The sequence below is a fragment of the Pseudoalteromonas sp. PAR1 genome, assembly GCF_947311895.1.
GTDB lineage: Bacteria > Pseudomonadota > Gammaproteobacteria > Enterobacterales > Alteromonadaceae > Pseudoalteromonas > Pseudoalteromonas lipolytica_C.
On the sequence record NZ_CAMZMY010000010.1, the window covers coordinates 115,343 to 173,013 of the forward strand.

At 40.1% G+C, this 57,671-nt stretch carries 57 protein-coding genes (2 of these 57 running past the window's edge); 25 read left to right on the forward strand and 32 right to left on the reverse strand.

Annotated elements, in window-relative coordinates; all coding sequences use genetic code 11:
- Together QL229_RS10445 and QL229_RS10450 are read right to left on the reverse strand one after the other, a co-directional pair.
- Positions 1-1,143 carry the 5' portion of an oligosaccharide flippase family protein gene (locus tag QL229_RS10445; RefSeq protein ID WP_138557525.1) on the reverse strand. 276 nt of this gene lie to the left of the window's left edge, so the window shows 1,143 of its 1,419 coding nt (coding positions 1-1,143); its start codon is at positions 1,141-1,143; the stop codon falls past the left edge of the window.
- A gap of 9 nt (positions 1,144-1,152) precedes the next feature.
- Positions 1,153-2,304 carry a glycosyltransferase gene (locus QL229_RS10450; protein ID WP_138557524.1) on the reverse strand — a complete coding sequence of 384 codons (1,152 nt, stop codon included), beginning with the start codon at positions 2,302-2,304 and terminating at the stop codon, positions 1,153-1,155.
- Between the two features lie 222 nt (positions 2,305-2,526).
- Here QL229_RS10450 and QL229_RS10455 point away from each other — a divergent pair, with 222 nt between their 5' ends.
- On the forward strand, positions 2,527-3,444 hold the full coding sequence (locus QL229_RS10455) for a glycosyltransferase family A protein (protein WP_138557523.1): 918 nt from the start codon (positions 2,527-2,529) through the stop codon (positions 3,442-3,444).
- Entirely contained in the window at positions 3,441-3,842 is a 402-nt protein-coding gene (locus QL229_RS10460; RefSeq protein ID WP_281546853.1) for a response regulator, read from the forward strand. The genes QL229_RS10455 and QL229_RS10460 overlap by 4 nt, the downstream gene beginning before the upstream one ends.
- On the opposite strand, the gene QL229_RS10465 is transcribed toward QL229_RS10460, so the two are convergent.
- The 4 genes from QL229_RS10465 to QL229_RS10480 all read right to left on the reverse strand — a co-directional run bounded on the left by QL229_RS10465 (position 3,818) and on the right by QL229_RS10480 (position 6,984).
- Positions 3,818-4,768: an endonuclease/exonuclease/phosphatase family protein gene (locus QL229_RS10465; protein WP_138557521.1), complete on the reverse strand. Its 951-nt coding sequence runs from the start codon at positions 4,766-4,768 to the stop codon at positions 3,818-3,820. The genes QL229_RS10460 and QL229_RS10465 overlap by 25 nt on opposite strands.
- Positions 4,769-4,875: 107 nt before the next feature.
- Positions 4,876-5,310, reverse strand: a complete 435-nt coding sequence (locus QL229_RS10470; protein ID WP_135924597.1) for an acyl-CoA thioesterase — start codon at positions 5,308-5,310, stop codon at positions 4,876-4,878.
- Positions 5,311-5,315: 5 nt separating this feature from the next.
- Positions 5,316-6,134, reverse strand: a complete 819-nt coding sequence (locus QL229_RS10475; protein WP_138557520.1) for a M23 family metallopeptidase — start codon at positions 6,132-6,134, stop codon at positions 5,316-5,318.
- The gene (locus QL229_RS10480; RefSeq protein ID WP_135924602.1) at positions 6,127-6,984 is read right to left on the reverse strand and encodes a 6-carboxytetrahydropterin synthase; all 858 of its coding nucleotides are present in this window, start codon (positions 6,982-6,984) and stop codon (positions 6,127-6,129) included. The genes QL229_RS10475 and QL229_RS10480 overlap by 8 nt, the downstream gene beginning before the upstream one ends.
- 207 nt (positions 6,985-7,191) lie before the next feature.
- Between QL229_RS10480 and fabA the strand changes: the two genes are divergently transcribed.
- Entirely contained in the window at positions 7,192-7,707 is a 516-nt protein-coding gene (fabA, locus tag QL229_RS10485; RefSeq protein WP_054553819.1) for a bifunctional 3-hydroxydecanoyl-ACP dehydratase/trans-2-decenoyl-ACP isomerase, read from the forward strand.
- A gap of 78 nt (positions 7,708-7,785) precedes the next feature.
- On the opposite strand, the gene rmf is transcribed toward fabA, so the two are convergent.
- Positions 7,786-7,956 carry a ribosome modulation factor gene (rmf, locus tag QL229_RS10490; RefSeq protein WP_138557519.1) on the reverse strand — a complete coding sequence of 57 codons (171 nt, stop codon included), beginning with the start codon at positions 7,954-7,956 and terminating at the stop codon, positions 7,786-7,788.
- Positions 7,957-8,330: 374 nt separating this feature from the next.
- Here rmf and QL229_RS10495 point away from each other — a divergent pair, with 374 nt between their 5' ends.
- The 4 genes from QL229_RS10495 (at position 8,331) to gloA (ending at position 11,244) form a co-directional block, all read left to right on the forward strand.
- On the forward strand, positions 8,331-8,963 hold the full coding sequence (locus QL229_RS10495) for a TetR/AcrR family transcriptional regulator (RefSeq protein WP_138557518.1): 633 nt from the start codon (positions 8,331-8,333) through the stop codon (positions 8,961-8,963).
- Between the two features lie 61 nt (positions 8,964-9,024).
- Positions 9,025-10,017: an MDR family oxidoreductase gene (locus QL229_RS10500; protein WP_138557517.1), complete on the forward strand. Its 993-nt coding sequence runs from the start codon at positions 9,025-9,027 to the stop codon at positions 10,015-10,017.
- Positions 10,018-10,107: 90 nt separating this feature from the next.
- Complete coding sequence (locus QL229_RS10505; RefSeq protein WP_105180503.1) at positions 10,108-10,524, forward strand: VF530 family DNA-binding protein; 417 nt, start codon at positions 10,108-10,110, stop codon at positions 10,522-10,524.
- 189 nt (positions 10,525-10,713) lie between these two features.
- Positions 10,714-11,244 (forward strand): lactoylglutathione lyase, encoded by a 531-nt coding sequence (gene gloA / locus QL229_RS10510; RefSeq protein ID WP_138557516.1) that lies wholly within the window; start codon positions 10,714-10,716, stop codon positions 11,242-11,244.
- A gap of 72 nt (positions 11,245-11,316) precedes the next feature.
- On the opposite strand, the gene QL229_RS10515 is transcribed toward gloA, so the two are convergent.
- From QL229_RS10515 to QL229_RS10565, 11 genes are all read right to left on the reverse strand, one after another.
- Complete coding sequence (locus QL229_RS10515) at positions 11,317-11,529, reverse strand: CPXCG motif-containing cysteine-rich protein (RefSeq protein WP_138557515.1); 213 nt, start codon at positions 11,527-11,529, stop codon at positions 11,317-11,319.
- A 30-nt stretch (positions 11,530-11,559) separates the two neighbouring features.
- Positions 11,560-12,015: a DUF6678 family protein gene (locus QL229_RS10520; RefSeq protein WP_249930208.1), complete on the reverse strand. Its 456-nt coding sequence runs from the start codon at positions 12,013-12,015 to the stop codon at positions 11,560-11,562.
- Positions 12,016-12,026: 11 nt separating this feature from the next.
- Positions 12,027-13,850 (reverse strand): protein kinase, encoded by a 1,824-nt coding sequence (locus tag QL229_RS10525; RefSeq protein ID WP_138557513.1) that lies wholly within the window; start codon positions 13,848-13,850, stop codon positions 12,027-12,029.
- 55 nt (positions 13,851-13,905) lie between these two features.
- Positions 13,906-14,394, reverse strand: coding sequence for a hypothetical protein (locus QL229_RS10530; protein ID WP_171040409.1), 489 nt, complete (start codon positions 14,392-14,394; stop codon positions 13,906-13,908).
- 108 nt (positions 14,395-14,502) lie between these two features.
- Complete coding sequence (locus QL229_RS10535) at positions 14,503-15,264, reverse strand: SDR family oxidoreductase (RefSeq protein ID WP_138557511.1); 762 nt, start codon at positions 15,262-15,264, stop codon at positions 14,503-14,505.
- Between the two features lie 9 nt (positions 15,265-15,273).
- Complete coding sequence (mmsB, locus tag QL229_RS10540; protein ID WP_138557510.1) at positions 15,274-16,164, reverse strand: 3-hydroxyisobutyrate dehydrogenase; 891 nt, start codon at positions 16,162-16,164, stop codon at positions 15,274-15,276.
- Between the two features lie 17 nt (positions 16,165-16,181).
- The gene (locus tag QL229_RS10545; RefSeq protein ID WP_138557509.1) at positions 16,182-17,324 is read right to left on the reverse strand and encodes an enoyl-CoA hydratase/isomerase family protein; all 1,143 of its coding nucleotides are present in this window, start codon (positions 17,322-17,324) and stop codon (positions 16,182-16,184) included.
- A complete protein-coding gene (locus QL229_RS10550; RefSeq protein WP_105180497.1) occupies positions 17,324-18,103 on the reverse strand; it encodes an enoyl-CoA hydratase in 780 nt (259 codons plus the stop codon). Before QL229_RS10550 ends, QL229_RS10545 begins: the two co-directional genes overlap by 1 nt.
- Before the next feature lie 10 nt (positions 18,104-18,113).
- Positions 18,114-19,271: an acyl-CoA dehydrogenase family protein gene (locus QL229_RS10555; RefSeq protein ID WP_138557508.1), complete on the reverse strand. Its 1,158-nt coding sequence runs from the start codon at positions 19,269-19,271 to the stop codon at positions 18,114-18,116.
- 109 nt (positions 19,272-19,380) lie between these two features.
- Positions 19,381-20,871 carry a CoA-acylating methylmalonate-semialdehyde dehydrogenase gene (locus QL229_RS10560; RefSeq protein ID WP_135924628.1) on the reverse strand — a complete coding sequence of 497 codons (1,491 nt, stop codon included), beginning with the start codon at positions 20,869-20,871 and terminating at the stop codon, positions 19,381-19,383.
- Between the two features lie 91 nt (positions 20,872-20,962).
- On the reverse strand, positions 20,963-22,144 hold the full coding sequence (locus QL229_RS10565; protein ID WP_135924630.1) for an acetyl-CoA C-acyltransferase: 1,182 nt from the start codon (positions 22,142-22,144) through the stop codon (positions 20,963-20,965).
- Positions 22,145-22,485: 341 nt separating this feature from the next.
- On the opposite strand from QL229_RS10565, the gene QL229_RS10570 reads away from it, so the two are divergent.
- From QL229_RS10570 to QL229_RS10610, 9 genes are all read left to right on the forward strand, one after another.
- The gene (locus QL229_RS10570; RefSeq protein WP_036968456.1) at positions 22,486-22,920 is read left to right on the forward strand and encodes a MerR family DNA-binding transcriptional regulator; all 435 of its coding nucleotides are present in this window, start codon (positions 22,486-22,488) and stop codon (positions 22,918-22,920) included.
- 44 nt (positions 22,921-22,964) lie between these two features.
- On the forward strand, positions 22,965-24,140 hold the full coding sequence (locus QL229_RS10575; RefSeq protein WP_063705375.1) for an isovaleryl-CoA dehydrogenase: 1,176 nt from the start codon (positions 22,965-22,967) through the stop codon (positions 24,138-24,140).
- 9 nt (positions 24,141-24,149) lie between these two features.
- On the forward strand, positions 24,150-25,757 hold the full coding sequence (locus tag QL229_RS10580) for a carboxyl transferase domain-containing protein (RefSeq protein ID WP_138557507.1): 1,608 nt from the start codon (positions 24,150-24,152) through the stop codon (positions 25,755-25,757).
- A gap of 10 nt (positions 25,758-25,767) precedes the next feature.
- Positions 25,768-26,538 (forward strand): enoyl-CoA hydratase/isomerase family protein, encoded by a 771-nt coding sequence (locus QL229_RS10585; protein WP_054553800.1) that lies wholly within the window; start codon positions 25,768-25,770, stop codon positions 26,536-26,538.
- Positions 26,539-26,546: 8 nt separating this feature from the next.
- Positions 26,547-28,511 (forward strand): acetyl/propionyl/methylcrotonyl-CoA carboxylase subunit alpha, encoded by a 1,965-nt coding sequence (locus QL229_RS10590; RefSeq protein ID WP_138557506.1) that lies wholly within the window; start codon positions 26,547-26,549, stop codon positions 28,509-28,511.
- Positions 28,511-29,416, forward strand: coding sequence for a hydroxymethylglutaryl-CoA lyase (locus tag QL229_RS10595; RefSeq protein WP_138557505.1), 906 nt, complete (start codon positions 28,511-28,513; stop codon positions 29,414-29,416). The genes QL229_RS10590 and QL229_RS10595 overlap by 1 nt, the downstream gene beginning before the upstream one ends.
- An 11-nt stretch (positions 29,417-29,427) precedes the next feature.
- Positions 29,428-30,126 (forward strand): CoA transferase subunit A, encoded by a 699-nt coding sequence (locus QL229_RS10600; protein WP_138557504.1) that lies wholly within the window; start codon positions 29,428-29,430, stop codon positions 30,124-30,126.
- 11 nt (positions 30,127-30,137) lie between these two features.
- A complete protein-coding gene (locus tag QL229_RS10605; RefSeq protein WP_054553796.1) occupies positions 30,138-30,794 on the forward strand; it encodes a 3-oxoacid CoA-transferase subunit B in 657 nt (218 codons plus the stop codon).
- A gap of 379 nt (positions 30,795-31,173) precedes the next feature.
- Positions 31,174-32,052: a LysR family transcriptional regulator gene (locus QL229_RS10610; RefSeq protein ID WP_135924646.1), complete on the forward strand. Its 879-nt coding sequence runs from the start codon at positions 31,174-31,176 to the stop codon at positions 32,050-32,052.
- A 47-nt stretch (positions 32,053-32,099) separates the two neighbouring features.
- On the opposite strand, the gene QL229_RS10615 is transcribed toward QL229_RS10610, so the two are convergent.
- The 3 genes from QL229_RS10615 to QL229_RS10625 all read right to left on the reverse strand — a co-directional run bounded on the left by QL229_RS10615 (position 32,100) and on the right by QL229_RS10625 (position 33,336).
- The gene (locus QL229_RS10615) at positions 32,100-32,447 is read right to left on the reverse strand and encodes a hypothetical protein (protein ID WP_138557503.1); all 348 of its coding nucleotides are present in this window, start codon (positions 32,445-32,447) and stop codon (positions 32,100-32,102) included.
- Positions 32,448-32,546: 99 nt separating this feature from the next.
- Positions 32,547-32,999: a hypothetical protein gene (locus QL229_RS10620; RefSeq protein WP_138557502.1), complete on the reverse strand. Its 453-nt coding sequence runs from the start codon at positions 32,997-32,999 to the stop codon at positions 32,547-32,549.
- A 103-nt stretch (positions 33,000-33,102) separates the two neighbouring features.
- Positions 33,103-33,336 (reverse strand): hypothetical protein, encoded by a 234-nt coding sequence (locus QL229_RS10625; RefSeq protein ID WP_138557501.1) that lies wholly within the window; start codon positions 33,334-33,336, stop codon positions 33,103-33,105.
- 300 nt (positions 33,337-33,636) lie between these two features.
- Here QL229_RS10625 and QL229_RS10630 point away from each other — a divergent pair, with 300 nt between their 5' ends.
- Entirely contained in the window at positions 33,637-34,059 is a 423-nt protein-coding gene (locus QL229_RS10630; protein ID WP_138557500.1) for a hypothetical protein, read from the forward strand.
- A gap of 113 nt (positions 34,060-34,172) precedes the next feature.
- On the opposite strand, the gene QL229_RS10635 is transcribed toward QL229_RS10630, so the two are convergent.
- The 5 genes from QL229_RS10635 to QL229_RS10655 all read right to left on the reverse strand — a co-directional run bounded on the left by QL229_RS10635 (position 34,173) and on the right by QL229_RS10655 (position 37,866).
- Complete coding sequence (locus QL229_RS10635; protein WP_171040408.1) at positions 34,173-34,595, reverse strand: hypothetical protein; 423 nt, start codon at positions 34,593-34,595, stop codon at positions 34,173-34,175.
- Between the two features lie 83 nt (positions 34,596-34,678).
- Positions 34,679-35,083, reverse strand: coding sequence for a DUF1801 domain-containing protein (locus QL229_RS10640; protein ID WP_138557499.1), 405 nt, complete (start codon positions 35,081-35,083; stop codon positions 34,679-34,681).
- Positions 35,084-35,185: 102 nt separating this feature from the next.
- The gene (locus QL229_RS10645; RefSeq protein ID WP_138557498.1) at positions 35,186-35,722 is read right to left on the reverse strand and encodes a hypothetical protein; all 537 of its coding nucleotides are present in this window, start codon (positions 35,720-35,722) and stop codon (positions 35,186-35,188) included.
- A gap of 96 nt (positions 35,723-35,818) precedes the next feature.
- A complete protein-coding gene (locus tag QL229_RS10650) occupies positions 35,819-36,262 on the reverse strand; it encodes a GNAT family N-acetyltransferase (protein ID WP_138557497.1) in 444 nt (147 codons plus the stop codon).
- A 227-nt stretch (positions 36,263-36,489) separates the two neighbouring features.
- Positions 36,490-37,866 (reverse strand): serine hydrolase domain-containing protein, encoded by a 1,377-nt coding sequence (locus QL229_RS10655; RefSeq protein ID WP_281546854.1) that lies wholly within the window; start codon positions 37,864-37,866, stop codon positions 36,490-36,492.
- 220 nt (positions 37,867-38,086) lie between these two features.
- Here QL229_RS10655 and QL229_RS10660 point away from each other — a divergent pair, with 220 nt between their 5' ends.
- The 3 genes from QL229_RS10660 to QL229_RS10670 all read left to right on the forward strand — a co-directional run bounded on the left by QL229_RS10660 (position 38,087) and on the right by QL229_RS10670 (position 41,513).
- Entirely contained in the window at positions 38,087-40,129 is a 2,043-nt protein-coding gene (locus QL229_RS10660) for a winged helix-turn-helix domain-containing protein (RefSeq protein ID WP_138557495.1), read from the forward strand.
- A 282-nt stretch (positions 40,130-40,411) separates the two neighbouring features.
- The gene (locus tag QL229_RS10665) at positions 40,412-40,831 is read left to right on the forward strand and encodes a hypothetical protein (RefSeq protein WP_135924667.1); all 420 of its coding nucleotides are present in this window, start codon (positions 40,412-40,414) and stop codon (positions 40,829-40,831) included.
- Positions 40,832-41,039: 208 nt separating this feature from the next.
- A complete protein-coding gene (locus QL229_RS10670) occupies positions 41,040-41,513 on the forward strand; it encodes a hypothetical protein (protein WP_138557494.1) in 474 nt (157 codons plus the stop codon).
- A 56-nt stretch (positions 41,514-41,569) separates the two neighbouring features.
- On the opposite strand, the gene msrA is transcribed toward QL229_RS10670, so the two are convergent.
- Positions 41,570-42,793 (reverse strand): peptide-methionine (S)-S-oxide reductase MsrA, encoded by a 1,224-nt coding sequence (gene msrA, locus QL229_RS10675; RefSeq protein ID WP_249930213.1) that lies wholly within the window; start codon positions 42,791-42,793, stop codon positions 41,570-41,572.
- A 211-nt stretch (positions 42,794-43,004) separates the two neighbouring features.
- On the opposite strand from msrA, the gene QL229_RS10680 reads away from it, so the two are divergent.
- From QL229_RS10680 to QL229_RS10700, 5 genes are all read left to right on the forward strand, one after another.
- On the forward strand, positions 43,005-44,528 hold the full coding sequence (locus tag QL229_RS10680; RefSeq protein ID WP_281546855.1) for a leucyl aminopeptidase: 1,524 nt from the start codon (positions 43,005-43,007) through the stop codon (positions 44,526-44,528).
- Positions 44,529-44,681: 153 nt separating this feature from the next.
- A complete protein-coding gene (gene pxpB / locus QL229_RS10685) occupies positions 44,682-45,347 on the forward strand; it encodes a 5-oxoprolinase subunit PxpB (protein WP_135924678.1) in 666 nt (221 codons plus the stop codon).
- Positions 45,344-46,279 (forward strand): biotin-dependent carboxyltransferase family protein, encoded by a 936-nt coding sequence (locus QL229_RS10690; RefSeq protein WP_135924680.1) that lies wholly within the window; start codon positions 45,344-45,346, stop codon positions 46,277-46,279. Before pxpB ends, QL229_RS10690 begins: the two co-directional genes overlap by 4 nt.
- A gap of 365 nt (positions 46,280-46,644) precedes the next feature.
- Positions 46,645-48,312 (forward strand): asparagine synthase B, encoded by a 1,668-nt coding sequence (gene asnB, locus QL229_RS10695; RefSeq protein ID WP_135924683.1) that lies wholly within the window; start codon positions 46,645-46,647, stop codon positions 48,310-48,312.
- 331 nt (positions 48,313-48,643) lie between these two features.
- Complete coding sequence (locus QL229_RS10700; protein ID WP_135924685.1) at positions 48,644-50,218, forward strand: BCCT family transporter; 1,575 nt, start codon at positions 48,644-48,646, stop codon at positions 50,216-50,218.
- Between the two features lie 106 nt (positions 50,219-50,324).
- Here the strand turns inward: QL229_RS10700 and QL229_RS10705 are convergent, their stop codons facing one another.
- The 5 genes from QL229_RS10705 to QL229_RS10725 form a co-directional block, all read right to left on the reverse strand.
- A complete protein-coding gene (locus tag QL229_RS10705; protein ID WP_135924687.1) occupies positions 50,325-51,032 on the reverse strand; it encodes a 3'-5' exonuclease in 708 nt (235 codons plus the stop codon).
- Positions 51,032-52,930, reverse strand: a complete 1,899-nt coding sequence (locus tag QL229_RS10710) for a DUF294 nucleotidyltransferase-like domain-containing protein (RefSeq protein ID WP_138557491.1) — start codon at positions 52,928-52,930, stop codon at positions 51,032-51,034. The genes QL229_RS10705 and QL229_RS10710 overlap by 1 nt, the downstream gene beginning before the upstream one ends.
- Before the next feature lie 83 nt (positions 52,931-53,013).
- Positions 53,014-56,091, reverse strand: coding sequence for an efflux RND transporter permease subunit (locus QL229_RS10715; RefSeq protein WP_138557490.1), 3,078 nt, complete (start codon positions 56,089-56,091; stop codon positions 53,014-53,016).
- A gap of 2 nt (positions 56,092-56,093) precedes the next feature.
- A complete protein-coding gene (locus QL229_RS10720; protein WP_249930212.1) occupies positions 56,094-57,104 on the reverse strand; it encodes an efflux RND transporter periplasmic adaptor subunit in 1,011 nt (336 codons plus the stop codon).
- Positions 57,105-57,382: 278 nt separating this feature from the next.
- On the reverse strand, positions 57,383-57,671 hold the 3' portion of the coding sequence (locus tag QL229_RS10725; RefSeq protein ID WP_138557488.1) for a hypothetical protein. The gene runs 143 nt beyond the window's last position; 289 of the gene's 432 nt are visible here — the last part of the coding sequence; its start codon lies off the right edge, out of view; the stop codon is at positions 57,383-57,385.

Consider the following 57,671-nt stretch of genomic DNA (forward strand, 5'->3'; position numbering starts at 1 on the left):
TATTACGCCTTCAACTGCAAAACGTGGCACCAAGAAATACAGTAAAGTTAACCCTAAACATGCAGTTAGCAAATTAACAACAGATACATACACACCATTTTTATGCATGTAACAACCAATATTTAAAATGTCACTGTGATGTCTGATAGCAACAACTAATATTAGCAACACGAGCCATTCGTCATGCCCATGATAGTGAGCTGGTAATACAAAATTAAGTAATAAAGGCGCAATAATGGCCATTATAACGCACAATACAAGACCCGTATTCAGAGACAAAATAGCATACTGTTGATACTGTAATTTGTTTGTTTTGATAAGGTTAAAGCGTTTAGCAAACCACCATAGTCTAATTGGCTCAAAGGTGAATGAGGTTATAATTGCAAACTGAGCCGCAACATAATAATTAGCTAACAATTTTTCATCGAAGTAAGCAACAATGAACCAATTTTCTGCACCATTACCTGCATAAACAAACAACCCCGATGAAATTATAGAAAGTAAAAACACACCCTGAGATTTTTTGATTCGCCAACTAAACTCTGCGTAGCTAACTTTTATTGCATCAGCAATATCATGAACAGTGAAAGCTAAAATAATTAGGGTGCACACAACTCCTGAAACCATCACGCCGGTGATATTATAGCCAAGCACTAATAAAGTAATTGTTAAACAGGTTTGAATCAGTGCATGAGAAACGCTGTAAAAACAATACTTTTGCGCATGATCAAATAGTCGATAATAGGTATAAGGAATACTTAATATGGCTGCTAGCGCAAGATTTATTATTAATAACTTGAGATCTATCAGCTTGATATTGGCGGGTAATGCTTTGATGATATCTTCTGAAAAAACAAATCCAAAAAGAATGAACATTAGACAGAACAATAGAATTAAGATTAAAGCGTCACGGAACAATGCCATTTTTTCTTTAAAAGAATCGTATTGTTGCTTTAGCAATAACTCAGGTAACCCTAATGAAACGACCAGAGAACATAATGCAGACAGTGTTACTAGGAAGTTTAATTGACCAAACTCCTGTTGTTCTAAAAGGCGAGTTGTAATGGGTAAAAGTATAAAACCCATTCCTTTTACCGCAAAAATTGCACATGCAAAGTAGCCAATTTGCTTTAAGTTACTCATGGTCGTTCCTTATAAAGATTCAACCCATTGTGATAACCGTTCTGCCTGTTTTATTGCGTTATAGTTTAGATTTACATGCTGTTTAGCATTTTGACCTAGCATATAACGCTGATGTGGAGAGAGTTGCTGGAATTTAAATAGCATTTTGCTAATAGCAGAAATGCTCCCCGGCATGCATTTCATTCCAACTTGGGGTGTGACAATTTCGTTTGCCCCCATTAAGGTGGTGGTGAGTACAGGTAAACCAGAGGCCATAGCTTCTTTTAACACTAACGGGCCTGTATCCCTATCACCGTTTTCTGCAATACAAAATGGTGCAATTAGAGCTGAATAGTAAATTAGGTTTTCGCTGACCCAATCATGTGGTTTTTCACCTAAAAACCGGACAGACTTTCTTATTCCTAACTCTTCAGCCATAAAGATTAAATCGTTCAACATAGGGCCATCACCAACAATATCAACAGTGATCCCAAGCTCTTTCGGAATTTGTCTCAAAGCAGGTAATAAGAACTGCAACCCTTTTTTTTCGACTAACCGCCCTATAAAAATTAGCCGGACGGACTCATTAAGTGATGTGGGGCTATGATTAAATTGACTGGTATCGATACCACAATGCAGTAACTTAACGTTACTGTCAGAAAAGCGCTTAAATTGCATAGCCATTTCTTCACAGACAGCTATCGAAAAATCACAAAATGCGAGTTTAGGTCTTAGGTCAGCACTGTTTACATAAACATCATGTCCGTGGCCAATTGATGATACTGTTATATCAGCAAGTTTCGCTGCGACAATGCCATAAGCAAGTGGCCCATGCATAAAATGACAATGTAGATGATCAATCTTTGCCGCTTTTATGTAACGTGCAATTTGATAACCATACGCAAGTAATGATTGAGTTGAAATTGATTTAAATTGAGCTGCAGTGTGAGCTGCTTTTGCTAACTTATAAATATCTAGCATTGAAGGAAATATTGATTTAAACGCTGGTTTAGTGATTTTTTTCACTTCAATAGCGCTGGTTAAGTTAATCAACACACTGGTTTTTTCGAAGGTTAACACCGTCACCTTGTGCCCTGCGTTTAACAGCGCTTTTATTTCTGTTACAACAAAGGTTTCTGATGCAATCGGAAAGCTTGGGACTAATATAGCAATGTGCTTCATAAAAAAACGCTCCTACAAATACGGTTATAAGAGCTATGGCAAGTTCCATACCCGACAAAAAAGCCGCTAAATTCCCGAAATGAGATAAAAACATGCTTAGCATTTGCAAAATGCAACGCACAAAGAGAAAAGACTTAGTAATTTAACAGAAAATACAGATTTAAAGCTGGCGTCTAAATTGCGTATCCTTTACTACGTGAAGAAATGCTTTTGGAGCATATTATGAACAGCCAAGTCAGTATAATCATTCCAAACTACAACTGCTTACAGTATTTAGATACTTGTATTAACAGCATTTATCAGCAAAAAAATGTTCAGTTCGAGATCATTATTGTCGATGATGGCTCCACTGATGGCAGTATCAACTACCTACAACGACTCGCCGCTGAAAAAAATGAAGTACGGATTTTTAGTCAACAACGAAAAGGCGTTGTTGCTGCTCGTAACCTTGCAATAACACAAGCAAAGTCAGAGTACTTAGCTTTTTTAGATGCTGATGATTATTGGTCTGCTGATAAGCTTGCTAGTCAACTTGCATTCCATCTAAAACATCCTGATTGTGTGTTAAGTTTTACTGACTATATGCATTTTAATGAACAGAACGAGGACATTATTGGTTGTTTCGACTATTGGCCTGAATTTAAATGCAATAAAGAAAGTAAAGATTTCCAATTACTTGAAAACCCAATCAGCCAAATGATCACCACCAATATTGTTGGTACATCATCAGTAATGGTTAAACGTTCAGCCATTGTTGATGTGGGTGGTTTTGACAATAAGTTAAGTAGCGCTACCGATTTAGATTGCTGGTTAAAATTAGCTAAACGCGGTGATGTAGCCTACTCAACACAGTGTGCAATGCACTATTTAATGCGCGCCAATTCTATTACAGCAAACAGAGAAAACCGTTTAGCGGCCATGGTCGAAATAATTAATCGTAACCAATCTGTTGTATCAAACAATGAACTTAAAAAAATCAAAGCGCGATTAAGTGAATGCTATGGTGAATTTTATAGGGAGCTTGGTTACTACTCAAAGGCATTAGCCTACTCTTACAAAGCGTTTTGGTTATTTCCACATAAACGAAATTTTAAACATGTTTTGTATGATTTAAGGCATTTACTTGGGGCCCAATCATGAAAACAACCATTTTAATCATTGATGATGATGAAGCTATATTACGTGCCCTATCGCGTTTACTATCACAAGACCATGTTGTTGTATGCTTTAGTGACCCATGTGCAGCGATCAAATATACAAAATTAAATAATGTAAACTTAGTTATATGTGATTTACTAATGCCAACGTTAAACGGTTTAACTGTACTTAAAGAAATTCACCTGATCCAACCACATTGCTCGCGAATGCTACTTACAGGTTATGCTGAGTTAGAAGCAACTAAGCATGCGATATATAAAAACATCGCCAATATCATTACAGCAAAGCCATGGGATAATTTTGAGTTAAAGATGGTAATCAATCTTTTGATAGAAAATAGCTTTCTACGCGCTAATCAATATGTCGAAAAAGAAAGTTGATAGCTTAGTAAATGGTGATCACTACCTTTGATGACTTGCGTGTGTACTCCAGAAAGTCGCGTTCCTTGGCTTACAATACAATTATCAATTGGTAAACCCGCTAACGAAATAGCCAATTTATTTTCTACAGCTGACCAACTTGCATAGTTACGACCTTGCTGAGAACAACTGTTGTTATGATTTAAAAAATAACGTGACCAAGGCACAGTATTAAAATCCCCGGCTATAAACCAATGCCCTTTTAATTGAAGCATTTGTTGATCAACTTTCGATAAAAGATAATTTCTTTGCTCCCATAAAAGCTGATTTCTGGGTGATGGCGGATGCAGTAAAATTGTACTCACGACTGTATCTTTGAACAAAAAGTTAAGTTGTACAAAACCTAGTTTTGGGTTACCTAAATACCTAATTTGTTTCTGGATAATTGGATGTTTTGAGATAACAATAATTCCAAATGGCGCCCCTTCAACTTCAGCATAGCCAAATAAATGATAACGTCCTTTAAGTTCACTAAGTAGGTGACGCTGTTTATCATTAAATTCAAACAAAATGAGTATATCGTTGTCGCTATTAACTAGCTGAGTATTAATTATGTCGGTTAAGTATGGATTACTATAATGGACGTTTGCTTGCGCTATTTTTATATCACCTGGTTGAGAGTCAGCTTGATTAAAATAATTGTAATGATGAAAGATCAGTACCGTACTTAATACCACGCACACAGCGCCCAATTTCTTAGCCTTATGAACACAAGCCATTGCAAACAGCAAGCTAAACGCAAGCATTTGCCCTCTTAATGAGGCGATAAGATCAAACCAATAGTTATCAACTTGGTTAAAAGCCAATATAAGTATGCAACTATATAAAATAAAAAGTATGAAATTCATCGACCCTCCCTTTGTTGAATTTATAGTTGCATAATTCATTCCTTGCTGAGTTTTTATTTACCCAAAATGTTGTATGATGTGTTCTTCATTATATAAATAATAAGTACCCATAGGTACTTATTACATTAAAAATATTTGTCGATTATTTAATCGAAACCGTTGATCATTTTTTCGCAAACAACCGGTGTTGGTCTATGGTTATCATCAACAGCTACAAAGGTAAAGCTGCCAGAAATAGCCAAGTGTTTATCATCTTTATGCATTCTTTCTAAGAAAATCTCAACATCTACTTTAAGGCTGGTATTACCTACATGTACAACTTTTGAAATAAGCTCAGCAAATGTTCCAGCAGGAATAGCTTCTTTAAAATCCACACGGTCAGACGAAATCGTTACAAGTGGCTTTCTACAAAAACGCGTAGCAGCAATAAAAGCCACTTCATCCATCCAAGCTAATGCATCACCACCAAATAAAGTATTATGGTGATTAGTACGGCCAGGAAAAACAGTTTTTGTTACTGAAGTTGTTGAATCAGCAATACGCTTTGCAATAATAGCGTCACGATCGATTTGTTGTGTCATAGTCTCTACTTTTCATTAGCTAATGTGTCTTGCATCATTAGCGCAGGGTCAAGGCGTTCATTCTTCCAATTAAAACGCCAGTCTAAATGAGGGCCAGTTACGCGACCAGTCGCGCCAATTTCAGCAATTTTATCACCACGCTTAATTTCATCCCCTATTTTGACATCTAATTTACTTAAATGAATGTAAGTAGAGGTAACGCCATGGCCATGATCAAGAATTAACGTGCCACCTGAGTAATATAAATCTGCATCAGCAAATACCACAGTGCCACTTACAGGCGCATACACTGGAGTGCCTGTTTTATTTGCAATGTCTAAACCAAAATGCGGTCTGCGTGGCTCACCATTAAAGTATCGCTGGCTACCATAAACACCTGAGATACGCCCAGTTGCAGGTTTATAAACTGGGTCTAAAAAGTATCTTAAGTCAGAATCAACTTGCCTAGCTTTACGCACAGCAACAGCTTCACGGCTAATACGCTCAGACACTTCTTTAGGTGGCGAAACATATTTTTTTGCAACACCAGTTATTTTATCAATTTTATAGTCACGCTTGGTGATTGTAATTGCTTGCTCGTGGCTCACACCATTACTATCAACCCAAGAAAGATTGTGATTTGTCTCAGCATCACGACCAAAACCAAATACAAACTCACCATTTTCTGAAAGCTTAAGTTTCTCGCCATTAAAACTAACGCTTTTAACACCTTCAATTTGACCTGTTACTAAACCACCTTGGGTTAAATGTCCTTTTAATTCAACAGCACTTGCAGTAAGTGAGAACAGCCCTGCAAACGCTGCTACTAGTAATCCTTTACGCATAACTGATTGACCCTTTGCCAACACCTTCATAAGCAGTAATTTTTACCTCTGATTCAGGGTATTGGTTTTTAACTTGAGAACTTAAGTAGTCTGCAATGCATTCAACAGTGGTATCGCAAGGTAAAATGTCGCAGCGAGACTTATCAATTGCCATTTCAAAATAGCCTTGCTGTGATGTATACGCAAAACACACATCGTTGTCTTGTGCAGTTACATGTTTAAGGTCTGCTTTGTTAATTTCATCTTCAGCAGTGGCTAAATAAATGTCTTCCCATTTATCTGCCCATTCTTTTTGTAAGCGTGGCATAGCCATACCATCAAGGCTAATACCAATTTGCGAACGGTGACCATGAATAATACGCTGGCAATTACCATCATGCTTTTTAAGGCCATGGCTGTAATGATAGTAAAAGCTTTGGCTATGCTCTGGGTATAAATTGATTTCGATCTTTTCGATGTTACTAGGTAGCTCAGGCATTATCGTTTTAATCAAAAACTCAGTTACTGATTTTTCGTCAACAACATCCGCATCAATTAAGCAAAATGCTTGGTTAGGAGCACTCATAGCTAAGTGATAATTATCACCAAAATGGCAATCTAGCACGCTATGCTCAGCATGCTGTGTTAGTGAACCGTTTAATTTGGCAGGCACAGCAAGTTTGTGGTCGATACAGTTATCAATAATGCCCTTGATTTGCTTTTTAACTAAGCCAAAATCAAGCACCATCGACTCATCATTTAATTGGCCATGCAGAGTTAAATCCACAATCCAGCTCTCGCCAACTGCGCCGCGTTTATTACACAAGTAAGAAAAATCAATCACTGTCAGTGAGTTTACAAAAAGGATCATAAATTTCCTTTAGACTGGTTAAAGAATCACAGCAATTATAATGATTTTTACTTCACAATGCGCGGTTTTATCTCCCTTTATCGGCTACAGTTTAATTAAATGGTCATAAAACAAGCGAAAAATAGTAAATAATTAACTGCTCCGAGTTGTTTAGCGTACAAGTGTACGCTAAAGTACGTGGCAATTTCTAAGCGATGAATGAGAGTTATGGAACCTAAAAACAGCTATACAAAAGAAGAATTGGTCCTTTGTGGTCAAGGTGAAATGTTCGGTGAAGGCAACTGTCGTTTACCAAGTGACAACATGCTAATGATGGACCGCATTATCTCTATCACTGCTGACGGTGGTGAGCACGGTAAAGGTCAAATTGTTGCAGAACTAGATATCAACCCAGATCTTTGGTTCTTCGACTGTCACTTTAAAGGTGACCCAGTAATGCCAGGTTGTCTTGGCCTTGATGCTATGTGGCAATTAGTTGGTTTCTTCCTTGGTTGGTCTGGTGGTCCAGGTCTTGGTCGTGCACTTGGTGTAGGTGAAGTTAAATTCACAGGTCAAATCTTACCAACTGCTAAAAAAGTAACTTATCGATTAGACATGAAACGTGTAATTAAACGTAAATTATTCATGGGTATGGCAGATGGTACTGTTGAAGTAGATGGTCGTGTTATCTATGAAGCAAAAGATCTTAAAGTAGGTCTTTTCCAAGATACATCTGCGTTTTAATCTTTAATTTAAGATACAAAATAGCAGATACAAAAAAGCCCCTAAATGGGGCTTTTTTGCGTAAATAAGGTGCCTATATTAAGTTTTAAACATGTTTCGGTTTTCAATGGCTTCTCGCCAGCCACCTAACCATTCAGATTTAGGATCGACTTGTTGATAAGGGCATTGTTCTTTAGAACGGCCTGCCAAGCCTGCTTTATAACCTTGAGAATGAGCTCTTTCTAAACGATCTCTTTTCTGTCTCTTCATAGGTAATATCCTCACCTTTTTATATTTATAGATATGTAGCGAAATTGACATCTACATTTAATGAATAGTTAATAAAACTGTTAAATTCAAATAGCAAAAAGCAATTAAATAAATTGACAATAACTAACGTGCTGATGCTCAATGAATTAACATTTAAAATGACTAAGTGGTCGTACCTCTTTAACTAAAACCATCTATTAATACACTTAAATTCAGCTAAAAACGATACAGCTCTTTTTAGCTTCAGTATTTGTGACCAACATCATTTGCGCAAAGTTCCCAATTTAATTGTAATCATGACAAATTTATGATGATTACAATTTAAGCAATATAGTTCTTGCATATTAAAAACCAATCGGTCTAATATGGTTGGCATGGAAACAAATAACTCTGTGCCAAGCCGTCGTGGCAGGCCACCAAAAATAGCACGTTCAAATGCAGATACTCGTGCCCTATTAATTAATACCGGGTTAGCTGTATTAACCGAAAAAGGCTTTAGTGCAACCGGCATTGATTTAATCTTAAAATCAGCTCAGGTACCTAAGGGCTCTTTTTATCATTATTTCAAAAGTAAGAATGATTTTGGCCTAGCTCTAATTGATGCATACGACAGCTATTTTCAGGCCAAGTTAAGGCGCCATTTAACAAATAGTGCAACTACCCCTCTTGAGAGGATTGTGCTGTTTGCCAATGACGCCAAACAAGGCATGGCAAAATTTGAGTTTAAGCGCGGCTGCTTAATTGGCAATTTAAACCAAGAGCTCAGCTATCTTGATGAGCCAATGATTTACCGAATTAAGCAGGCTTACACCAGCTGGCAAGCTTTAATTGAGCAGTGCTTAATCGACGCCAAGCAGCAAAAACAAATACCTCAAGTTTCAGATTGTAAAATGCTTGCTGAGTTTTTCTGGATTGGCTGGGAAGGCGCAGTAATGCGCTCTAAACTTGATAAATCAAGTGAACCACTTACCCTTTATACAGCACAATTTTTACGATTAATTTTATAAAGCCGTTTTAATGCGGTTTTATTTTAACCATTAAAAGACGATCGGTCTAAAAGGAGTCACCATGACAACATCAGTAAAATCGGTAGTTATTAATAAAGATGATCAAGGCTATCGTGCCGAATACACAGACTTTCCTGTAGAGAGCATCCACCAGCATGATGTAAATATTGATGTTGACTACAGCACGTTAAATTACAAAGATGCCTTAGCAATCACAGGTAAAGGGCCAGTGGTAAGAACATTTCCTATGATCCCCGGGATTGACCTTGCAGGCACAGTGACAGAGTCTAAAAGCGATGAATTTAAAGTTGGCGATAAAGTGCTGCTAAATGGCTTTGGTGTTGGGGAAAAATACCTAGGTGGCCTAACTGAAAAGGCGTCTATGAGTGCTGATTGGCTCATCCCCCTACCCGCTAATTTAACACCTAAACAGGCTATGCAAATTGGTACTGCAGGTTATACCGCAATGCTGAGTATCATCGCTTTAGAAAAACAAGGTATCACACCCAAAAGTGGTGAAATACTTGTTACCGGTGCCAATGGCGGCGTGGGTAGTTTTGCTATCTACTTATTAAATAAACTTGGCTTCGATGTAGTTGCGACAACAGGTCGAATGAATGAAGCGCAGCACCTTGAAAACTTAGGCGCAAAACGCGTTTTATCTCGCGAAGAATTCTCAGCACCTGGTAAACCACTCGCTAAAGAGCAATTCGCTGGCGCAATTGATTCTGTGGGTAGCCACACCCTTGCAAATGTGTGTGCATCGATTAAATACGGTGGTGTTGTAACAGCGTGTGGGTTAGCACAAGGCATGGACTTTCCAGCAACGGTAGCGCCGTTTATCCTTCGTGGCATTAGTCTAATGGGTATAGATAGTGTAATGCGCCCTAAAGCTGATCGAATTGAAGCATGGCAACGTCTTAGTGAGTTAGTTGAAACTCAGTACCTCGACACCATTTCGCAAGAAATACCGCTATCTAAAGCCATAGAAAATGCAGAAGCGTTATTAAAAGGTCAAATTCGCGGCCGCGTTGTAGTTAATTGCAAAGAATAAGCTCGAATATAAACATTCTTAGCAAGTTAGCTATAAAACTAGGGTAAAGGCAATTATACTTACCCTAGTTTTGTAATACCGGACAGTCTAATGAGTAATAAAGAAATTTTCAGCAATAACCCACTGCAAGGTGTAGGTATCGAGCAAGTAGTGACAGAGCTTGTCGAGCAATATGGCTGGGAATTGCTCCACGCCTATATGCGTTTAAACTGCTTTAAAAATAATCCAGATGTTAAATCTGCGGTTAAGTTTTTACGTAAAACACAATGGGCTCAAGAAAAAGTCGAGAACTTTTATTTGTATCGCCTTAAAAATTTACCACGCCCAGACGATGTAAACTACGAGCTGCCACCTCGAGATCGCGTGATCCCTGCGGATCAAAAACCTGGTGAACCGTGTGAGTTAAGTTTTACCGACGCTAAACGCATTCACGCAAAAAAAGAAGCCAAGCAACAAGCACGAACCCGTAAACAGCGTTCAAGTGCGAGTAATCCTTGGGGCAACTAATCAACAATTGCTAGTTACAAGCTGTCAATTTATAAGAGCCGCCTGTTGAGGCGGTTTTTTATGTGAGTTAGCAAGTTAATATCTTCAAAACCAGTCAAACTGGTCAATATTATTTTTTATTAATTTAAGGGTAACGTGGTTATGTTAGACTGAGTGCATCATCATTAATGTCATTTAAAAAGGATGTATATGTCTAACTACAACGAATCACCTGAACAAATCGCAAACGCAACGCAAGATTTCGTGATGCAACAAACTATGTTGCGTATTAAAGATCCAAAGCCTTCTTTAGATTTCTACCAAAACGTTTTAGGCATGAAGTTACTGGGTAAATATGATTTTCCTAAAATGGAGTTTACGCTGTACTTTTTAGGTTATGAGCAAGAAATGCCAAAAGCCACCGATAAAGAAAAAGCACAGTGGGTATTTCGCCGCCCTGCTCTTATCGAGCTTACGCATAATTGGGGCACAGAAAACGACGACAGCTTTGCTGGTTATCATAGTGGAAATGATGAACCAAAAGGCTTTGGTCATATCGGTATTAGCGTGCCAGACGTTTACGCTGCGTGCGAACGTTTTGCAAAATACGATGTTGAGTTTGTAAAAAAACCAGACGATGGCTCGATGAAAGGCCTAGCCTTTATTAAAGACCCAGATGGTTATTGGATAGAGATACTTTCTGCTGAAGGGATCACTGAGATAATTGAAGAGCATAAGTAAAAGCCAATTACCCACAAACCTGCTATTTAGCAGGTTTTTATTTCATAAATTAGAAATTTTAGAATCTAATTTCTAAAAATTAGAAAAACCACTACTTTCATCATCACTTGATACTGTAACTGAAAGCTCTTCATCTATGCTTTCAAAAACTAAAAAGTTTATTGGTTTACAGCAAACCTGACAATCTTCAATATATTGCTGATTTAAGTCTGCTGGATCCAGTAAGATTTCTATTTGCTCACCACAATAGGGACAAGTAATCTTTTTCTCTGTTAATTGATTCATGAGCCAAACTCCTTACTATTGAGATCACTTTTAGTGACTTTGTTTAAATAAATTCAACATGTAGTTATTAGTTTCATCAAAAAGCTCATGGCACTTAGGAAGGTATCCCCAAATTCTTAATGTTGTTTTACCCTTTTCGTAAGATAAACCTATCTTATCTAAAAGCTCAGTTAAGCTCTCTGAGTGATCATACTCTTTTATAGATTGATGCCTTCTGACGTCTACTATTTCTTCAATAAAGTATAAATCTAACCACTGAACACCAATAAAAGGAAATGGTAAATGATAGCACCACTCACAATCCCATTCTGATATTTGCCCAGTTACCCATTTCGAACGAAAAGGTGGTTTCCAATTTTTCCATTCTCGAACTTCACAGATGAGCTCATTCCACTTTGTATTGTTTGCAGCTCCTTCAAGATTCCGCATTTTAATAAATCTTAATGCATCAATTTTGTCTTTCTCATTAGCTGAAGCATCAGCCATAGGCAAAAGGCTCATATGTCTAACACTCTTTTGGGATCTCGCGGATAAAACTCATCGGGCTGTCTGGTGCATAAATCAAATTCACGGGTATTTTTGTAAGGTAGCTTCATAAAGCCTGCTACACCTACATCTGTGATACTAACCGCGTATTGCATAAGCTTACTTAATAAACGTTTAAATTCAGGTTCTTTACTGGCATCTAGCAGACGATAGTAATGGTGTATCTTCATCCTATCAGGTAAGGCTTCGAAAATGATACAGCCCGTGTGGTGTATTTGGTTAAGCTCAAATACGCATTTTATGACCTTTTTCGGGAGCTGTAATTGCTCATCCGGGTCTTTACCATCTTCAAAGTAAGAATGCGGTCTGGTTACGTCTGAGGCTTGTACATCCATTACTTCGTAATCAAGCTCAGGTAAATGTTCAAACTTAAAAGCACCGGTGCCATCACGCTCTAGCTGAATGGTCTTACGCGCATCAAACAAACAACATTTAAAGAGACCTTTTTGTTCAATTCCCTGTGCTAACATCACCGTGTTGTTAATGGCATCGGTGAAGGCTGTACCAAGTGTTTCATCATGCAGGATAAGTGATGATTCAACAAACATTGAGTTTTCTTTCCAATGAAAACTTAAACCCCCTACTACCGGGTATTTTGCTAATCGGCTAATAGAGGCCAAAAATGCTTTTTCGGTGTCGCCGGTATCAAATAAAAACTCTTTGTAGTATCTATCGAGCTGAGCATCGTTTACATCAAGTAATTGTTTATTATGGTCAGCTTGTCTTAAAAATTGCTTTCGAGAACTGTAAACCACTGTATCTGGGTGCTCATCAAACTCACTAAACCAATAAGGGATATAAGGTCGAATGACTTTACGAGGCAGTTCAGGTAGGTACGCTTTAGCCATTGTAGGCATGTTACGCATAAAATAATCACCTGCGCCATCTCGGGTTGCCTTATCTTTTGAAAGCATACCGTCAATGACCCGGGCAAGCTCCATAGGTAAATTTAAGCTTGTAGCCGGAATAACCGCCGCACCAAATCGGCAAGATTGTGCGGAGGCTAATGCATAGAGAGTTGATGCAACACCTTGTTCATCAAAACGTGGCGATGACTGCCCGCCCGACATTTGCTCATCACCTATAAAATACACATCACCCATACGAGCATTGGTGGTGCTAATATCAGCAGACATAAGATCCATAAAATTGCTAGCAACCGGATTCCCCTCTGAGTCTATTTGTGCATAAACAGAGCTGCCCCAGTCTACCAATGACAACTTATTAGTTTGTTCATCATAAACAATGTTAGAGGGTTTAATATCACCATGCACAATTGGCTGTGGGCTTAAGCCATTTTTGTGTTCGCGTAAATCTACCAGCACATTACGTAACCTAAGAGCCAGCGCCATGACTTTTGCTGCACTGAAACGCCCCTGTTTGATGGAGATTTTTTCTAAATCTTCACCTAGCGCGCGCTCCATCATTAAGATGCCTTGCTTTTTAATACGCTCAAAGGCATAAAATTTTGGCACGAGTGGGTTTTTAACTTGCGAGAGCATGTAGGCCTCGTCTTCTAAACGGTCACGCACACTTTGCGCTAGGGTTATCCGTGAAAACTTAAATACCCAAGGTAGGTCTTCATCATCGACACCGGCAAAAACAAATCCAAACGCACCAGAACCAATTAATTCAACGTCACTGTAACCAAGCAAGGTAAGTTGTTTAATACAAATGTTAAGCCATTGACGGTGCTTTTTAGCATCATGGTGAGACAGCAAATAAACAGACTGTTCTTCATTGATATAAAAATTGCGGATTTGTTTGGGATTCACTGCATCTCTCAAAGTTAAGCGGCATTTAACCGCTTAATTATTGAATGCTAGGCAGTTAATTACAAGGCTTTTGCTCTTCGATGATCCAGCCATGATTTTTAAAAACTATTTCTGAAAAAATTAAAATGGCACCAGCAAGTAAAATTAGCTCGTTAAGTGATATTACTTCTGCCATAAATACCCATCCCAAAATAAAAAATGCTAATATATCGAGATACCTGAAATACCAGGCTACTTTGCGTGTTTTACCGTAGGTTAGTTGGAAGCGTTGTACTAATTCACCTTCACACTCTAACGATATAACAGCTGAGAACTTAAAGAAGGGCCTAACACGTAAAGACAACTGGCAGGCTTTACCATCAATATTAAATTCATGAACAGATTTCGTTTTAAAGTTACGTGATTCTGCTATTAATTCACCGTCAACTTTCAGAACTTCTTTTCCAGAATAAGCAGAACCACAGTATTCAATTAAATGTTCACCCAGATTGAAGTTAGCTTTAATTCCTTTGCTCATTGAGACTGTAATGCCACCAGTGTTCATAACAAATCTCCTTATCATTATGAATTTAAATTACTTTAAAAATAAAAAAACGGCAAGCTAGGCTTACCGTTTTGGTACTTTCAATGGGTAAAGGGTTACCATTTCAAACTAAAGGCGGATACCGCCATCAATTTCAACAACACGACCTGTAAAGAAGTCGTTCTCTACTATGTATTGTGCTGTTTGGGCAATTTCTTCTGCTTCACCAAAACGACCCACTGGCGTTACCGCCATCATGCGTTGTTTTGCTTCTGGTTTCATTGCATCTGTCATCGCTGTGCGAATAACACCCGGTGCGATTGCACCTACACGGATACCAAAGCGACCTAATTCTTTCGCCCAACCCGTTGTCATCGCAACAACACCAGCTTTAGACGCAGCGTAGTTTGTTTGGCCAATGTTACCAGCACGGGCAACACTCGACATATTTACGATAACGCCGCCTTTGCCAGACTCAATCATGTGGCTCGCAGCTTCACGACCAGCTAAGAATACACCGGTCAAGTTCACATCAATCACAGATTGAAATTGAGCCAACGACATTTTATCAACTACTTTGCCTTCCTTTGCTTTGATAAACATACCATCGCGTAAGATGCCCGCGTTATTAATTAACACGCCGATATGGCCAAAGTCTTTGTTGATAGTGTTGAACGTTGCTACCACGGCGTCTTCGTCGGTCACATTAGCAGCATACGCCATGACTTTTGTGCCATATTTAGCAAGCGCTGATACAGCAGTATCTAGTACATCTTGTTGCATATCGATAAGGGCGATGTTCGCGCCAAGCGATGCAAATTTCTCGGCCATCGCAAAGCCTAAACCTTGCGCACCACCGGTAATTACGATGTTGTTGTTTTTAATATCCACAACAATCTCCTACTTCGAGAATAATTTAAAAATAGCGCTAAAATCATCACTACCCGCACCTTGATGCTGAAGCATAGTGTATAGATTCTTCGCCATTGACCCCATTGGGGTAGATGAATTACTTTGCTGAGCCGCTTCCATAGCAAGACCTAAGTCTTTCGCCATTAAATCAACCATAAAGCCCGGTTTATAATCATTACTTGCTGGCGCCGTTTCCATTACACCAGGGCATGGGTTGTAAAGCTCAAGTGTCCAGTTACGACCAGAGCTTGCAGTCATGATGTCACTTAACACTTTTGGATCGAGCCCGTTGTTGATGCCCATTTGTAGCGCTTCGCTAGTACCAGCCATTAAAATGCTGAGCAGCATGTTGTTACAGATTTTTGCGACTTGACCTGCACCAATATCACCAGCATGGAAGATGTTTTTACCCATATCAACTAAAGCCAGTTTGGCTTTTTCAAAGTGGCTTTGCTCACCACCGACGATAAAGGTTAAAGTGCCCGCTGTTGCACCTGCAACACCACCTGATACCGGTGCATCAACAAAATCAATGCCTTTTTGAGCAAGCTCGCTACCCACTTGACGCGCTGATTCGGCATCTATGGTTGAGCAGTCAATCACTAAGGTTTTGCTATCAAGTAAGTTAATAAGACCCGTTTCACCTAAGTAAAGCGATTTAACGTGTTTGCTTGCTGGTAGCATACTGATAAAAATATCAGCGCCAATAGCACACTCAGCAGCATCGGTAGCAGCAATTGCACCTTTATCGGCAAGCTCACTGACCGCTGCTTTATTTAAGTCAAACACACGAACTGTATGACCTGCATTGACAAGGTTTGCCGCCATTGGGCCACCCATGTTGCCTAAACCAATAAATCCTATTGTTAATTTAGCCATTTGTTTACCCCTTGGAATTAAGATGACGTTAATGAGTTTAGTGGGTGAGATTGCTCATCCCAGCGTGCTGTAAAGAAGCTATCTACAACTGCTTCGTCGATATCGCTAAGCGATTTAAACTGCCAGTTAGGTGCACCGTCTTTGTCAATTAATAGCGCACGAACGCCTTCTTGGAACTCGCCTACTTCGCCACAACGAACTGACATGCCTAGCTCCATTTTGAAGCAATCTGCTAACGTCATCTCTTTTGAATTAGCTAATTGACGTTCAACCAGCGCACAACTAAGCGGACAACCATGTGCTAATGACTTTTGCGCACGGGTAAGCCATTTATCTTCTGTTTCTAAAGCTTGAATGTAGTCAATTTTCCCCTGCAATGAATCAAACTCAGCCAACTTTTGAATAACTGCTAAGTTATCTTTTACATTGCCTTTAGGAACACGGCCTGAAATATTATCAATCGAGATTAAAATGTTTGTTAGCTTTTCGTGGTTTAATGAGGCTGTTTTGCCCCACTTTTCAGCGGTGATAGCCGTTAAAATAGCGTCATATTTATCTGCTGTTGCATAGTGATCAGCAAGATTAACAAACAAGGCATCTTCAGCATTGATAGACGCAGCAGTTAACCCTAAAAATAAACCGACTTGCTCAGGCATTTTATGTAAGAAGTAACTGCCGCCCACATCCGGGTATAAACCAATGGTTAGCTCAGGCATTGCAATACGCGATGTCTCTGTTACCACACGGTGACTTGCCCCAGCCATTAAGCCAAGGCCGCCACCCATGACTATGCCATTTCCCCAAAGTAATATTGGCTTTTCATAGCAGTGAATTAGGTAGTCTAATTTGTACTCAAGGGTAAAAAAGTCTTCAATGTAGTTAGCAGGCTCACCTGTGCTCATTGCTTTATGCAGGCTTACTACATCGCCACCGGCGCAAAATGCTTTTTCGCCAGCCCCTTTTAGAACGACCATGGCAACGGCGTCATCGTCAGCCCATTTTCTAAGCTGCGGCTCAAGCAATTGGATCATGTCGTAATTTAAAGCGTTTAAAGACTTCGGCGCATTGAGTGTCGCAATTGCAATGAGGCCGCTTTCGGCCTCTGCAGTTTCAAACACCACAGGCGCATCTTGATGATTTAGTAGTGTTACATTAGTCATTAGCCATTTACCCAATTTGCTTTACGCTTTTCTAAGAATGCATTCACGCCTTCTTTTTGGTCTTGCGTATCAAATAATTGTACAAATAACTCACGCTCTAATGGCAATGCATGAGCCATAGGTTGTGTGCGACCTTTTTGAATAAGCTCTTTACATGCAGTCACAGCAACCGGGCTTTGTTCGCCAACTTGGTTAGCAAGTTTCATTGCCGCAGCTAAACTTTCGCCAGTGCCAACCACTTCTTCAACAAGACCAATTTCACGTGCTTTGTCTGCTTTTAAGCGCTCACCACACAAGATCATGCGTTTTGCCCAACCCTCACCAACAAGCCATGCAAGGTTTTGCGTACCGCCAGCACATGGCAGTAAGCCAACTTTCGCTTCAGGAAGTGCCATTTGAGCTTGCTCTTCAGCAATGCGAATATCACAAGCAAGGGCCACTTCAAGACCACCACCCATGGCGTAACCATTAATTGCTGCGATTGATACACCTCGGAAATTTGTTAATGCTTCAAATGCATCACCAAACACTTTAGACATGGTGGCAGCAACGCCTTTATCACCACTAGCAAACACGTTTAAATCGGCACCTGCACTAAAGAACTTTTCACCTTGACCTGTAATCACTAGTGCATAGACATTTTTGTTAGCATTTAGCTCAGTTACAGTGTCTTTTAATGCAGTTAATGTATCTTGTGTCCAGGTATTCGCTGGCGGGTTATTCATGGTTAAAACCGCTACGTTACCTTCAATATTTAAATCAATCGATGGATTAGACATAGGTTGCTCCTTATAGAATGTCGCCAGCTGACTCAGCTAAGATACGGCGTGCGATAATCACACGCATGATTTCGTTTGTGCCTTCAAGAATTTGATGCACACGTACGTCTCTAAAATGACGCTCTAATGGGTATTCTTTTATGTAACCGTAACCACCGTGAATTTGTAATGCGTCGTCACAGACTTTAAAACCAACATCTGTAGCAAAACGTTTTGCCATCGCGCAGTAAGTGGTTTTTTCACTGTCACCCGTATCAAGTTTAAATGCGGCTAAGCGTACCATTTGACGAGCGGCAACAAGCTCGGTGTTCATATCGGCAATCTTAAATTGCAGTGCTTGGAAAGCAGCTAATGGCTTACCAAACTGCTCACGCTCTTTTAAGTATTCGCGAGCAGTATTAAGAGCTGCTTGAGCTGTACCTATAGAACAAGTTGCAATGTTAATGCGACCACCGTCTAAGCCTTGCATTGCAAACTTAAAGCCTTCGCCTTCTTGACCTAGTAAGTTAGCCGCAGGAATTCTGACACCTTCAAAGCTAATTAAACGTGTTGGCTGTGCATTCCAGCCCATTTTTTCTTCAGCTTTACCGTATTCAATACCTGCTGCATCAGCTGGCACAACAAATGCCGAAATACCGGCTGCGCCTTCACCACCAGTGCGCGCCATAACAACCAGTAAGTCAGTTTCACCAGCACCTGAGATAAACATTTTAGAGCCTGAGATCACATATTCATCGCCCTCTTTAACCGCTTTGGTTTTTAGCGATGCGGCATCAGAGCCTGAACCCGGCTCTGTTAAACAGTAGGACGCAAGTAACTCACCCATTACTAATTGTTCACAGTACTGGGCTTTAACCTCATCAGTACCAAAGCTTGCAATCATCCACGTTGCCATATTATGAATGGTCAACATAGCGGTCGTTGCTGTACAACCCATAGCAAGCTGTTCGAAAATAATGCTTGAATCTAGGCGAGATAAACCTAAGCCACCCGCTTCTTCTGGGGTATATAAACCACAAAAGCCAAGCTCACCGGCTGCTTTAATGGTGTCTTTAGGGAAAATGTGTTCTTGGTCCCACTTAGCTGCATTAGGCGCAAGTTCAGACTCTGCAAACTGACGGGCTGTTTCAGCAAACGCTTGCTGATCTTCGGTTAAATTAAAGTCCATAGTAGACCTCTATTTGTTGTCTTATTCTTGTGTGAATAACGATTGTTGTCGTTTAAATGTGTGTTCTTTGAGCGAGCTTTTGCTCGCTCAGCAGTAAATTAATTACGGCTTATTTAAGGTTGATACTCATGTTCGGACCTGAGGCGATATCATCCTCGAACCAACGTGAAGTAATTGTTTTCGTTTCTGTGTAAAAACGAATACCTTGCTTACCATAGGTGTGTTGATCGCCGTAGAATGAGCCTTTCCAACCGGTGAAAGAGAAAAACGGAAGTGGTACAGGAATTGGCACGTTGATACCAACTTGACCTACTTCGATTTCATGTTGGAATTTACGTGCAGCAGCGCCGCTTGATGTGAATAACGAAGTACCGTTACCGTAAGGCGAGTTATTGATAAGCTCAATCGCCTCATCGAGTGTATCTACAAACATACAAGCCAGTACTGGACCAAAGATCTCTTCTTTGTATAAATCCATTTCTGTTGTTACATCAGTAAATAAAGTTGGGCCAACCCAGTTGCCTTGCTCGTAGCCTTCAACAGTAAAGTCAGAGCCATCAATTAAGCACGTTGCACCTTGTTCTTTACCACTTGCGATAAGTGATAAGATACGATCTTTTGCCGCTTTTGATGTTTGTGGGCCGTAGGCCGCGTTTGCATCATCCCATACACCAGGGCGTACGTTTTCAAAGCCGGCTTTAATTTCATCAACCCAGTCTTTTGCTTGACCAACAAACACAGCAACGGAAATACCCATACAGCGCTGACCCGCAGCACCTACAGACGCACCGACTAAGTTATTTACAACATGCGATTTACTTGCATCAGGCATAATTACCATGTGGTTTTTTGCACCCACACAAGCTTGTACGCGTTTAAGGTTTGCAGTGCCTTTTGAATAGATGTATTCACCTACACCACACGAACCAACAAATGAAATAGCGCGTACGGCTGGATCTTCTAATAAACGGTCAACTTGTGGTTTTGTACCATGAACAACTTGTAACACCCCTTTTGGCGCACCCGCTTCAACAAACAATTCAGCTAAACGCATCGGTGTTAGTGGATCTTGCTCTGATGGTTTAAGAATAAAGGTGTTACCACACACAATAGCCAGTGGGAACATCCATAATGGGATCATCGCAGGAAAGTTAAATGGCGTAATACCTGCACAGACACCCAGCGGTTGCATGTAAGAATAGGTATCGATTTTACGCGCTACGTTTTCCATTGTTTCGCCCATCATTAGTGATGGTGCATTGGCTGCTTGCTCAACAACTTCAATACCACGCCAAACATCGCCTTTGGCATCTTCAAATGTTTTACCCAGCTCATGACAAATAATCGTCGCAAGCTCGTCATGGTTTTCTTTAAGTAGTGCAGCGTATTTCATCATAATGCGCGCACGCTCAGAAATTGGCACTTCTTTCCATGTTTTAAACGTTTCTTTTGCAGAGGCAATGGCTGCATCCATTTCAGCATCCGTTGCACACGGAACTTGCGCTAACACTTCTTGGTTTGCAGGATTGATAACATCAATCAACTGCGTTGAACTTGATTGGGTAAATTCGCCGTTGATAAATAAAGGTACTTGGTGCATGAGGCACTCCTCCCCAGTGGGTATAAAGAGGCCGCAACATGATAGTTTTTGAAATACGTTGCGGCTGTGAGAGATTAAAATTCTAAAGCGATTAAATAGCTTCAACTGCCATAGCAACAGCTTCACCACCACCGATACACAGTGAGGCAACACCTTTGCTAAGACCACGATTCTTTAATGCATGAATTAACGTTACTAAGATACGCGCGCCGCTTGCACCAATTGGGTGACCAAGTGCACAGGCACCGCCGTTTACGTTTACTTTGCTTTCATCAAGTTTTAACTCGTTAATTGCAAGCATAGTCACCATGGCGAACGCTTCGTTGATTTCCCATAAATCAACATCATTAACAGACCAACCTGCTTTTTCTAAAAGCGATTGCATCGCGCCAACTGGTGCTAAAGTAAATTCGCTTGGTGCTTGAGAATGTGTGCTGTGAGCAACAATACGGCAAAGTGGTGTTAAACCTTGTGCTTTAGCATCTGACTCACGCATTAACACAAGTGCTGCTGCACCATCAGAAATTGATGACGAGTTCGCAGCTGTAATTGTGCCGTCTTTTTTAAATGCAGGACGTAAACCTGGAATTTTATCAGGACGTGCATTGCCTGGTTGCTCATCAATCGCAACAGTCACATCACCTTTGCGTGTTGAGATAGTGTGTGCGGCGATTTCATTATCAAATGCGCCTGTTTCAATTGCGCTATTTGCTTTAGTCAGTGAGCTAAGTGCAAAGTTGTCCATTTGTTCACGACCAATTGAATATTGATCGGCAGTATCTTGTGCAAAACAACCCATTGCTTTGTTGTCGTAAGCATCTTCAAGGCCGTCACACATCATGTGATCTTTTACTTCGCCATGACCCATACGCATACCTGAACGTGCATTAGGTAACATATAAGGCGCGTTACTCATGCTTTCCATACCACCTGCAACAGCGGTGTTTATAGAGCCTGATTTAATTAAGTCATGGGCAAACATTGCAGCCTTTAAGCCAGAGCCACATACTTTGTTGATTGTTGTTGCGCCAGTACCTTGGTTAAGGCCCGCTTTTAACATTGCTTGTCGCGCAGGTGCTTGACCAAGACCAGCTGGTAATACACAGCCCATGATCACTTCGTCAATCTTATCGGCAGATAAACCAGCTTGCTCTAAGCTACTTTTAATAGCTGTAGCACCTAAATCAGTTGCGTGAGCACCACTAAGTGCGCCCATAAAACCACCCATAGGGGTACGTTTTGCGGCAACAATAACAACGGCTTCAGTAGTCATAATTGGCTCCATGTTAGTGGTTATCATCATGTGTTCAAATCATGTGTAACCAAACAGTTAATTTGTTATAGTTTAATTTCGATTTAATTCAGCATACATAATATTTACGTTTACGCCAACGTAAATCTAAAATCAACTTTTTTGCGGTCGTTAAAACTGTAAACTTATCTGTATTTTGTTGTATTAAAAATCGAACATCTGCTTACAAGGCTAGATAAATAGAGCTTTTCAACAAATCCAACCAGTTATCTTTATAAGTCTAAAGTATAACTCCCAAATCACCCTTTACCTTTACGTAAACTTCACTTATATTGGAGTTATTCGAATGAGGTAAATAAATCATGAAACAAGACAATCAAACAAACTTTGAAAGCGCAGCAGTTGAACCTGCTAGCAATGAGCAAACGTTTAGTATCAGCGAACTAGCAAAAGAATTTGATATTACCACCCGCTCTATCCGCTTTTACGAAGACCAAGGCCTGATATCACCTGAGCGCAATGGTCAAACCCGTATTTATTCAAAACGCGACAAAGTAAGACTAAAACTTATTCTACGCGGTAAACGCTTAGGTTTTACCTTGGCTGAAACGGGTCGTTTGTTTGAACTTTACGATGCTGATAAGTCAAGCGCTAAACAGCTAGTGACTATGCTTGACCTTATCGCAGAAAAAAAAGCGGATCTAAGCCAACAAATGGACGACATTAAAGTTGTACTGATGGAATTGGTTACAGCAGAACGCCGCTGTCGTGAAACCCTTAATAATTTAGACGAATAACCTGACAACAATCTCGTCAACAGACTCTCACAGGAACACACATTATGAGCACTATTTCACTATACAAAGAAATGAACTTCGGACTTGGCGAAACAGCAGACATGATCCGCGATCACGTTAATAGCTTTGCCAGCCAAGAAATCGCCCCACTTGCAGAACAAACCGATATAGACAATGCCTTCCCTAATCAGCTTTGGCCACAGCTTGGCGAAATGGGTTTATTAGGTATGACAGTACCTGAAGAGTTTGGTGGTGCGGGCCTTGGTTACCTTGAGCATGTAATCGCAATGGAAGAAATTAGCCGTGCAAGCGCATCGATTGGTTTAAGTTATGGTGCTCATTCAAACCTATGTGTAAATCAAATTAACCGTAATGGGTCACAGGCTCAAAAAGAAAAATACCTGCCTAAGCTTATCAGCGGTGAGCACATTGGTGCCCTTGCGATGAGTGAGCCAAATGCGGGTTCTGATGTTGTATCAATGAAATTAAAAGCTGAGAAAAAAGGCGATGTGTTTGTACTTAACGGTAACAAGATGTGGATCACGAATGGTCCAGATGCCGATACCTTTGTTATCTATGCAAAAACAGATTTAAATGCCGGCCCAAAAGGGATCACAGCCTTCATCGTTGAACGTAACACACCAGGGTTTTCTACTGCGCAGAAGCTAGACAAACTTGGTATGCGTGGCTCTAACACGTGTGAATTAGTGTTCGAGAACTGCGAAGTACCAGCAGAAAACATTCTAGGTAACTTAAACGAAGGCGTAAAAGTACTTATGAGTGGCCTAGATTATGAGCGTGTTGTTTTAGCTGCAGGCCCGCTTGGTATTATGCAAGCATGTATGGACATTGTGGTTCCTTATATTCATGAGCGTAAACAATTTGATAGCCCGATTGGTCAGTTCCAGCTTATTCAAGGCAAAATCGCTGATATGTACACGCAAATGAATGCAGCTCGTTCATACGTTTACACGGTAGCTCGTGCATGTGATCGCGGTGAAACAACACGTAAAGATGCTGCTGGTGCGATTTTATATGCGGCAGAGCTGGCGACTAAAATGGCCCTTGATGCTATCCAAATCTTAGGTGGTAATGGTTATATCAACGAATACGCGACAGGTCGTTTATTGCGTGATGCAAAACTATATGAAATTGGCGCAGGTACCTCTGAAATCCGCCGCATGCTGATTGGACGCGAATTATTCACTGAAAGCCGATAGGACCTTGTTATGACGATTTTAAAATCGAGTGTAAATCCACACGATCCGCAATTTTTGCAAAATCACAACAACATGGCAGCGCTCGTAACTGACTTACGTGAAAAAGTAGCGGATATCCGTTTAGGCGGTGGCCCTGCCCTGATTGAGCGCCACCAAGGCCGTGGTAAGTTGTTTGTTCGTGACCGTATTGAAACGCTACTTGATGAAGGCTCGCCATTTTTAGAGATTTCACAATTTGCAGCCTTTGGCGTGTATGAACAAGCCATTCCTTGTGCCGGTGTTGTTGCCGGTATTGGTCGTGTGAAAGGCGTTGAATGTATGATCATCGCCAATGATGCAACCGTAAAAGGCGGTACTTACTTTCCGTTAACGGTGAAAAAACATCTACGCGCCCAAGATATCGCAGAGCGTTGTCATTTACCGTGTATTTATTTAGTTGACTCAGGTGGTGCAAACCTGCCTGAACAAGATGATGTATTCCCAGATAAATTACATTTTGGCCGTATTTTCTATAATCAGGCACGTATGTCTGGTAAAGGCATTCCACAAATTGCAGTCGTAATGGGTTTATGTACTGCAGGTGGTGCTTATGTACCAGCGATGGCTGATGAAAGTATTATCGTAAAAGAGCAAGGCACAATTTTCTTAGCAGGCCCGCCACTGGTTAAAGCGGCTACGGGTGAAGAAGTAAGTGCTGAAGAGCTCGGTGGTGCTGATGTTCACTGTAAAACATCAGGTGTTGCCGATCACTATGCTGAAAACGATGCTCATGCGCTTTCGATTGCGCGCCAATGTATTGAACGAATTAACTATCAGCGCCCTACTGCACCATTACTTGATGATGTTAAACCGCCGCGTTACGACATTAACGAAATTTACGGCATTGTGGGTACCGACCTTAAAAAGCCATTTGATGTACGAGAAGTAATTGCTCGAGTTGTTGATGATTCATCATTTGATGAATTTAAACGCTACTTTGGCGAAACCTTAGTAACCGGCTTTGCAAAAATCTTTGGTCACCCTGTCGGTATTGTTGCCAACAACGGCATTTTATTTAGTGAATCGGCGCAAAAAGGCGCGCACTTTATTCAACTATGTGCACAACGCAAAATTCCTTTAGTGTTTTTACAAAACATTACTGGCTTTATGGTTGGTAAAAAATACGAAGCTGAAGGCATCGCCAAACATGGTGCGAAAATGGTAACCGCTGTGTCATGTGCTGATGTGCCAAAATTTACCGTGTTAATTGGTGGCTCGTATGGTGCAGGTAACTACGGTATGTGTGGCCGCGCGTTTGAGCCTACCATGATGTGGATGTGGCCAAATGCTCGTATCTCTGTAATGGGTGGTGAACAAGCAGCTGGCGTTCTTGCACAAGTTAAACAAGATGGTTTAGCCCGTAAAGGCGAAAGCATGACTGATGAGCAAGTCAGTGAGTTTAAAAAGCCAATTATCGAGCAATACGAAAAACAAGGTCATCCATATTACGCCAGTGCCCGCCTTTGGGATGATGGCATTATCGATCCTGCTGATACCCGCAATGTATTAGGGCTTGCCTTAAGCGCAGCTAAAAATGCACCAGAGCGCGATTCGCAGTTCGGCGTATTTAGAATGTAATGGAGGCCTTATGTCAGTAACACTCGAAATAACTAAATCAAATGTGGCTGTACTGGTACTAAGTCGCCCTGAAAAACACAATGCATTTAACGAAGAAGTCATTAGTGAGCTGATCCGTTTAATTGAACACGCAAATAGCTGTGATGTGCGCGCTCTGGTTTTAAAAACCGAAGGTAAGCACTTCTCTGCTGGCGCTGATTTAAATTGGATGAAGTCGATGGCAGGCAATGACTTTGCTGAAAACTTAGCAGATTCAATGCAGCTGGCAAAGCTTATGAAAGTCCTTGCTACAAGCCCTCACCCTACAATTTGTGCCGTACAAGGTGCTGCTTTTGGCGGTGCGCTAGGCTTGATTGCGTGTTGTGATATCGCTATTTGCCAAGACGATGCACAATTTTGCTTAAGTGAAGTAAAGCTTGGTCTTATTCCTGCGGTTATCAGCCCTTATGTAATTAAAGCTATTGGTGAACGCGCTGCACGTCGTTACTTTTTAACGGCTGAGATATTCGACGCTCATACAGCCAAGCAACTGGGTTTAATTCACCAGATCACCGGCGATTTGCAAACAGCGCTCGACAAACATTTACAAAACCTTGTCAACAATGGCCCTATTGCCGTTAAAGCAGCAAAGCAGCTTATAAATGATGTGGCTGGTAATGTAATTGATGATGCACTTATTGAGTTAACCGCAGAGCGCATTGCACGCATTCGTGTATCTGAAGAAGGCCAAGAAGGCCTAACTGCATTTTTTGAAAAACGCGCCCCTAACTGGCAGAAATAGGAACCATTATGACAACAAAATCATTGAAAAAAATTCTCGTTGCCAACCGTGGTGAAATTGCCTGCCGAGTTATGCGTACAGCAAAGCAAATGGGCTTAACAACGGTTGCAGTTTACTCAGATGCAGATAAACATGCTCAGCACGTAAAGCTTGCTGATGAAGCGTATCACATTGGTCCTGCGCCAAGTAAAGACTCATACTTAGTGGCAGACAAAATCATCGATGTGGCAAAACAAGCAGGTGTTGATTGTATTCACCCGGGTTATGGCTTTTTATCTGAGAACTCTGACTTTGCTCTCGCGTGTGAGAAAAATGATATTGCCTTTATTGGCCCACCAGCATCAAGCATTGAAGCCATGGGTTCAAAAACCCGCGCTAAAGAAATTATGTACCAAGCAAATGTACCTTTAGTGCCTGGTTATTATGGTGACAATCAAGATACTGAGTTCTTACAAGCCGAAGCTGAAAAAATAGGTTATCCCGTACTTATTAAAGCAGCCTTTGGTGGCGGTGGTAAAGGTATGCGAGTTGTTGAACACGCAAAAGACTTTATCAGTGCTCTTGAAGGCGCAAAACGTGAAGCAAAAGCCGGCTTTGGTAACGATTTAGTACTGTTAGAGCGCTATGTCACTAAACCTCGCCATGTTGAAGTACAAGTTTTTGCAGATAGCCATGGTAACTGTGTGTACTTAGGCGACCGTGACTGCTCTTTGCAGCGTCGCCACCAAAAAGTAATTGAAGAAGCCCCTGCTCCGGGTTTATCTGATGCACTTCGTAAAGAAATGGGTGAAGCGGCGGTACGTTGTGCCCAAGCGATTAATTATCGCGGTGCAGGTACGGTTGAGTTTTTACTTTGTGGTGATGAATTCTTCTTCATGGAAATGAACACCCGTTTGCAGGTAGAGCACCCAGTAACAGAAATGGTTACTGGTGTTGATTTGGTGAATTGGCAAATCAACATTGCGGCATGTGAAGCATTACCACTTAGCCAAGCAGATATTCAACTGCAAGGTCACAGCTTTGAAGCGCGCATTTATGCTGAAGATCCAAGTAATGACTTTATTCCGTGTTCTGGCCACATTGACGCCCTATTCACACCGAACGAATCTGAATTTGTACGTATAGATACAGGGATTGAAGCGGGTGATGAAATTAGCCCGTTCTACGACCCTATGATTGCTAAATTAATTGTTCATGACGATAATCGTGAGGCAGCGCTTGGGCGTTTATCAAAAGCACTAGAGCAGTTCCATCTAGCAGGTTTTAGCTGTAACGTTAATTTCTTACATAATCTTGCTAACCACCCTACTTTTCAAGCAGGTGCACCCGATACGCACTTTATTGAAGACCAAGGTGAGCGCCTTGTTGCTAAAAACGAGCAACAGTCTGTTATTGCGACCGTTGTGGCAGCCTATGCGTATGCACATCAACTAAAAGGTGAAAGCAGCAGCCCATGGCAACAATTAACAGGCTTTATGCTAAACAGTGACGCTAAAACAACAATTCCGTTTGTAGATTTTAACGTTCATGCTATTAAGACCTCAGAAGGCTTTAAAATCAGCCTAGATGGAGTTGACTATACAACCTCGGGCAAGGTTGAAAATGGCCTTGCAAACCTAGTCGTTAATGGCGAAAAAGTTGTGGCTCATATTAATCAAACAGACTCTCACATCACAGTGATGTACAAAGCACAACAAACAGTGCTAGAGCTGATTGATAAACACTATATTAGTGAACACGAAAGTGATGCACTACCACTTGCTGCGCCACTCAATGGTACTGTTGTTAAGCATTTGGTTGAGGTGGGTAGTACGGTTGCTAAAGGTGATGCGGTCGTCATTATTGAAGCTATGAAAATGGAATACACACTCAATGCCCCGCATGATGGTGTATTAACGAGCTATTGCTTTGCTGAAGGTGAACTGGTGAGTCACGGTGATATGCTCGCGATTGTAGAAGAGCCGGAGGCGTAATGGCACAGTTTCCTGATTTTGTTCGCATTGTAGAAGTTGGCGCCAGAGACGGTTTGCAAAATGAAGCAGCCGTTAGTACTCAAGATAAAGTCGATCTTATCAACGCCCTTGCAGATGCTGGCCTTAAAGATATTGAAGCCGGCGCATTTGTGTCACCTAAATGGGTGCCACAAATGGCTGACTCAAGCGATGTAATTAGCGCGTTAAATTTGCCTAATGTTAACTTAAGTGCCCTCACCCCAAATTTACGGGGTGCAGAAGCAGCAAAACAAGTCGACATTCAAGAATTTGCTATCTTTACAGCGGCAAGTGAAGCGTTTTGTCAAAAGAACATTAACTGCTCTATTGATGAAAGTATTGATCGCTTTAAAGATGTGATGGCTTTTGCCAAAGCGAATAACATTCGTGTTAGAGGTTATGTGAGCTGCGTTATGGGTTGCCCATATCAAGGTGATGTCGACTACAATGATGTATTAAAAGTATCACAAAGATTACTTGAGCTTGGCTGTTACGAAATTAGCCTAGGTGACACCATTGGTGTGGGTACGGCGAAAAAAGTCGATGAATTATTAGATTTACTTTTGCAACATATTGATAAATCAAAACTCGCTGTACATTTTCACGACACCTACGGGCAAGCGCTCACAAATATTTACACCGCCCTAAGCCGCGGTATAGCAACGGTTGACAGTGCTGTTGCAGGCCTTGGTGGTTGCCCTTATGCCAAAGGCGCGTCAGGAAATGTTGCCACTGAAGATGTAGTTTACTTACTGCAAGGGCTTGGCATAGAGCATGGAATTGATTTAGAAAGACTGGCAAAAGCTGGTTGGGCTATTTGCAGTGCATTAAATAAACAACCTGTCAGCAAGGTATCACTTGCTCTAAAGAACACTCAGAATAATTAAGGAGTAGGCTCATGGCCGGTTTCGATAAAGTGGTTTCAAGTTATGAAGCTGCAATGGAAGGTTTAAAAGATGGCGATACTGTTATCGCTGGTGGCTTTGGCTTGTGTGGTATTCCTGAGGGACTTATCAGTGAAATTAAGCGTAAACAGACTAAAAATCTAACCGTTGTTTCGAACAACTGCGGTGTTGATGATTTTGGTTTAGGTGTTTTACTTCACGATAAGCAAATTAAAAAAATCATCGCTTCTTATGTGGGTGAAAATGCCCTTTTCGAAAAACAACTACTCGATGGCGAAATTGATGTTGTTTTAACACCACAAGGGACACTGGCTGAGAAGATGCGTGCTGGTGGTGCGGGTATTCCTGCGTTTTATACCGCTACAGGTTACGGTACTCCGGTTGCCGAAGGTAAAGAAGTCAAAGAATTTGATGGTCGCCCGTATATCTTAGAAGAATCAATTACTGGCGAGTTTGCCATTGTTAAAGCATGGAAAGCCGACCGCTACGGTAACCTTGTATTTCGCCACACAGCAATGAACTTCAACCCGATGGCCGCGACAGCAGGTAAAATTACTGTTGCTGAAGTTGAAGAAATTGTTGAGCCAGGTGAACTTGAACCAAGCCAAATTCATACCCCAGGTATTTATGTTAATCGCGTGATCAAAGGCGACTTTGAAAAACGCATTGAACGTGTAACAACTCGCGATTAAGGAGCAATAAAATGGCATTATCACGTGAACAAGTTGCAATGCGTGTTGCACAAGAACTACAAGATGGCTATTACGTAAACCTAGGTATTGGTATTCCTACTCTGGTTGCTAACTATGTACCTGACGGTATCGAAGTTATGTTGCAGTCTGAAAATGGCTTATTAGGTATGGGTGCGTACCCAACTAAAGACCAAGTTGATGCAGATATGATCAACGCGGGTAAAGAAACCGTGACAGCAGCCACAGGTGCAGCAATATTTAATAGTGCAGATAGTTTTGCCATGATACGGGGTGGTCATGTAGACTTAACAGTATTAGGTGCATTTGAAGTTGACCAGAACGGTAACATCGCATCGTGGATGATCCCAAAAAAGCTAATTAAAGGCATGGGTGGCGCGATGGACCTCGTTGCTGGCGCGAAGAATATTATTGTTACGATGACTCATGCAAGCAAGCATGGCGACTCTAAGTTATTAGAAAGTTGCACTTTACCGCTAACTGGGGTTAACTGTGTAAAGAAAATCGTAACTGATTTAGCCGTACTAGAAGTTAAAGACGGCGCATTTCATCTAATCGAACGCGCTCCGGGCGTGTCAGTAGATGAAATTATTAGCAAAACGGCAGGCAAATTGCTTGTTGAAGGTGATGTTCCAGAGATGGTTTTTTAAACCACTCACATCCCATGTACCGACCTCATTCCCAGTGCCAATGGCGCTGAGTTACCCAAAATCCCTCGCAAGAGGGATTTTTTTTATCTCTTAGCTACAGAACTTTTGCACCAATTTGTCACACAAATGGTTTAAAATGCCCTAACTTTGTGAGGTTAAAGTCTTTGAGGCTTAGGGTGTTACCTGTTTCAGAAAAATGGTAAAATTCACAATCCACAATAAAAGTAGATTAAACAATCAATTACCGAATGTTTTTTATGCTTTTATGCAAAGATTAGCTATATTTATTTTTTACTCTTTTACTTTTTACATTTTGGGATAATAATTGCTTAGCAGTTAATTAACTAATAAGCGCTATCGAGACTTACTGAAATTAACTATGCAAACACCTATTCGTGGCTTACGCTCATTTTGTTTTGCTGCACGTACTCTTAGTTTTAAAGATGCGGCAAACCAACTTTACCTTACGCCTTCTGCTGTAAGCCATCAGATCAAACAATTAGAAGAACAATTGGGTATTGAACTGTTTGAACGTCAAACCCGCTCAATTCGCCTGACAGCTGCAGGTAAGAATTTTTATGACTCTGTGTCACCGCTTATAAAAGCGCTTGAAAAAACCATCAACGAGTTTAGTCAATTACAAGAGAATGTGACTATTAGCATCACACTACCTGAATTTTTCGCCAGTGAACTGTTAATGCCGAAGCTAAGCGAATGGACTAGTGAACACCCTAATACTAACTTACAGCTTAATACCTTAAAAACGCGTAAAGAGCTGACTAAGCAAAGTGATTTATCGATTGTATTGTCTTCGTCTAAACCGCATGAAGGCGTTGTACATGAGCTGTTTTCTTTATCGTATACACCAGCATGTAATAAAGAAAACTGGCAAGCATGGCAAGAAAACCCATTTCAGGCCTTAAACGAAGTACCTCTTATACTTCACAAAGCACGTCCTTGGGCTTGGCACCAATGGGCAGAACATGCCGGTGTAGAAGACTTCGCACCAAAGCAAATTATTCAGGTTGATAGTATGTTTGGTGTGGCACGTGCAGCGCAACAGGGTATGGGTATTGCCCTAATCCCCTTACCTATTAGTCAGACTTGGTTTGATGAGCAATGGCTATTTAATTTCACTGATATGCCATTAAAAACCAAAGACAAATACTACTTAGTGCAACATGACCCTAGCGAAACAAATGCACAGCTAGAGCTGTTTATTAAATGGATGATTGATACTTTTAAACATCTAAAATAACAAATGATCACGACCCTCAACTTCATTGAGGGTCTTTTATTGCTAATTTAGCTTTTAGACTTGGTTACTAAAATACTTACTTTATTTTCACCAATTTCAAAAGACGCCTGTTTACCATACTCCACAATAAAAGAAGGTGTAAAAGATCTTCCAGCGAGCGTGATAGATGTTTCTATTGCCGCCGTATTCTCTTTTTGTGGTATCACTGTAACTTCATAGTTAAAAGAATCGCCAACCGAAATGGTTGCAGGTTGCTTCTCTTCCACCAGCATTACTGGTGATGCTAGTAGCTCATTCGCTTTATAAACTGATGTTTCTATTTGAAAACTATCAGCTGCGAAACAACTTGTTGATGCTAAAAATACGCCTGCTACTAAACCTAACTGTTTGTTCATATTTATGTCCTTATCTCATTTATAGGGTTTATCCGTAATTAATATCAGTTAGTACGTTTATTTCATACACGGAAATTTCTGAATCTATGACTATGTCTATTAAAGCTCTCGGTAATAAACATCGATAGTATGTGATATTGCTTCATAACGGTTATTTTCATGTTTAAAACACGCTTTGCGTAGTTCCTTCTCTTCGTAGTTTTTACCTCCAACAACGACTTGATCTAAAGTTTGTGAACTTGCACAGAATTGCTGTTTTGAAATTGTTTCTATTTTAACTGATTCAGCTTTTGAGCGTGGCAATGAACTAGGCTTTGGGTTTTGCTTCATGCCTTCAAGTAACTGAGCTTTAGTAACTGGTACAGTATCTGACCCTACGCCTGGAATATGCAATGTTTGTTTAATCGTATAGTTTTTACTTAGTAATGGCGCAAACAAAGATACATTATTGCTTAAATAAGCCTGCTCAAAATTAAGATAAACAGCGACTTTATCTTCAGCAGCATTAACAATGAATGGGCATAGTAATAAACACGCCAGTTTAATTTTCATAATCTTCTTTTTATTAATTTAACAACTATATATCACCTTAAAGTACCGATTCAGTCATTAATAAACAACAATTTGTTTAATTTATGACTCTCCCTACCTATGATTATTTATCATCTTGCTTTTGTTTTTTACGTTGCTCATGCTTTGCTTTAGCAACGTTTTCGAACACGGGCGGCGGTATCGGAAATAATGAGATAAGCGGAAATAAAGCCATAAAAAGATAAGCGCCTTTTGGCATTTTTTTAGCCCAACGTACCATACGGGACAAAATGATAAAGGCTATAACTAGGCTAACAAGAGCAACGATAACTATAAGTACAAGTGTAAGTAAGTCCATTTTCAATCCATCAATAGGTGACTTAAGATTAATGGGTCCTTATGTACGTTTTTTAAACCGTTAAATTATTGATTGATAGCTAAAGCCAATTTCAGCAATCGGCATAAGATCAAATAACGAAAAGCTTCCTCTATCTAACTTCAAGCTTCACCTCTAATTCTAATTCATTACATTATACTAAAGTCTATAGGTTAAATTTCTTCATCTATTAGGTCATTTTTTATCGTTTGTTGAATTTTCGCTGTTCAATTAAAGTTCATTTGTCGGCGATTGATACCGATTCAAATAGAGGAAAAGATTATGTTTAGTACACTTATGAAACGCGTTGCACTTAGCTCTTTATTAACTTGTTCAGCTATGGCAGTGGCTGATCAGAGTGACTACAAATTGATGGTAATTGACCAATCTATCACTGCTGATATTGCAGAAAACCGTCAATACGAACAAGCATTTAATGACTGTGCTTTGAGTGTTAAAGAGAAAAAATTCTCTGAAGCTGAAACACTTTGCTCAAAAGCAATCAGCTTACTAAGTACAAGTAAAGTACCTAGCTATAAACGTCGCGAACTAACATCATTTACGTTAAGTAACCGTGGTGTTGCTCGCATCATGTCTGAAAACAACACTGCTGCATTGTCTGACTTTTACGAAGCAGTACAAATTTCAGGTAACGAGTTAGTAGAGCACAACTTAACTCGTGCTAAAAAGAACTTAGCGTTATAAGTTCTCACAGAATTGTGTTGTCTCAAAACCCAGCTTCGGCTGGGTTTTGTCGTTTATGTACTTTGAATGCCTCCCAACACTTAAATAGCTTGTTTTATAGAAGGCTTTCAAATTCAACATTGCTTTATAAAACCCAAAACAAAACAAACGCCAACATAAAACCAAATAACGCTTGCAACTATTTGCCAAATATCTAAACCTGAGGTTGTAATAAATGTTGGAATAGCAATTAAACCCCGTAAAGTACAAATTACCGCAATAGTTACTAAAGCAGGTTTGATAAAAGGAACTTTTCGGATTAAGCCCGCCGCTGAAAAAGCAAACACAGTACAAGCAAACATTAAGCTCGCTACTATTAGTGTGCCAATGGGGGCAAGCAAAGTTCCGTGTATTGAAGATTCAATAATTTGTTGAGGAGCCCTAGCAAAAACATACCAACTAGGCCCGCCAAATATACAGAGTACGCGCCAGATAGCAGAAAAAAACGCAATAACACCTGCACTAATTAATAATTTTGATTGAATACTAAGGCGCAATATTGACTCCGTTTTACTGTAATCTTAGGCCATATTAAAGCAAATCGACTATAATCCACTTCAAACCTTTCTGATCCGAAATTTCACATCCCCAAAAGAGGTAACCTCTTTCGCTGCTTATACGTTAAAGCCAACATCAAACAAGACTTTATCATTACTTTTGGTAACGAAGTTGATAAACAAAGAACTATAGCTCTATTCCCTTGAAAATGAAGCTTTTCACCATATAGTTCACGAAATGTATCTACCAATTTAATTTGGCAGTTGAAAAACAGATAATAATTGTTAGGTGACTTTGACTTCCAGTCGATTCGAAAAGGGCTGCCTGTTTTTACACTGTAGCTAGGCTCTCCCCATTTTAGTGTCTCGTCAACTTCACCTAGGCCCAATTCAGATGCAATTTGAAAAACTAGCTCTCGAATCTCGAAGAACTTAGCTCTGGCATTTTCAGGGTATTTATCAAATGTGTTTTTTACTTCCTTGTTCACTTGAGTCTCCGGTTATTCATTTTATTCAGTCAAATAAAATGTATGGTTTGGAAAATCGATGAAGCAGTGCTGCCATACAATAAGCCTACTTGTATTTTAGACTCATTCACCACTTGCTTCAGACAATGCTTGTTTGTAACTTAAATCAAAATGTTTGAGCAACTGATTCAGGTAGTTCAGGTTTATCTGGTTAGGTTTAAAACTTTGCCCTTTTTCTATATTTGCTATGTGTTTTTTTAGCTTTTCTTTATCTTTATTCCAAAAAGCAATGTTTCCTAACACAAAGTCATTCCAATACATTTTTGAGGAAGTTAAATCTTCATGCGGATCCAATACTTTTTTTGCGTGAAAAACCGCTTGTTGATAATCACCCGCCAAGCCTTCCATTTGAGCTAAATGCCACGTTAACGAGCTTTCTTTTGAATTATTATGAGAAATAAAACGTTTTATCAGAATAGCGGCTTCAGCATGGCAACCTGATTTTTCTAATAACCTGAACCCAGCATCGTATGTCTGATCAAATTGCTGGTATGTAAGGTTCAAATCGTCTTTTAACCTTTCTTCAAGCGCTACTTTACAATCTGCAAAAGCAAGATTTGATATAAATAATAACCCGATAGATAAAATTCCTGTTTTCAAAATTCTGTCCTTAAATTTGCTAATGTCTGTTGAGGATTACACTGCAATCAGCGCTAAGTTCACCACGAATTAAATGTAGTTGTTTTTATGTAACCTTTAAATTGTTGTTATTTCTCTCTCATGGTAAACATTTGGATTCCAAATTTGCATAAACATCTCTGGATTCTCAATTGGTTGAAAACCATATTGCGCGTACAAACCATGCGCATCTCTTGTCGCCAATACCATTCTCCTCAAGCCTTGAAGCTCGGGGTGAGACACTATGCTCTCAACAAGCCATTTGCTCAAACCTTTGCCTCGATGGCTCTCTACTATGAATACATCAGCAAGATAGGCAAATGTTGCTTTGTCTGTTATGAGGCGGGCAAAACCTATTTGAGAGTCTTGGCTGTCATAAACACCAAAACAAAACGAGTTTGCAATGGCTTTTTCTAACGTATGTTTTGGTATTCCTGACGCCCAATAGCTTTTTGAAATAAAACCGTAAATTACTTCAAAATCGAGGTCAGTTTTATCTGTGCTGATTTTATATCCTTGCACCAGTATTCCTTTGTGATGTTAACACCTGTTATTTAAGAGAATCAGTTTTAACAAAGTTACTAACCGATTGCTACATATATAATTAAAACGCTTTTTTAACAGGATATAGCCTACTGACACAAACACTACCACAACGTAAAACCATTACATTGTTATTAAATTTAACAATAATAGATTTGCAGGTTGCTCATAAGGGGCTTTAATACGCCCCTCTTTTTAATGAATTTTTACAAACGCTTTATGAGTTGATCTACTTTTGCCACAACAGGCCATGCTGAAGATTGAAAATTCCCCAAAACAACTAGAATATAACCTTTTTCTTGATACATATTTAACCTTGCTGTCATGCCTAAATGGGAACCATTATGACCAACAGTTGTATTCCCTGCTGAACTTCTCACAGAGAAACCATATCCCCAGTTTGGTGCATTTAGCTCAGGTTTTGCTGATAAGGCTTTATTAGAGAGTTCACGACTTACTAGTTGAGCATTTTGCATTGCCATGGCGAATTTGTGTAAATCGCCTACAGTTGAATAACCTCCGCCTGCAGGTCCCCCTTTTACCGATTGAAACATCAAATTTTCTGTTACTTGACCAGTTTCGACAGAAAACCAATAATTACGGGCAGTATTTTTGACAGGCACATCTAAGTCATAACTTCCGCTTTGTTGCATGTTAGCTTTTTTATATACATTTTCATTTATGTAATCATAGTAATTTTCACCAGTTACATTCTCAATCACCTGACCAAGTAGAACCATACCCGTATTGTTGTAACGCCATTCAGTTCCGGGTTCAAATGTAGCGTCAATTGAACTGTATAAATGTTGGATATCTTTAAGAGACCGCACCTTATTTTGTATCTCGTCATAGCCAGAAATAATACCAATCCCTGATGTATGGCTTAATAAGTGTCGAATCTTAATTTTGCTAAAATCACCTTTCCCTAAAATGCTTTTATCAATAAATTTAGTGAGCGGATCATCAAGCGATACTTTGCCAGCTTCTATTAGCTGTAAGATAGCGACGCTAGTAAACATTTTGTTCATTGAGCCAATTTGAAACTTCGTTTCTAAGTTATTTTTCACATCATAGCGACGTGAAGCAAAGCCATATGCAGCGCTAAACAAAATGTCATTATTTTTAGCAAGTAATACCGTGCCAGAGAAACTACCTCTTTGCGCCAGTTTATCAGTATAAATTTTGATCTCTTCAATAAATTGTGACTCAGTTAAAGAGCTTTTTGAACCTTGGTTTTGTGGAGTTTCTTCAATAGACCACCCTGTTATTGCTTGAAATTGCTCATCATTAAAAAATAACACTACTTGATGCTGCATATCTGTATTCTTTGAATAAACTTTACTTATATGACGGATGCGATTAGTTGACGTATCAAGTTCTGTAGAAATAACACTCAACTCTCCATGAAAAAGCGCAACATTCATCGAATACCCAACATAACGGTCTTTACCTTTACCCTCCCAGCGTGCAAGAGAATTTGGTGAGAAGTTCTTTACTACAAATTTTTCGATCTCATCTAAATCTTTAGTGTTTAAAACCGTAATAAATTGACTTGCCAATTTGTTATAGTCTACCTCTTTCATTGCATGTGCTTTATGGCTAATAAAACACATAAAAAATATGAGCATTAGTAAATATCGCTTCACTTTACATTCCTTTTATTGTTTATTGAATAATATGGCGCTTGGCCTTCGATACTTTTACTTTTGCGAATAACAAAAAGCGATGAAGTAGTGATTAAGAAAAGCTTAAGAAAACATTAAGCTGAAAATAACTAATAATAACAAATGGATAACTATCAACTTGAGTGAAAGTAAATTATCAAAACAATTTTTTCTTAATGACTCTTTGGTTAATTTTGAGACTGGCGAAATTCAAACAGATGGTAAAGTTGTTGTTGTAGAGCCTAAGGTGATGGCACTTCTTGAAGTATTTTCGCAAAAACCACATCAAGTGTTATCAGCCGAAATGCTTTTTGCTAATGTTTGGCCACAAGCTATTTTCAGTCCTAATTCAGTTCGCAGAAATATTGCTTTGTTAAGACAAGCGTTATCCGATGAAGAAAAGCACATTATAAAAACACACCCAAAGCGGGGCTATAGTCTCGAGGCTGAAATACGTTTTCATGATGAAAAAACGAGCACTCCATTAGCAAAAATACATCAGATAAAAAATACAAAAATAGCACTCTTAATTATCCCTGCTTTGTTTATCATTATCTTCCTTTTCAATTTCCTTAACGAAGATAAACAGATTTCTTTAGAAGATCTTAAGCCTATTACTGCAAGCAATGAAAAAGAGCGTTACCTACAAGTTAGTCCTGATGGGCGTTTCATGGCTTACATACAAAATACCAATCGTCCTAATAAGCGAAGGCTTTTAATCAAAGATTTACTATTAAATTCATATAAAGAATTAAGTACAGACTTAAAAGCGTTCACCTACCTTGCATGGGATACAGATGCAAATACGCTTGTATATTCGTTTCAAGATGAAGGGAGTATTTCATTCAATCGACTGCAACTAGATACAGAAGCGAACGTGATCAGCGAAGAAAAACTCTTTTCTCGTACAGATATAACTTGGAACAGCTTGTTTTTTATAGATGAACAAGAAAACCTTTTCTATTTAGCAAATCAAAACAGTTCCGAACACAGCCGTAATGTAAGCCTATATCGACATAACTTGATTACTGGCCATTCTTACGAAATTCTTCAACCAAATGATGATTTCAAGCCCTACAAGCTCGCTTTATCACCTAACCAGAAACAATTAGCGATAATTGGCTTCAATGAAGATGCAATCTCGGAGGTAAAACTATTAAATTTATCGAGTTTTAACCTTGAATCAGTCGTTGAAATTGATCATAACTGGCACTTTATGACTTGGTTTAACGATGGTGACTCTTTGTTATTGAGTAATGGCAGTGAGTTAAAACAACTTGAATTAAACGGCCAATTAACGACTCTTAATTTTAAAAGTTATAACTTTTTGATTTATCCACAAATCGTTAAGGACAAACTGTATTTTATTGAGGCTAAGTCTGATCAAGATATTTTGATTAGCGCTTTAGATTCACTCTCTACTCCTATAAAAATCGTAAACTCTAATACCATTGATAAAGAAGCTGCACTTTCACCTGATGAAAAACTCATCGCCTACATGTCAATGAAAAATGGACTTCCACAACTTTTTATTAAACATATTGAGACTGAAGAAGAACAATTATTGTTCGTTAACACTGAGCAAGAATATGCTTTATCAAAACCAATATGGGACCCCTCTGGAACACTTATCGCAAGCAGTATAAATAACAAACCATTTCTTATTAAGCTAGAGGAAGACCAGTTCGCAATCGAATGGTTAAATGGAATCATTGGGTATCCAATCGGGTGGTATAAACAGTCAGATGCTATTTTGTTTGTTGATAAGAACACTCACAATGATGAAATAGTTAAATTTGATTTAGTTACTGACGAAATAATGTCATTAAAAACGCAATTGAAAGATAAAGATATTTTTTTAAATGATAACGACGAATTACTGAGTTTTTCAATTGGCCAAGTAATCACTGCTTCTGGTACCAATCTATTTGATAATACGCATTTTATTTCAAGCATTTACCCTATTAAAAATGGCTTCTATTTTCAATACAAAGAAAACGACTCAAGGACAATGAATTTTTACGATTATGAACTTGGTGTTCAAAATTTAAGTATTGATTTTGAAAAGTTTTGTGCGGATTTATGTAGTCAAATAACTGCTATAAGCGGTAATACTATCTTACTCAAAGAACAAACTGATACAGCAGATATTTTAGTTTTGAATATTACATTAAATAAATAGCTTCAATCATAACTAGCTGATCTAGAGTATGTGTTTTCAACCAAACTGATAACATCAGTACATAAATAGCATTCACAAAACAAAGCTAATTGTGTTTGAAAGTAATTTTCAGACACTCTCCTCTCTAATTTTCCCTACTAAATCGCTGAGAACTGAGCAATTACTCTATAGATTAAATTTCTTCATCTATCAGTTCTAATTTAATCGTTTGTTTAGCTTATAGGAATATTTTAAAGTTCACTCGTTGGCAAGAAACACCAACTTATTCAGAGGAAAACTATCATGTTAAAAACACTTGTAACCACTATTGCACTTAGCTCTTTATTAACTTGCTCAGCGATGGCAGTAGCCGACCAAGCTGATTATAAACTGATGGTTATTGAGCAAGCTCAAACTAACGATAATGTAAGCAATGAATATGAAACTGCATTCAACCGCTGTGCATTAAGCGTAAAAGAAAAGAATTTTTCAGAAGCTGAAAACCTATGTACACAAGCGATTTCACTTCTAAACACAAGTAAAGTACCAGGTTACAAACGCCGTGAATTAACATCATTTGCGTTAAGTAATCGCGGTGTTGCACGCATCATGTCAGAAAATGATACAGCTGCAATCTCAGACTTTTATGAAGCAGTTCAAATCTCAAAAAATGAACTGGTAAATCATAACTTAAACCGCGCGAAGCAAAACTTAGCGCTGTAATAGTTAGCCCAACCAAATTGTTGTCGTAAGCCCGGTCCTTGTGTGTTCTGACTGGGCTTTTTTTTGTCTAAAATATACACTCAAGCCACCTACCCAATAAGATATTTTTTTTCATCTAATGGGTGTATTTTTGTCGTTTGTCAATCAGTAACACTGTTTCTAAATTAATAGAGTAAGTGATGTACTTACATTATTAAGGAGATAAACAATGTTCAAGTTCATACCTCTCAAAACCATCTTGATTACCTCACTTTGCATGAGTTCGAATTGGGTGTTAGCAAATGATATCGACTTTAAACTAATGGTAGTGGATGACGAAGCTTCATCCATTGCGATTATGCAAGGTGACTACAATGCTGGTTTAGTAACGTCTGCTGAAGATCCAGCAAATCAATATATAGCGCCTTTTAATCGCTGTGTTGCAAGTGTAAAGCTAAAGCAGTTTGAAAAAGCTGAAGCTGACTGTACTGAAGCAATAAGCCTATTAAAAGAGATTAAAGCATCTCGATTTAAACGTAATGAATTAACGTCGTTTGCATTAAGTAACCGAGGTGTCGCGCGATTTATGGCTAATAATGATACGGCAGCAATTGCTGATTTTTATGAAGCCTCAAGACTCGATGATAATGAATATGTATCATTTAATTTAAATCGCGCAAAACAGGAATTAAAATTGTGGTAATGACTGATTCTAATGCTGAAAAACCAGCCATAATGGCTGGTTTTTTTGTATCTACGTTAAATTTGATCACGTGGCACAAAATCAAGCACCGTCGCATTAATGCAGTATCTATCTTTACCTCTTGGCCCTTCCCCCGGGAATAAGTGTCCTAAGTGAATACCTGAGCTTTTAGATTTAAGCTCAATGCGCTGCATGCCATAACTGTTGTCTTCATGCATGGTCACACTGTCTTTTACCGGGTGAGTAAATGAAAGCCAACCGGTTCCCGAATTAAACCTATCACGAGTATCGAATAATGGCGCACCACTTAGCTTATCAACAAAAATACCATCCGGTGTGTTTTTAAAGATATCGTATTGTTTACAAAATGGGCTATCTGTTCTGGCATGGAATGCAACTCTGAATGCTTCACTATCACCTAATTTAAATGCCCCTAGCGCTTTATAAAACTCATCTTTACTCACATAACCTTGACGGCCATATATCTCTTCGCCATTTTCTATAAATAATAACGTGGGTGTTGCCCATGTTGGGGTTTTAATTTTTAAGCCATCAAGCTGATCTGCATGACGGAATGTCATAGGTATCGAGCCCATGTAATCATTAGCGACTTCTTTTTTAAACTTTTCACAGTATGGGCAATAGCCTTTAGCATCTATCACGACTATTTGCTTATTGGTTAATAAGGCCGTGTTATCAACTTGCTGTTTTTCTACTGGCGTAAAAACAACCCCTGTTGAGTGATCAGGACAATAGCCATTAGGGTTTTTCTTTAAATAATCTTGATGATATTCCTCTGCCGCATAAAACGAATCGAGAGGTTTTATAACAGTAACAATCTTGCCGTACCCTGCTGCGGTTAACTTACCTTGGTATTCATCTTTAAGTTTATTAGCAACCTTAAGTTGCTCGTTATTACTAACCAAAATTGTTGAGCGGTATTGAGTGCCAATATCATTGCCTTGGCGATTTAACTGAGTTGGATCATGATTTTCGAAATAGTATTTTAATAATTCTTCTGTCGTTAACTGATTACTGTTGTAAGTCACTTTGACAACTTCTGCGTAGTTATTTTCATCAAATCGACGTGCGCTACGTGTTATATTCTTGTAGGTTGCTTTAAAACCGCTACCGTCAGCATAACCAGATACCGCATCTAAAACACCATCAAGTGCTTCGTATCGTTTTTCAGCTCCCCAAAAGCAACCAGAACCAAGCACAATTGTTTCAATATGTCCGGTTGCGTTGTCTGGCATCTCTTGCGCTGTTGTATGATTCATAGTGAAAATGGCACTGCAAGTGAATAATGTCAGTAACATCGACTTAATTGTCATACTAATTTCCTCTTAAAAGCCTGTATTTAAAGGAGACCGACCATAAGCATTAATAATTTCAGCTTAAACGCATGCAAACAGCTATTCACCGCTAACAATTTAACTCTTAAGCTTATTTACGGTAAAACACAGCTTTTTAACATTGGGATATTAAAAAATGAAAATTGCACACAGCTTGTCTGCTATTGCATTAGGGTTAACACTTGCTACGCAAGTGAATGCCGCAGAGTTCACTTTTGCAAAGTCAATTAAGCCAAACGACACCACCTTAGTTTTATTTTTAGACACTGATAGTCAAGTTGCTAACTTTAACTATTTAAAGCCAGAAACCCAAACTCACCTAAATAAGGTCATTGAGTTCAGCGATTTTAAAGCAGGTTATGGCAAAACATTAGAAGTCATCGCTCCTAATGGCAGCGACCACCAGCGCATCTTACTTGTTGGCTTAGGAGAACAGCCAAAACTAGATGCAGCAAAAATGGCAAAACTCGGTGGTAATGTTCACGCTAAATTACAGTCTGCTAAACAAACAACCGTAAGCCTCGATTTTTCAGAGCTAAAAGACAGCGCAATCAATGCTAAATATGCAGCTGAATTTGCACATGGTGCGAATTTACGTGACCACCGTTTTGAGCAGTACAAAAAAGAACAAGATACACATGTAGTTAACTATACTGTTGATGTTGAAAATTTAGACCAAGCAGTCAAAACCCATAAATTACTACAACACATTGAACAAGGTGTATTTTTAGCACGTGATTTAACCTCTGAAGTTGCAACAGAAATGACGCCGTCTGATTTTGCAAAAGCCGCACAAGAGTTAAATAAATTAGGCGTTAAAATTACCGTTTTAGAACCAAAACAAATTAAAAAATTAGGCATGGGTGCGTTAGAAGCTGTTGGCCGTGGTAGCGAAGAAGGTTCACGCTTAGTTGTTGCACATTACCAAGGTAATAAAGACACCCCAATTGCATTGATTGGTAAAGGCATTACCTTCGACTCTGGTGGTTATAGTATTAAAACAGGTGCTTCGATTGCCCGCATGAAATCAGATATGGCAGGCGCAGCAGCAGTACTGGGTACGGTTAAAGCAATGGCACTTGCAAAAGCAGATACCAACGTAGTGGCTGTAATGGGTATGGCTGCAAATATGGTGTCACAATTCTCGGTAGCGCCTGGTGATGTTGTTCGCACAGCAGAAGGTTTAAGCGTTGAAATAGTTAATACAGATGCTGAAGGCCGTTTAGTGCTAAGCGATGCAATGTGGTATGCCCGCGACAAGTTTAAACCAAGTATTATGATTGATGTGGCTACATTGACTGGCTCAAAAATCGGTGCTGTAGGTAATGAATACGCAGCGGTTTTCTCTGATGATGACCAGCTTGTTGAGCAACTTACAATTGCAGGAAAGCAGGTTAACGAGAACTTATGGCGCTTACCACTTGGTTACGAAGATGCACTAAAATCGGATATCGCAGACCTTAAAAATATTGGTTCGCATGGTCCAGGTGCAACGACAGCAGCAAGTTTCTTACAAAACTTTGCCGGCGATACCCGTTGGGTTCATATCGATATTGCTGGTAATGCACTTAACAGCAAAGCTAAAGATGAGTTAACTGAAGGTGGCACTGGTTATGGTGTTCGCTTGTTATCAAACTGGCTTTTAAACAACGCTAAGTAATAACACATAGTAATACGCCAAGCAGCTGTAATGATTTTATAACTGCTTGGCAATCATGAGTTTTTCTAATTAACATTAAACACTCATTTACATCATTAGCACTCACCCTATATGCTAAATAGTATCAAGGGATAATAATAAGATTGACCTGCAATGACGACAAAAAGCACACCAAAGATTATGGCGCTCACTACGCATTGTATCTTCTTCGATGCATATGAAAGTGCTGAGCATGGCTTAAATACACAAAAAAAGATTTGGGCGCTGGCTCAATTTTGCCAATCGACGGGAGATTTCGTTGATGTTGTTCCAGCTAATAACAACTTAACTCTGTATCTAAAAGAGTCTGAAAAGCTAGCAAGTTGGCTGCCATTATTGCTTGAGCAGTGGCAAGAGACTACGACTAAAGATTTTGCATCAACTCATCATAAGCTACCCACCGTATATGGTGGTCAACATGGCCCTGACATTGCTCATGTAGCTGCAGAGCACAACTTAACTGTTGATGAAGTCGCGCAGTTACATAGTAGTAAAACCTACCCTGTTTTATTTTTAGGTTTTCAACCTGGTTTTGCTTACTTAGATGGCTTGGATCCTAAATTATATACGCCTCGTCGAAGCGAGCCGCGCATCTCAGTGCCAAAAGGGTCTGTCGCTATTGGTGGCGAGCAAACAGGCGTATATCCTGAAACGTCACCCGGTGGCTGGCAAATAATCGGTCACACCGACTTTAAATTATTCGATATTAATGCAACCTCTCCCTGTGCTGTTAAACCCGGTGATACCTTAGAGTTTGTTATTCAGGAGGTGTTAAAATGATCACCATCGTTAAACCTGGCATGCAAATGTCTATACAAGATCAAGGCCGCGTGGGTGCTCGTCATTTGGGAATTGGCCAATCTGGCTGTATTGATCCTTATGCGCAGATCATAGTAAACCGATTAGTTGGAAACGCAGATAACAATCCAGTCATTGAGATCACCCTAGGTCTTGCTGAAATTAAATTCGATAACGACTACTACATTGCCTTGCATGGAACAGATATGAAAGCCAGTGTTAATGGTAATGCGATTGAACCAGGCTGGAGTTTTTACATTAAAAAAGGTGATGTGTTAAAGCTAAATGCCGCACGGCATGGGTTTAGAAGCTACCTTGCTATAGGCGGACAATGGCAGCTACCTGACCCTATATTGGATTCCTACTCAACAGATATAACAGCTGGTTTTGGTGGTCTAACCGGACAAGCACTGAAATCTGGAGACAGCTTTGAGGTAATACCAAAATACAACACTAAAGTCGGTTTAGGTGCAATGCTACCACCTAAAAGCACCCAAATACGCATACATGCTGGCCCACATGCTGCAGTTTTGCCTAAAGACACCATAGTTAATTTTATAAATCATTCATGGCATGTATCACCTAATAGTAACCGCATGGGTACACGATTATTAAGTGATGAGTGTGGCTTAGAGCATGATGTGTCATTGCCATCGATGGCAGTAGCACCAGGCAGCATTCAGTTGCCGCCAAATGGAGAACCAATTGTGTTATTGAATGATGCGCAAACAACCGGTGGCTATCCTTTGCTAGGAACTGTGATCGACGCTGATCTTCGTCATTTTGCCCAATTAAAGCCAGGTGATTTTTTACATTTCAAGTTTGTTACTCTAGCAGATGCTTTTAAGGCGAAAGAAAAGCTAACAGCTCACCTTAATCAATTAGCCATTGCGCTAAAATACAAAAACAAATAGTTAATCTGATTAGCAAGTGGCTTGCCACTTGCTTTCTTAAAGCTCCCACTTGTCTATACATCTTCGATAAACAAATTGAACAATTAGTTTGCTTAACGCTACGCACCAAAATAGTGCAAAAAACAACACTTTTAATGGCGCTATTTACCACTTCAAGCCAGCCCATTTGCTCAAATCAAGTATTTAAATTGCTCACAACTTAGGCAGCCACCCCATTTTGGTGCAAAGCAATAACACTTGGTGCATATTTTATTCTCAAATATTTAAAAAAGCTGTGTGACTTAGGTAATTATTTCTGTTAAAACAAACATTCGCAGTTATATAAATTCTGTTAACTGCGCACATATTTGGAATGAGGAGTCACTATGTGTTCAATATTTGGGGTATTAGATATCAAATCTGATCCCACCCAATTGCGAAGTCAAGCAATTGAGATGTCAAAACTTTTAAGACACCGCGGACCTGACTGGTCTGGCGTATATTCATCTGATAAAGCTATTTTAGTCCACGAGCGTCTTGCTATCGTTGGTGTATCAAGTGGTGCGCAACCTTTATATAATCCAGAGCGCACACATATCCTTGCTGTAAATGGTGAAATTTATAACCACAAAGAGCTTGCGGCAAATCTAGAAACAGACTTTAAGTTTCAAACTCAATCAGACTGTGAAGTTATCTTAGCTTTATATAAACAAAAAGGGCCTGAATTCTTAGACGACTTGAATGGTATTTTCGCTTTTTGTTTATACGATGAAGAACAAGACGCCTACCTAATAGGTCGTGACCATATTGGTATTATCCCGCTTTACACAGGTCATGATGAGCATGGTAATTTTTATGTTGCTTCAGAACTAAAAGCGCTTTCACCAATTTGTAAACACATTGAAGAGTTTCCTCCGGGTCACTTCTTGTGGAGCAAAGATGGTCAACTTCGTAAGTATTACAGCCGCGATTGGCAAAGCTATGACGCAGTAAAAGACAACGAAGCTAAATCAAGCGATGTTAAAGAAGGCTTAGAAGCTGCTGTTAAACGTCAACTAATGTGTGATGTACCTTACGGTGTTCTATTATCAGGTGGTTTAGACTCATCGGTTATTTCAGCTATCACGCAACGTTTCGCCGCAAAACGTATCGAAGATAATGACGAGTCTGATGCTTGGTGGCCAAAACTGCACTCTTTCTCAGTTGGTCTTGAGGGCTCACCAGACTTAGCAGCTGCACAAAAAGTTGCAGATATGATTGGTACGGTTCACCACCCTATCCACTTTACTATTCAAGAAGGTATTGATGCTCTTCGCGAAGTGATTTATCACATTGAAACGTACGATGTGACAACCATTCGTGCCTCAACTCCTATGTACTTAATGGCGCGTCAAATTAAAGCCATGGGTATAAAAATGGTGTTGTCTGGCGAAGGTGCTGATGAGCTTTTTGGTGGTTACCTTTATTTCCACAAAGCACCTAATGCGCAAGAGTTCCATGAAGAGCTTAACCGTAAAGTGTCTAAACTACATATGTTTGACTGTTTACGGGCTAATAAATCTATGGCTGCTTGGGGTGTAGAAGCACGCGTGCCTTTCTTAGATAAAGAATTTGTAGACGTTGCAATGCGTATCAACCCTGAAGCGAAAATGTGTAAAGACGGTAAAATCGAAAAACACATTATCCGTGAAGCGTTTGACGGCTATCTACCAGACGAAGTGTTATGGCGTCAAAAAGAGCAATTCTCTGATGGTGTAGGCTATAACTGGATTGATACTTTAAAAGAGTATGTGAGCGAGCAAGTAAGCGATCAAGACCTTGCTAACGCTAAATATAAATACCCGATTAATACGCCAGATTCTAAAGAAGCGTATTTCTATCGTAGTATTTTTGAAGAGCACTTCCCTGGTGATGCAGCGGCAAAATGTGTTCCGCATGGCAAATCAGTTGCTTGTTCAACACCTGAAGCGCTTGCTTGGGATGAGTCATTCCAAAACAATGCTGACCCTTCTGGTCGTGCTGCTGGCGTTCATAACGACGCTTATAAAAAGTAGTAATTTTGTGCTGCAAGCCCTGTGTTTGCAGCACTTTCCTCTCAACTGAAATAATTTGTTTTGAAATAATACTGTCATCAAATTAATCCTCTGCTGCATCAAATTGTTCACAATTCCAACAAAAAACGTAAAAAACCGCATTTATTCGGCTGTTTAGGGACAAAACCATTTACATTTTTTTTCGAACTCCTACACTAAAGACTAAACTTTGGTACAAATTTAGTTCGTCTACAAACTATTTTTCGGTTTCATACGTATAAGTAGTGTTAGCCGAGATGTGCCAACCGGCCGTTTAGCTTTCTGCTAGATATAACTACAACAAGAGGTATTCATGAGCGAACATCATGATAAGTACAGTATCGACAATACCGACTACACCGTCGGTCAGGACAATGTGCAAAAATGGGGTTTTGATGTGCACAACCCTGTATTTGGCATTAGTGCAGGTTTAATTGCGCTATTTTTAGTGGCAACACTTGTGTCAGATGCTGAAACAGCAAAAACAACCCTGAATGGAATTAAAAACGACATTATTAATAATTTTGATGGCTTTTTTATGTGGTCAGCAAACTTATTCGTATTGTTTTGCTTGGCGTTAATTGTTTCACCATACGGCAATATCCGCCTTGGTGGTAAAGAAGCGCGCCCAACTCACTCTCGTATTTCATGGCTTGCAATGTTATTTGCTGCGGGTATGGGTATTGGCTTAATGTTTTGGGGCGTAGCAGAGCCTGTCGCTTACTTTACAGGCTGGTACGAAACACCACTCGGCGTTGAAGCAAACACACCAGAGGCTGCGAAATTAGCAATGGGTGCAACTATGTTCCATTGGGGTTTACACCCTTGGGCAATTTACGCCGTTGTTTCGCTTTCGTTAGCATTCTTTTGCTACAACAAGGGCCTGCCGTTATCAATCCGCTCTATTTTTTATCCTATTTTAGGTGACAAAGCATGGGGCTGGCCGGGCCATCTTATTGATATTCTTGCTGTACTTGCCACCTTATTTGGTCTCGCAACGTCTCTTGGTTTAGGTGCACAGCAAGCCGCTGCAGGTATAAACCATGTGTTTGGTACTGATAGCGGTATTGGTCTACAAATCGGCGTTATTGTTGGTGTTACTCTACTTGCAGTGATCTCTGTTGTTCGTGGTATCGACGGCGGTGTAAAGCTGCTTAGTAATGTAAACATGGTTATCGCATTTGTGTTACTCGTATTTGTTGCTCTCGTTGGTTTTTCAGCAGCGTTTGGTAATCTTCCTAATACTGTTATGGGTTATGTTGAAAACATTATTCCGTTAAGTAACCCACATGGCCGTGAAGATGAAACATGGATGCACGGCTGGACAGTATTCTACTGGGCTTGGTGGATTTCATGGTCACCGTTTGTAGGTATGTTCATTGCGCGTGTATCTGAAGGTCGTACAATTCGTGAATTCTTAATTGCCGTATTACTTGTGCCTACCGTTGTGACTATCTTCTGGATGTCTATTTATGGTGGTATCGCTATTGAACAAGTTATTGATAAAGTGGGTGTACTAGGTGAGAAAGGTTTAACTGATGTACCACTTGCGATGTTCCAAATGTTTGAAGCCCTGCCAATGTCGCAAGTGCTTTCATTCATTGCAATTGTGCTGGTACTCGTGTTCTTTATTACGTCATCTGACTCAGGTTCTTTAGTTATCGACTCTATCACTGCCGGTGGTAAAGTTGACGCGCCAGTGCCACAACGTATTTTCTGGGCAACAATCGAGGGTGCGATTGCTGCAGCGCTTGTTTGGATTGGTGGCACACAAGCTATCGAAGCATTACAAGCCGGTGCCGTATCTACGGGCTTACCGTTTACCTTTGTATTGCTATTAATGTGTGTAAGTTTAATCCTTGGTCTACGTACAGAGCCAAGAAACTAACCACTACCTTTAAATAAAAAACGCCGCTATATGCGGCGTTTTTTATTTATAAGCTTTGCTTATTTAATTTAAATTACTCGTCATAAAATCTGTGCTGTTAAGCACGCTATATGAGCAATTCGCTTAGCGGTGTATCTGGGCGGTAATGATAAGCAATTTGCGCTTGTAACAGCTCTGCGGTGGCAATGGCATCGTTCAGTGCGTTATGGTTTTGATACGCAGGTAATGAATAACGAATACGAGAATCCGCAAGACGAACGGAATCAAGCTTAGAATTAAACAACCTACCTAGTAGACCTTGTTTAGCTCTAAGCGCCCTGCTTTCAAGCTCCAACGTGTCTATTACTGCAAATTCAAGGCCTTCACCTAATCGCGATTGTAGCGCTTGATACAAAAAGTGTCGTTCAATGGGAGCAAAATGCACCACTATGACTTTACCTTTTAATGCTGCTAGTAATGGCTCCATAATAGATGAAAAATCTGGCGCATCACTTACTTCTGAATGGGTAATACCATGAATAACGATCGACTCTTCAGCGAGCTTACGTCTTGGTTGTACAATCCAATGCTGGCTATCTTTACAAAAGATGCGCCTAGCATTAAATGGAATTAAACCAACACTGACTATATCATCATTTTGAAAATTTAGACCGGTCGTCTCAAAATCAAGCGCCACTAAGGGCACGTCGCTAATTGGCATGTTTAAATCACAAATAGCGGCTTGATAAAACTCTTGAATTAGCGGCTGTTTGCTAGCCGCTAATAACTGCTGATACCGAGTCGGCCAATCAAGTTTTACACCTTGTTTAGCCATTACTTCATCCCTGTATTGGCAGAGTATCTGAATTTAAGGAAATTCTGCGCTTTATCTAAAATCGCAAACGCTTCTTTAAGGTTGCGCTGCTCAAAAGGCGATAGTAAATGTGGCTCAAGATCGTTATCTGGGGCTTCGTCTAACTTTTCAATTTGCCATGCTTGGTGGCGAATACGAACCATCGCAATGTATTCTAAGGCATCTCGAAGATCTTGCGCTTTCCCTGCGGGTAAAAGCTTTGCTTCGATGATATCTTCTAAACGCTCGAATGAATTTTGTTTACGACTGCCTATTGCTAAAGCATGAACACGAATCACATCTGATAATGGCGCAGTACCGCGGCGTTTTAAGTTCATAGAACGCTTATGCTGACCATTATGCTCTAGTACAAAATCTTTAAAGAAACCTAAAGGCGGTGTTCTGTTACGGGCATTGGCTGCAAGGTTAGCCAAGAAACGCTTATTCTTACGCCCTTCAGTTGCAATAAATCGTTTGAGCTCATCAGCCCATTTGGTTTTACCGTAAACGCCATCTAAATCAAAAAAGATAGAGCTGTGTAATAAAGCCTGTGGTTTTGGTTCTGCCATCCAGCCTGCAAATTGCTCTTTCCACTGCTCACGAGTTAAACGCCACTTTTTAAATGACGCCATGATTTCCCCTTCGCAGTATTTATAGCCACATTCGGCTAAACTATCACAGACAAAATCAGCGAGCTTTTGAAAATATTCGTCATGTAATTCCTCGTTAAAGCTATTATCAAGAATAATGGCGTTATCTTGGTCGGTTACAATTAATTGCTCATCACGAGCCATTGAACCTAAGGCAATAAAACAATAAGGAATGGGTGGCGGGCCAAATTTTTCTTCGGCTAAATCAAGTAAACGCTGTTTAAAGGTACGCCCTATTACAGCCATTGCTGTACCAATCATATGAGAGTTAGCGTCTTCGTTAACCATGCGTACAAACACGTTAGGTAGCTGACGTGCATAATGCGCTAAATCTTCTACAGATTGCTGAGCTAAAATTCCCCGCACTAACAATAAACTGCTTTGTGATTCATATCGCAGAATGTCAGATAAAGAAATAACACCGATGGGCTTTTTCTTAACAACGACAGGTAGGTGATGAATGTTATCTCTGAGCATAGCAAGCACAGCCTCAAACACATAGGCGTTGCTATCGAGTAAGATAAGATCCGTTTGCATAATTTGCTCGGCAGGTGATTCGTAACTTAAGCCTTCAGCAATCACACTGGTGCGCAAATCTCGGTCTGTAATTATGCCAACTACTTGACCATCGTCATCGTCAGGATCATCACTGATGGGTTTATCGGCATCTGTTACTAATACAGACGATACCGACTCTTGTGTCATCAATTGGGCAACCATTTGCACAGACGCGTCTTTTGCTACGGTCACTACATCTCTGTGCAGTAATGATTTAACTTTTGCAGTTGTTAAATCATTACTGTCAGCCTGCTCTACAATGGCCTGATGAAGACGCACATTGCCATCAGCTTCAAAGAAGTCTGCAAAGGCTTCGTATTCATCACAATATTGATTAAATAGCTCTACATTAATGCAATACACTAAGGTGTCTTCGAGGGCCTTGGCAGGAAATCGGACTTTGCGGTTCATCAGCAAACCCATTTGTCCGAAAATACCACCGACAGTTAAGCGGTTATACAAATCACCATCACGTCGATACATTTCGACGGCTCCGGTTCTAATTACATATAAATCGGCAATATCATCGCCGTAATTAAGGATTTGTGTTCCCGCTCTGAAGTAGGCTATCTCTACTTGTGAAGCGAGAGTGTTAACCGCTTCTTCGGGCAAATCATCAAATGGAGCATGATCACTTAAAAATTGTGCTATATCGACGTGTTCGGCTTGCATAAGCGTACCTAGTTTTGAGCTTTTCCTTGATTGTGAGTGTAATCTGCTATTTTTTCAAAGAAAAAATAGCAGATTTAAATGGATTAAGCCTTTTCTAGTTCTTCGGCCAGAAGTTTCGACTCATCACCACGAGGTTTGGTAAAGCGCGCTAAACCAAGATAAATCACAGGTGTAAGGTATAATGTGAACAGCACTGCTAATGCTAAACCACCAAATACCACCCAACCAATCGCGTTACGCGCTTCGGCACCGGCACCGGTGGATAATATAAGTGGTAATGCACCTAGCAAAGTAGACACTAAGGTCATCGCAATTGGGCGTAACCTCACAAGAGCAGCTTCTTCAACTGCTTCTCTAACACTGCGACCTTTATCTCGTAATTGGTCAGCAAATTCCACCAGCAAAATAGCATTTTTAGCTATTAAGCCAATAAGCATGACCAAACCTATTTGTGAATAAATGTTCAATGATGTACCCGTTAGATACAAGGCCAAAATGGCCGATGTAATGCCAAATGGCACAGTGATCATCACTACAATGGCACTATTAACACTTTCAAATTGCGCAGCTAACACAAGTAATACAATCAAAAATGCCAAAATATAGGTGATCAAGACTTCATTAGCCGTTTCTTCAAAGGTGAGTGCCTCACCCTTAAAGGCTAAACTTATACCAGCTGGCAGGTTTTGCTCAGATATTTCACGGATTTTATTTACAACTTCGGCAATAGTAATATCATCTGGCATTTCCATGCTTAATTCGATTGCTCGGCGCTGAGCATGGCGCTCTAGTTCTGCTGCAACACCTTCTTCTGTAATGGTTGCCACACTACTCAGTGGCACTAACTGACCATTACGACCCCCAACATATAAGTTTGCTAAGTCACTTGGGTTTGTAATAGTTTGGTTTTGTGCTTGCAGCATAATAGGGATTGATTGGTCGCCGATGTTTAAATCAGCAATGTCATCGCCGTTAATGGCTGCTCTAAGTGTAATAGATATATCACTGAGCGATACGCCGAGCTCTTCAGCACGACGTCTATCAATATTGACCCGTAATTGCGGTTGTGACGGTTGGTACGAGATACGTACCGGTGCCACTTCTGGCAAGGCTTTTTCTATTTCTGCCGAGAAACTCTGTGCCGCTTTAAAGATCTCAAGGTAATTTTGCCCCAATAATGCAAGCTCAATACCACCGCCTTGACCACGCAAGTTCAAACTATTTGAACCACCTGGGTAGCCAGCCGCACCTGGAATGTTTCCTAAAGGTCCACGAATTTTATTGATAATTTCTTGCTGACTAAAATTTCGTTCGTCCCAATGCTTTAACGGCACAGTTATAAATACGATATTCGGATCCCATTGCCCAACGACGGTATATATAGACTCAATATCACCACTTTCAACATAGGGCAGTAAAATGTCTTCCATTTGCACCGCTTGCCTGTCCATAAAGTTAAGGCCTACACCATCTGGGCCACGGGCGAAAATGCGAATTTTACCACGGTCTTCTGTCGGCAATAATTCATTATCTAAATTGAAATACAGCGCACCAGAGCCTGCTGCAACGAGTAAGCAAGCAAAAAATGTTAGCCATGCATGTTTAAGTACACCATGAATTGAGCGTTTGTATATATTCGCTAAAGCATGCCCAACTTTTGCAAAAGGATGAAAACCACCCTGCTTTAATTTAAGTTTTGATGTTAGTGCAGGCACTAAAGAAAGCGCTACAAAGCTTGATATAATGACAGCTCCAGCAAGCACACCACCAAACTCTCTAAATAGTCGCCCTGCTGTTGAAGGCAAAAAGGCAATCGGCACAAACACAGCTGCTAATACAGCGGTTGTTGCCACCACAGCAAAAAATACTTCGCGGGTGCCAATTACAGCCGCAGCTCTGCGGCCAAGGCCTAAGCCACGCTGACGTTGAATATTTTCACTGACCACAATCGCATCATCTACAATAAGGCCTGTCGCTAATACCAGCGCCAACAAAGTTAAGATATTAATCGAGAAACCAAGCGCCCAAATCAGTGCTAAAGAACCTATTAACGCAACAGGTATGGCAAATGCGGGGACGAGCGTTGCTCGCCATGAGCCAATAAACACCCAAAGTGTGATCACTACTAACAGCACTGTCAGTAATAGGGAGTTTATTACTTCATCCACTGAGCTTCTAATAAACTGCGCATCGTCGGAGGTTAAGGTAAATTCCATTTCAGGAAAACGAACTCTCATACGTTCTATTAAGGTCAGCACTTCATCAGAAATTTCGATAGTATTTGATTGAGCTTGGCGTATTATCTCCATGCCAATCACTGGCGTCCCATTTAATCGCACGAATGAACGCGGATCAGCTGGGCCAAAATACACTGCAGCAACATCACCAATACGGGTATCGTCGCGCACTATAATATCTGCCACTTGTTCAGCTGATATTGACGTAGCATCGGCACGAACAATCACCTGTTGATCGCTTGATTTTAAACTACCGGCAGGCACATCAAAGGGAGCTTGGCGAAGTACATTGGCAATATCTGGTACCGTAAGGTTAAAGCTGCTTAGCTTAAGTGGGTCGATGCGCACTCTAAGCACCCGCTCTCGGTCGCCATTTAAGCGAACATCGGCAACCCCAGGAATAGTTAAAAACTGCGGGGCTAAGTCAACATCAACGCGTTCAGTAAGTGCTTCTAATGATAAGCTGTCGCTTGATACCGTTAGCGATACCACCGCTTCGGCATCGTTATCAGCTTTAATGATAGATACACGCTCTACTTCTTCGGGCAATTCTCGCTGTACACGGGCAACCGATTCGCGCGTTTCGTTGGCTGCATCATCTAGGTTAACACCCGGGCGAAACTCAACTACAATACGGGCATTATTTTCTTCACTTTGCGCACGAATTGTTTTAACACCACTTACCCGAGCAACAGCCCCCTCAAGTTTACTGGTTACCTCGGTATCAACGGTTTCAGGCGAGCCCCCAGGAAACGATGCTGAAACAGTAATGCGTGGCCTGTCTACATCTGGTAGTTCACGTATTTCAATACCAGCAATAGCGGCAATACCCGCTATGATGATTAACAAATTCAGCACCACGATTAATACGGGCCGACGTATCGCCATTGATGGTAAATCTTCCATCATAGGTTGCTGTTTCATTATCACTCCTTGGCAAGCGTTGTTTCATTCATAAAAGTAAGCTCTTGGTTTGGGCGTAAACGTTGCACGCCTTCAGTAACCAATAAATCACCTTCTTTTAAGCCACCAGATACCAATAACCGACCGGCTAAACGCTGTTCAATTTTAACATCAACACGTGTGGCTTTTTTATTAACACTTTTCCACACGTAAGGGCCCGCGGCTCCCCACATCATGGCAGCTTCAGGAACCACTGCATGCTCTTCACCAAGTAAATTAATATGCACACGAAAACTCATACCAGGCATAAACTGATGAGATTCATTATTTAACTTTGCTTTGGTTCTTAAGGTGCGCGCTTGAGGATTAATACGAGAGTCTAACTGGGCGACTTGTGCACTGTAAGTTTTGTCGCCTAGCCAAGGGATCACGTCAACAGCTGATTTTTCCTTTAAAACATCAATTGCTGCTTCTGGTGCATTAAAGTTTATGTACAGTGTTGATACATCATCAATCGTTGCAATCGCAGTTTGTGTTGTGATCCGGTCGCCAACTTCTACATCTGTTAGCCCCATCACACCACTAAACGGAGCACGAATTTCGCGGTCTTCACGCTCTGTTTTTGCTTGCATCAACTGCACTTTCGCAAGCTCATGCAGGGTTTTTGCATCGTCTAAATCGCTTTGTGGTACGGCACCTCGAGCGTGGCTTTCTTCGAGCCGCTTCATTGTTCGCTCTGTGTCATTTAAGGTTATTTGTGCTTCTAAAAGAGCAGCTTGCTGCCTGCGCGAATCAAGCTCAAGTAGCAAGTCTCCTTTTTTGACATTGTCACCGGGTTTGAAGTGAACAGCAGTCACCCTATCCCCAACCGCAGGGTATAAGGTTACAGAACGCACAGCTTCAGCACTACCAACTACTTTTATTTGTTGTTTTGCTTTTTCAACCGTAACTGATTCAACAACTACGTTTGCAGCCTCAGCGACTGATACGCAACTAATTAAGGCAAGAAAAGTCCATGAATGCAATTTGCCAATTATCAAAAGTGTCACCTAAATAAGAATCGTTTTAATTGTTACGAAGTGTAACAGCTTTGTGATCAATAAAAAGAATGCTTCGTTTAATAAACAAATTGATAAGTTAAAATGAATAATTAGAAATACGGCGCTGATTTTGCCGCATTTCTATCTGTAAAATCGCTTATTTAAGTGAGCTATTTTCAGGCAATAAATCATTACAGATAGCTAAGTCACTTTAAACGCATGTAGCAACAGGTTTTATCCCTCAAACTGATTTGTATGAATGCAGATTAATCTTATAAATTAATACAGTTAACTGCAGGCACGGTTTTTAAACGCGCTTCTGAGGCAATGGTCACTTCTACACAACCAGAATTAAGATCAATTTCGTCCTTTTGAATAACAGAAAAACGCCCTTCTTGCTCTGCTCTAAGTGCGTATTCAAAGGCATTGTTGCTACCCTCTGCAATGGCAGTAAAAAGTCCACCAATAATTGCACCGGCTAATGCCCCAGCAACCATATCTTCATGATTGCCATCTAATTCATCGATAAGCCCTATTGCAGAGCCACCAACAATGCCTGTT

What these genes read in the sequence shown, in the direction of transcription:
- QL229_RS10615 (WP_138557503.1), bottom strand. Translation starts at nt 32,447, where the DNA reads ATGAACAAACAGTTAGGTTTAGTAGCAGGCGTATTTTTAGCATCAACA.
- QL229_RS10630 (WP_138557500.1), top strand. Translation starts at nt 33,637, where the DNA reads ATGTTTAGTACACTTATGAAACGCGTTGCACTTAGCTCTTTATTAACT.
- QL229_RS10515 (WP_138557515.1), bottom strand. Translation starts at nt 11,529, where the DNA reads ATGAATCAATTAACAGAGAAAAAGATTACTTGTCCCTATTGTGGTGAG.
- QL229_RS10595 (WP_138557505.1), top strand. Translation starts at nt 28,511, where the DNA reads ATGGCACAGTTTCCTGATTTTGTTCGCATTGTAGAAGTTGGCGCCAGA.
- QL229_RS10700 (WP_135924685.1), top strand. Translation starts at nt 48,644, where the DNA reads ATGAGCGAACATCATGATAAGTACAGTATCGACAATACCGACTACACC.
- QL229_RS10670 (WP_138557494.1), top strand. Translation starts at nt 41,040, where the DNA reads ATGTTCAAGTTCATACCTCTCAAAACCATCTTGATTACCTCACTTTGC.
- rmf (WP_138557519.1), bottom strand. Translation starts at nt 7,956, where the DNA reads ATGAAGAGACAGAAAAGAGATCGTTTAGAAAGAGCTCATTCTCAAGGT.
- pxpB (WP_135924678.1), top strand. Translation starts at nt 44,682, where the DNA reads ATGACGACAAAAAGCACACCAAAGATTATGGCGCTCACTACGCATTGT.
- fabA (WP_054553819.1), top strand. Translation starts at nt 7,192, where the DNA reads ATGGAACCTAAAAACAGCTATACAAAAGAAGAATTGGTCCTTTGTGGT.
- QL229_RS10560 (WP_135924628.1), bottom strand. Translation starts at nt 20,871, where the DNA reads ATGCACCAAGTACCTTTATTTATCAACGGCGAATTTACCCAATCAAGT.
- QL229_RS10570 (WP_036968456.1), top strand. Translation starts at nt 22,486, where the DNA reads ATGAAACAAGACAATCAAACAAACTTTGAAAGCGCAGCAGTTGAACCT.
- QL229_RS10470 (WP_135924597.1), bottom strand. Translation starts at nt 5,310, where the DNA reads ATGACACAACAAATCGATCGTGACGCTATTATTGCAAAGCGTATTGCT.
- QL229_RS10710 (WP_138557491.1), bottom strand. Translation starts at nt 52,930, where the DNA reads ATGCAAGCCGAACACGTCGATATAGCACAATTTTTAAGTGATCATGCT.
- QL229_RS10600 (WP_138557504.1), top strand. Translation starts at nt 29,428, where the DNA reads ATGGCCGGTTTCGATAAAGTGGTTTCAAGTTATGAAGCTGCAATGGAA.
- QL229_RS10550 (WP_105180497.1), bottom strand. Translation starts at nt 18,103, where the DNA reads ATGTCTAATCCATCGATTGATTTAAATATTGAAGGTAACGTAGCGGTT.
- QL229_RS10575 (WP_063705375.1), top strand. Translation starts at nt 22,965, where the DNA reads ATGAGCACTATTTCACTATACAAAGAAATGAACTTCGGACTTGGCGAA.
- QL229_RS10500 (WP_138557517.1), top strand. Translation starts at nt 9,025, where the DNA reads ATGACAACATCAGTAAAATCGGTAGTTATTAATAAAGATGATCAAGGC.
- QL229_RS10460 (WP_281546853.1), top strand. Translation starts at nt 3,441, where the DNA reads ATGAAAACAACCATTTTAATCATTGATGATGATGAAGCTATATTACGT.
- QL229_RS10585 (WP_054553800.1), top strand. Translation starts at nt 25,768, where the DNA reads ATGTCAGTAACACTCGAAATAACTAAATCAAATGTGGCTGTACTGGTA.
- QL229_RS10690 (WP_135924680.1), top strand. Translation starts at nt 45,344, where the DNA reads ATGATCACCATCGTTAAACCTGGCATGCAAATGTCTATACAAGATCAA.
- QL229_RS10545 (WP_138557509.1), bottom strand. Translation starts at nt 17,324, where the DNA reads ATGACTAATGTAACACTACTAAATCATCAAGATGCGCCTGTGGTGTTT.
- QL229_RS10665 (WP_135924667.1), top strand. Translation starts at nt 40,412, where the DNA reads ATGTTAAAAACACTTGTAACCACTATTGCACTTAGCTCTTTATTAACT.
- mmsB (WP_138557510.1), bottom strand. Translation starts at nt 16,164, where the DNA reads ATGGCTAAATTAACAATAGGATTTATTGGTTTAGGCAACATGGGTGGC.
- msrA (WP_249930213.1), bottom strand. Translation starts at nt 42,793, where the DNA reads ATGAATCATACAACAGCGCAAGAGATGCCAGACAACGCAACCGGACAT.
- QL229_RS10705 (WP_135924687.1), bottom strand. Translation starts at nt 51,032, where the DNA reads ATGGCTAAACAAGGTGTAAAACTTGATTGGCCGACTCGGTATCAGCAG.
- QL229_RS10610 (WP_135924646.1), top strand. Translation starts at nt 31,174, where the DNA reads ATGCAAACACCTATTCGTGGCTTACGCTCATTTTGTTTTGCTGCACGT.
- QL229_RS10520 (WP_249930208.1), bottom strand. Translation starts at nt 12,015, where the DNA reads ATGGCTGATGCTTCAGCTAATGAGAAAGACAAAATTGATGCATTAAGA.
- QL229_RS10655 (WP_281546854.1), bottom strand. Translation starts at nt 37,866, where the DNA reads ATGAAAGAGGTAGACTATAACAAATTGGCAAGTCAATTTATTACGGTT.
- QL229_RS10680 (WP_281546855.1), top strand. Translation starts at nt 43,005, where the DNA reads ATGAAAATTGCACACAGCTTGTCTGCTATTGCATTAGGGTTAACACTT.
- QL229_RS10715 (WP_138557490.1), bottom strand. Translation starts at nt 56,091, where the DNA reads ATGAAACAGCAACCTATGATGGAAGATTTACCATCAATGGCGATACGT.
- gloA (WP_138557516.1), top strand. Translation starts at nt 10,714, where the DNA reads ATGTCTAACTACAACGAATCACCTGAACAAATCGCAAACGCAACGCAA.
- QL229_RS10590 (WP_138557506.1), top strand. Translation starts at nt 26,547, where the DNA reads ATGACAACAAAATCATTGAAAAAAATTCTCGTTGCCAACCGTGGTGAA.
- QL229_RS10480 (WP_135924602.1), bottom strand. Translation starts at nt 6,984, where the DNA reads ATGATCCTTTTTGTAAACTCACTGACAGTGATTGATTTTTCTTACTTG.
- QL229_RS10625 (WP_138557501.1), bottom strand. Translation starts at nt 33,336, where the DNA reads ATGGACTTACTTACACTTGTACTTATAGTTATCGTTGCTCTTGTTAGC.
- QL229_RS10455 (WP_138557523.1), top strand. Translation starts at nt 2,527, where the DNA reads ATGAACAGCCAAGTCAGTATAATCATTCCAAACTACAACTGCTTACAG.
- asnB (WP_135924683.1), top strand. Translation starts at nt 46,645, where the DNA reads ATGTGTTCAATATTTGGGGTATTAGATATCAAATCTGATCCCACCCAA.
- QL229_RS10450 (WP_138557524.1), bottom strand. Translation starts at nt 2,304, where the DNA reads ATGAAGCACATTGCTATATTAGTCCCAAGCTTTCCGATTGCATCAGAA.
- QL229_RS10620 (WP_138557502.1), bottom strand. Translation starts at nt 32,999, where the DNA reads ATGAAAATTAAACTGGCGTGTTTATTACTATGCCCATTCATTGTTAAT.
- QL229_RS10605 (WP_054553796.1), top strand. Translation starts at nt 30,138, where the DNA reads ATGGCATTATCACGTGAACAAGTTGCAATGCGTGTTGCACAAGAACTA.
- QL229_RS10555 (WP_138557508.1), bottom strand. Translation starts at nt 19,271, where the DNA reads ATGGACTTTAATTTAACCGAAGATCAGCAAGCGTTTGCTGAAACAGCC.
- QL229_RS10475 (WP_138557520.1), bottom strand. Translation starts at nt 6,134, where the DNA reads ATGCGTAAAGGATTACTAGTAGCAGCGTTTGCAGGGCTGTTCTCACTT.
- QL229_RS10495 (WP_138557518.1), top strand. Translation starts at nt 8,331, where the DNA reads ATGGAAACAAATAACTCTGTGCCAAGCCGTCGTGGCAGGCCACCAAAA.
- QL229_RS10465 (WP_138557521.1), bottom strand. Translation starts at nt 4,768, where the DNA reads ATGAATTATGCAACTATAAATTCAACAAAGGGAGGGTCGATGAATTTC.
- QL229_RS10530 (WP_171040409.1), bottom strand. Translation starts at nt 14,394, where the DNA reads ATGAACACTGGTGGCATTACAGTCTCAATGAGCAAAGGAATTAAAGCT.
- QL229_RS10505 (WP_105180503.1), top strand. Translation starts at nt 10,108, where the DNA reads ATGAGTAATAAAGAAATTTTCAGCAATAACCCACTGCAAGGTGTAGGT.
- QL229_RS10565 (WP_135924630.1), bottom strand. Translation starts at nt 22,144, where the DNA reads ATGACTACTGAAGCCGTTGTTATTGTTGCCGCAAAACGTACCCCTATG.
- QL229_RS10580 (WP_138557507.1), top strand. Translation starts at nt 24,150, where the DNA reads ATGACGATTTTAAAATCGAGTGTAAATCCACACGATCCGCAATTTTTG.